The sequence below is a fragment of the Mycoplasma leachii PG50 genome, from assembly GCF_000183365.1.
GTDB classification, from domain to species: domain Bacteria; phylum Bacillota_I; class Bacilli_A; order Mycoplasmatales; family Mycoplasmataceae; genus Mycoplasma; species Mycoplasma leachii.
This window is the reverse complement of the sequence record NC_014751.1, coordinates 692,056-749,726: the sequence shown is the minus strand read 5'-3', so window position 1 is coordinate 749,726 and position 57,671 is coordinate 692,056. Positions and strand designations below refer to the sequence as shown.

Sequence of the window (57,671 nt, the reverse complement as noted above, 5' to 3'; positions counted from 1 at the left end):
AAATTTTAGATGCTCAAAATAATAATGATGCAGTTTATTGTGGGTTTGATCCAACAGCAGATTCACTACATGTTGGTCATTTAATGATGATTATTACTTTAAAAAGATTTGCTTTACAAGGCTTTAAACCAATTGCTTTAATTGGTGGAGCTACAGGAATGATTGGTGATCCATCATTTAAAGCCAATGAAAGAGCTTTACAAACAAAACAACAAGTAGATCATAATATTAATAAAATTAGTGCTCAATTAAAAGAAATTATTCCAACAGTTAGTTTTGTAAATAATCGAGATTGACTAGAAAATATTAGTTTAATTGACTTTTTAAGAGGTATAGGAAAACATTTTAATCTAAGTTATTTATTAGCAAAAGAATCAATTGCTACAAGAGTTCAAACGGGCTTATCTGTAACTGAGTTTTGTTATACTATGTTACAAGCATTTGATTTTTATTATTTATATAAAAATAATAATTGTAGTATACAAATTGGTGGATCTGATCAATGAGGAAATATTACTAGTGGTATTGATTTTATTTCTGATACTGTTAATAAAAACAATAAGGCAGCAGGAGTAACTATTAATTTATTAACCAAATCTGATGGTCAAAAATTTGGAAAAACTGAATCTGGAGCTGTTTGATTAGATAAATCTAAAACTAGTGAATATGAATTTTATCAATTCTGAATTAATCAAACTGATGAAGATTCTATTAATCTATTAAAATGTTTAACATTTTTAACTAAAGATCAAATTGAACAATTAATTAAACAACATAATCAACAACCTTCTAAACGTCTTTTACAAAAAACTTTAGCTAGTGAAATGACAAAGTTTGTTCACCAACAACAAGGATTAGATAAAGCTTTAAAATTAACAGAAGCTTTTTTTAGTGGTAATTTATTTTCACTAACTGATGATCTATTTAAAATGGCTTTAAATTCTTTACCAAATACTCAAATCAATAAAACTACTAAAGTAATTGATGCTTTAATTGAAGTAAAAGCTGCTAGTTCAAAAAGAGAAGCTAGAGAATTTTTAACTAATAAAGCGATTATGATTAATAATCAAATAATAGAAGATGAAAACACTTTAATAAGTAGTTTTGATTTAATCCAAAATAAATATTTATTAGTTAAAAAAGGTAAGAAAAAATATTTTGTTATTTTAATAAAGTAAAAATCTAAGTTGTTTAAAACTTAGATTTTTTTGTTTATATTTTCAAAAATACTATTAATTTATTGTTTTATTATTATAGTTTTATAATTTGTTAAATAGTTTATTTTTGATATTTTTTAAACTTATATCTCAACTTATAACTAGTATTATTTTAAAACTATAAAAAACTCACTAAAATTAATATAAGGAGCAACTATGAACTATATATCTTTATTAACTATTAAAAATCAATATGATTTTTTAGAATCTTTAATTACTATTGATCAATATATAGAATTTATTAAAAAAAATAAACTTAGTTATGCTTTTTATAGTGAAACTCATACTATGTATGGTGTTGCTGAGTTTTTTAAAAAAACTACTGATAATAACATAAAGCCAATAATTGGTTTAACAATTGAATTTGAAGATTCTACTAAATTTATAATTTATGCTAAAAACAAAAAAGGTTATCAAATTCTTAATTTTGTTTCTAGTTTTTTAAATGATGGATTTAATCATTATGATTATGAAATTAAAGAATATATTTTAGAACTAGTTAATAATAATGTAGTTGTTATTGGTTTAATTAGTGATTTAGATTTTAAAACACATTTAATTAATAAGTTAAATAATGATTTTTATGATGTTAAAGAATTAAATCTATATTTTAATCAAATAAGTTATTTAGATATAAATGATCAAAAAACTTTTAATATTTTAAATGCTATTAAGACTAATAAAACAATAAAACAAATTCAAAATATTAATAATTATTTTTATCCAGATAATGATTATTTATCAAAAAATTATTCAATAGAAAATATTAAAAAAGTTATTAATGAAATTAATTTAAAAGTTGATTTTAATTTATTTGATAGTAATAAAAAACATTTAGTTAAATATAAAAATATAAATAATTTATCTTCATTTGAATATTTATGCCAAATTTGTTTATTGTCATTAAAAAAATATCAACAAAAAATTAAGCCTAATTTAGATTTAAAACTATATATTAATAGGTTAAATTATGAATTAGAAGTTATTAAGCAAATGGGGTTTAGTGATTATTTTTTAATAGTTAGTGATTATGTGAATTTTGCAAAGAAAAACGATATTTTAGTAGGTCCTGGTAGAGGAAGTGCTGCTGGTAGTTTAATTAGTTATTTATTAAGAATTACAGATATTGATCCATTAGAATATGATTTATTATTTGAAAGATTTTTAAATCCAGATAGATCAAATTTGCCTGATATTGATTTAGATTTTCAAGATAATAGAAGAGAAGAAGTTTTAGAATATTTATTTGAAAAATATGGTAAAAATCATGTTGGTATGATTACAACCTATCAAACTATTGGTTATAAAATGGCTTGAAGAGATTTGTGTAGAGTTTTTAATATTGATTTATTAATTGTTAATAAAATTTCTAAAGCTTTAGATCAATATACAAATTCTGATTTTTTAGAGTTTATTAAAGAAAATAAATTATTAAATGATTATTTTCAAAACAATGTATTTAAAGAAATTTTTATAACAATGCATAAAATTGTAGGTTTACCACGTCAAACTTCAACACACGCAGCTGGAATTGTTTTAACTGATTGTGATTTAAGAGAACTTGTTCCTATTAAAATTGGTTTTAATGGAATTAATCAAATTCAATTTGATATGAATTATTTAGATGATTTAGGTTTAATTAAAATGGATATTTTAGGGTTAAGAAATTTAACTACTATTCAAGAAATAAAACATTTAATATATTTAAATCAAAATCTAAAAATTAGCTTAAACAAAATTCCATTAAATGATAAAAAAGCTTTTGAGCTTTTAAAAAATAAACAAACTTCAGGAATTTTTCAACTTGAATCAAAAGGAATGACTGATCTAATTTCAAAAATGCAAGTTGATAGTATTGAACAAATTTCAATAGCTTCAGCTTTATATCGTCCAGGTCCTCAAGAAATGATTCCAACTTATTTAGGAAATAAAAAAACTAATAAGTTTAAAATTATTGATCAAAGTGTTTTTGAGATTTTAAAACCAACTTATGGAATTATTATTTATCAAGAACAAGTAATGCAAATGCTTAATAAAGTAGCTAATTTTTCTTATGCAAAAGCTGATATTATAAGAAGAGCTATGAGTAAAAAAAATAATAAAGTAATGCAATCAATGAAATTAGAATTTATTAATAGTGCTGTTAAGAATAATTTTTCTTATAATAAAGCTAATTTAATTTGAAATTGAATTGAAAAATTTTCAAATTATGGATTTAATAAATCACATTCTATTTCTTATTCTTATATAAGTTATTGATTAGCTTATTTTAAAGCTCATTTTACAACTGAATTTTATACTAGTTTATTAGATCAAAATATTGGTAATGAAATTAAAACTCAACAATATATTAAAGAGTTGTATGATTATAAGATTAAAGTTAATAAATCAAGTGTGATTAATGCTAATTTTAATTATCAAATTATAAACAAACAAATTTATATGCCATTAACTTGTATTAAATCAATTGGTTATGAAGTAGTTAAAAAGATAAATTTAGCTAAAAGCGAAAATGAAAATATGTATTTAGATATTCATAATTTTATACTAGCTATAGTTAAACAAAAAATTAATATTAATGTATTGCAAACTTTAATAAAAGCCGGAGCTTTAGATATTTTTAATTATAATAAAAAGACAATGATAGAAAATTTAGATTTATTAATTAGTCAAGCTAATGCTTATAAACAAGTTAATAATATTTTAGATGATGAAAAAATTAATTTAATTATTTATGATGAATATGAAGATGAGATTTTAGCAAGTTTTGAAAAAGAATTATATGGTTTTTTTATTGAACAAAATCCTATTTTAAAACTTAAAACTAGTAATTTTGATTTAAATCTTATTGATATTTCTAAACTTGAATATAATAAAGTACAAGTAATTTTAGGTTATATTTTAAAAATTAAAGAAATTAAAGATAAAAATAATAATAAAATGGCGTTTGTAACAATTTTTGATAACACTAGTGAACTTGAACTAACAATTTTTAGTAGTGATTATAAAGATATTTATCAAGATTTAGTTATTAATAAAGCTTATGTTTTTAAAGTATTAAAAACTAAAACAAATAATAAAACTTCAATAAAGTTTGTTAGTTTAATTAAAGCTATTTAGGAGGTTATATGAAAACTAAGATTTTAGTAGTAGATGGTAATTCTTTGATTTTTAGAGCTTTTTATGCAACTGCTTATTCACCAAATACTAGTTTGTTAAAAACAAAAAGTGGTGTTTTAACAAATGCGGTTTATTCTTTTATTAATATGTTATTATCTGTAATTCATCAAAGAGGACCTTATGATCATATTTTAATAGCATTTGATAAAGGTAAAAAAACTTTTAGACACGATTTATTAAGTGATTATAAAGCTAATAGAATTAAAACTCCTAATGAATTAGTTGAACAATTTAGTATTGTTAGAGAATTTTTAACAAAAGCAAATATTCAATGATTTGAACAAGAAAACATTGAAGCTGATGATATTGTTGGATCAATTTGTAAATATGCTGAAAAACAATTTGATGATTTACAAGCTGAAATTTTAAGTAGTGATAAAGATATGTATCAACTAATTACAAATAAAGTAATTTGTTTAAACCCAGTTCAAGGAGTTAATGAACTTGAAGAAATTGATACTAATAAGTTATTTGAAAAATGACAAATCTTACCAAATCAGGTTCCAGATTATAAAGCAATAGTTGGTGATTCTTCAGATAATTTAAAAGGAGTTAATGGAATTGGTCAAAAAGGAGCTATTAAATTAATTCAACAATATGAAAGTTTAGAAAATATTTATAATAATTTAGAACAATTAAAAGGTGCAATTAAAACTAAATTAGAACAAGACAAACAAATGGCTTTTTTATGTAAAGATTTAGCAATAATCAAAACTGATGTAGTTTTAGAAAATTTTTCTTTTAATAAATTAGATTTTAATGTTAATAATATTTATGAATTTTTAAACAAATATGAAATGTATTCTTTAAAAAAACGTTTTTCAAATATTTTAAATCTTGATTTTAATTCTTATCAAAATAATGAAAAAAATTTAGATATTAAAATAATTAGTTCATGATCAAAAGATTATGAAGATTCTATAAATTATTTGTATGTTGAATCATTAGAAGAAGATTATCATAAAGATAAAATAATTGGAATTGGCATTTCAAATAATAAAGGAAATTTTTATTTAGATTTTAAAAATAAAGTTCAGCAATTATCTTTTTTTGAAGATACAACATTAAGTTCAACTGACAATTTGTTTGAAGAGTTTTTAAATAATAAAAACTTAAAGAAATATACTTATGATATTAAAAAAACTACTTATTTATTAAAAAATCATCAGTATAATGTCTTACCAAGTAATTTTGACTTTGATTTTATGGTTGCTTGTTATTCATTAAATGCTAATGTTGTTTCTGATTTGTCTAACCAAATTAAATTAGTTAATCAACAAGAAGAAATTGAAACAAATGAAATTATTTTTGGAAAAGGAGTTAAAAAAAATCCAGATATTGATATAGATATTAAGTCTAAATATATTAGTAAAAAAGCTTATTTATTAAAAAAATATTCTGATAAATTAATTGAACAATTAAAACAAACTAATACTTATGATTTATATTTGAAAATTGATTATCCTTTAATTGAGGTTTTATATGATATTGAAGTTCAAGGAATTTTAATAGATAAAGAACAGTTGAAATTACAAACTGAACAAATATTAAAAAAAATTAATCATATTGAATGGCAAATGAAAATTATGGTTGCTGAAGAAATTGATAACAATTTTAATTTTTCTTCACCAAAACAAATTCAAGAATTATTATTTGATAAATTAAAGCTGCCTAATTTAGAAAAAGGTACTACCAGTAAAGAAGTTTTAGAAAAATTAATAACTTTTCATCCAATAATTAATTTATTATTAGAACATAGAAAATATACTAAGTTATATACAACTTATTTAAAAGGTTTTGAAAAATTTATTTTTGATGATAATAAAGTTCATACTATTTTTAATCATACTTTAACAAATACTGGTAGATTAAGTTCTTCTTATCCAAATATTCAAAATATTTCTATTAGAGATAATGAACAAAAAGAAGTTAGAAAAATTTTTATTACAAATAATAATAAGACATTTTTAAGTTATGATTATTCTCAAATTGAACTAAGAGTTTTAGCACAAATGTCTAAAGAGTCAAATCTAATTAAGGCATTTAATCAAAATGCTGATATTCACTTACAAGCTGCTAAACTAATTTTTAATATTAGTGATAATCAAATTACAAGTGAACAAAGAAGAATAGCTAAAGTTTTTAATTTTGGAATTTTATATGGTTTAACTGATTTTGGTTTAGCAAATGATTTAAATATGAATGTTAATCAAGCAAAACAAATGATTAAAGATTATTATTCTGCTTTTCCAAGCTTATTAGATTTTAAAGAAAAACAAGTAGAAATTGCAACAAATCAAGGCTATATTACAACTTTATCAAATAGAAGAAGATATATTAGTGAATTAAATTCAACAAATCATAATATTAGACAATTTGGAAAAAGAATAGCAGTAAATACACCAATTCAAGGAACTGCCTCAGATATTTTAAAAGTAGCAATGATAAGCATTTATAAAAAAATTAAAGAGCAAAATTTAGATGCTAAAATTGTTTGTCAAATTCATGATGAAATTATTTTAGAAGTTGATAATAATCAATTAGAACAAACTAAAAAAATTGTTATTAATGAATTACAAAATGCTTTAGAAAAATTATTTTTAGATTTAAACATAAAAGATCAAGTAGTTGTTAAATTAAAAGTTGGAGAATCAGTTGGTAAAACTTGATTTGATCTAAAATAGAAAGGTTAATATGCCAGAACTACCAGAAGTTGTTACAGTTACAAACACAATAAAACCAAGTTTAATAAATAGAACAATTATAAAATCAGAAATTTTTTCTAATAAAATAGTTTCTTCAATTAGTGTTGAACAATTTATCAATCTAACTAAAGAGCAAAAAATATTAGATATTTATAATTTAGCTAAATATATAGTTTTTGAACTAAAAGAATATGTAATTATTTCTCATTTAAGAATGACTGGAAAATGAGTAATTGAAGATCCTGAGCAATATGCTTATAAGAAATCTTGATTAAAAGCTGAATTTTTATTAGATAATAATTTAGTAGCAAGATTTTATGATATGCGTGGATTTGGTACTTTAAATCTTTACAATAAGTCAACTTTTTTAAAAGATTCACATCTTGATAAACTAGGACCAATTCCTTTAAATAATCAAACTAGTGTTGATTATTTATTTAATAAATTGCAAAAATCTAATAAAGCTATTAAAACAGTTTTACTAGATCAACATGTTATTAGTGGATTAGGAAATATTTATGTTAATGAGGTGTTGTTTTTATCAAAAATCAACCCTTTAACTAATGCTAATTTAATAACAAAAGATCAAACTAAAGAAATTATTAAAAATTGTGAAAATGTTTTAAGCCAAGCGATTTTGTTAAAAGGCACTACAATTAGTGATTTTGAATCATTACCAGGAGTAACTGGAAGTTATCAGAATAAACTTTTTGTACATTTAAATAATAAAAATTGTAAATTGTGTAATACTAAAATTTCTAAAATAAAAGTTAATGGAAGAGGAACTTATTATTGTTCTAATTGTCAAAAATAATTGTGGATAAGTGGATAAGATATACATAACTACTATTTAAAACTACTATTTAGAACTTCTAATAAGCAATTAATTACCAATTAAAAATAATTGCTTTTTTCTTTTAAAAAAAATATAAACTTAGGTATTATAACTATTAGAAGAGAGGTTAGAGCTATGTTAAGTAGGAATTTTTCTTATTCTGTAAGCTTAAATTTTGAACTATCTCAAGAACAGTACAAATCATTAACTTGTTTATATCAACCTCTTATTAGCGCTCAAGCTATAAGCTTATATTTGACTTTGATTCAAGAAGTAAAAATTAGTAATATATTAAAAGAAGAAGCATTAGAATCTAAAAGATTATTAAATATTACTAATTTTTCTTTTAAAGAATTATCAAAATCACTTAATTTATTAAATGCTTTTAAATTAATTAAAGTTTATGTTAAAAAAAGTGATTATAGCTTAATTAAATTTGAAATTTTAGAGCCTTTAAAAAGTAATGAGTTTTTTAATCACAAATATTTAAATAACCTTTTATTAAACAAATTAGAAGCAAATGATTATGAAATTACAAGATTTATGCTAATTAGTGAACCTCAAATTAATACTAATCAATACCAAGAAATAATAGTTGATTTAACTGATGTTTATGATGAAAGTTTAATTTGTAATTTTAATTGTTTTGATTTTGAAATTAAAAAAGCATCTAATTATTTTGAAAAACTAAATGAGTTTTTAAATTTAGATTATTTAATAACTAGTTTAAAAAATAAAAATATTAGTTTAGATTTTGTAGATCAAAATACATTTAAAAGTTTGTATGAACTTTTAACTATTAAAAAATTAACTGAAGAACAAATTATTAATTTAATTATTAATTCTTATAATTCTTATAATAAAAACATTGATCTTAATTTATTTAAAAACCTATTAATTGATTTAACAACAAAAAAAGATACTAATAATACTAATTTAAAGTTAATTGAATTAATTAATAAAACAAATTGATTTGAATATAGTAAACAAAAATATGATATTGATTTAAGCAAATACACTACTGTTTTTGAAAATATAAAAAACAATTATTGCTTATCTAATGGAATTATTAATTGCTTAATTGATTTTAGTTATAAAAAAAACAATGGGCAAATTATAGTTAAATATATTGCTAAAATTGCAAAAACTTTATTTGATAAAAACATTAACACTACTTTAAAAGTAATGCAGTTTTTAAAAAATATTCAAAATAAAACTACAACTAATTATGAAACAATTTTTAACTCTGATGATTTTAATTTACAAGCTGAACCTATTTTTGAGTTTACTGAAGAAGAATTAAAATGTTTGGTATAGAAAGTATTTATGAAACTAAATGATTATAAAAATAATCCTAAAATTAAAAAGTTAATTGATGATTCTTTAAATTCAAATGATGTAATTACAGATCAAGTTTTATTAGATAATAAAAATATCTTAGATGAGTTTTTATTTAATTATAAAGAATGTAGTTTAGATAAAAAGTGTAATCAAATAGTTAAAAATTATCAAGTTGATTTAGTATTTAAAGATCATTTATTTTACTTAAAAAATGTTTTATGTATTCATGGTAAACAAACAGAAAAACTTTTTATAATTAAAAAAAATTATTGATTTAGTGATTTTGATCTTAATTTATTTTCTTTAACTTATGATGAGTATTTTAAAAATGAATTAAATAATTCAGAGTTTAGTTTATTAGATCAAAAAGAAAAAGATATTAGAAAAAAAATTTTAAGTAATATTTTAAAATTTGTTCAAAAAAATTCTAAAAAAGGTATTTATTTATATGGTAATTCTGGAGTTGGTAAAACTTATATGTTTAAAGTTTTAGCAAATACTTTAGCTAGTAAAAATAAAACAGTGATTTTTTCAACACTAAGATCTTTAATAGATAAATTAAAAGAATCATTTAATTCTTCTGAAATTAATTCCTTAGAATTAATGAAAAAAATAAAAACAGTTGATTTTTTATTTTTAGATGATATTGGTGGAGAAAATCTTTCTTTATGAGCTAGAGATGACTTTTTATTTGAAGTTTTAAATTATAGAATGGAAAATCAAAAATCTACATTTTTTACTTCTAATTTTTCTATTGATTTATTAGAAAAAAACTTACAATTTATAAGACAATATAATAATTTTTTAAATTCAAAAGATGTATTTGAATTAGAAAAAATTAAAATTGAAAGATTAATTTCAAGAATTAAAACTCTATCTAAAGAACTATTTTTTATAGGAAGTAATAAAAGAAAAAACTAATTAATTTACTTTTATTTATCTATTATTTGTATAATTTAAAATGTTATTAGTATTTTATATGAATACAAATAAAACAAAAGAAAGGTAACAATATGTCAAAAAAAGTTGCAATTAATGGATTTGGTAGAATTGGTAGATTAACATTTAGACGTTTGTTTGAAAAAGGTGTTGATATTGTTGCAATTAATGATTTAACTGACACTAAAACACTAGCTTATTTACTTGAATTTGATACAGCTCAAGGAATTTTTTGCGAAGGTGAAATTTCATATACTGATAATTCAATTATAGTTAAAGGAAAAGAAGTTAAAGTATTTGCTGAAAAAGATGCTGCTAACTTACCATGATCTGATTTAAAAATCGATTTAGTTGTTGAGTCAACTGGATTTTGTACAGATAAAGAAAAAGCTTCAGCTCATATTAAAGCAGGTGCAAAAAAAGTTGTTATTTCAGCACCAGCAACTGGAGATTTAAAAACTATTGTTTATGGAGTTAACCACAAATCATTAATAAGTGATGATGTAATTATTTCTGGAGCTTCATGTACAACTAATTGTTTAACACCATTTACTAAAGCTTTAGATGATGCATTTACTATTAAAAAAGGGTTTATGACTACAGTTCATGCTGTAACTAATGACCAAAGGTTATTAGATTTAAATCATAAAGATCTACGTAGAGGAAGAGCTGCTGCTTGAAATATTATTCCATCAACTACTGGAGCTGCAAAAGCAGTTAGTTTAGTATTACCTCATTTAAAAGGTAAATTAGATGGATATGCATTGCGTGTTCCTACTATTACTGGTTCAATTACAGATTTAACTGTTGAATTTGAAACTCGAAATTTAACTATTGATCAAATTAATAATGCAGTAAAAAAAGCATTACAAGAAGATACTGATTTAGCACAAGCTATGAAATATGAAACTAAACCAATTGTTTCATCAGATGTTATTGGTTCTAAATATGGATCTATTTTTGATGCTACTTTAACAAAAGTTATGGATGTTGATGGAAAACAATTAGTTAAAGTTTGTTCATGATATGATAATGAAAGTTCTTATGTTTCACAACTAGTTAGAACTACTATTTACTTTATGTCTTTATAAAAAAATATTAAATTTAAAATCTAAACTTTTTATTATTAATAACAAGTTTAGATTTTGTTTTTTTAATTTATGAATTTATTTAAATATAGTAGAATATGAATAACTACTATAAAAGGAGAAAATATGAATTATAATAACAAAAAAACATTAAAAGACATAAATGTTAAAAATAAAACTGTACTAGTTCGTGTGGATTTTAATGTACCAATTCAAAATGGAGTTATTACTGATGATAATCGTATAATTGCTGCTCTTCCTACTATAAATTACTTAATAGAAAATGATGCAAAAATAGTGTTATTTTCACATTTATCAAGAATTAAAACTAAAGAAGATAAATTAAAAAAATCTTTAGCTCCAGTTGCAAAAAGATTAGAAGAATTATTGAATAAAAAAGTTAAATTTATTAACCAAACTAGAGGAAAAGAATTAGAACAAGCTGTTAGTTTATTGCAAACTAAAGAAATTATTTTAGTTGAAAATACTAGATTTGAAGATGTTTTAGATGATCAAGTTGTTAAGTATGAATCAAAAAATGATCTTGAATTAGGAAAGTATTGAGCAAGTTTAGGTGAAGTATTTGTAAATGATGCTTTTGGAACAGCACATAGATCACATGCTTCAAATGTTGGAATTGCTTCAAATATTAAAATTTCAGCTATTGGTTTTTTAGTTGAAAAAGAATTAAAAATGTTATCTCAGGCAGTTAATGATTCTAAAAAACCATTTATTGCAATTTTAGGTGGTGCAAAAGTTTCAGACAAAATTGGTGTTATTGAAAATTTATTACCAAAAGTTGATAAATTACTAATTGGTGGTGGAATGAGCTATACTTTTTTAAAAGCTCAAGGTCGTAGCATTGGTAAATCATTATTAGAAGAAGATAAAATTGATTTAGCTAAACATTATTTAGAAGTTGGAAAAGATAAAATTGTTTTACCAGTTGATACAGCATGCGCAAAAGAATTTGCTGATGTAAAACCAACTATTTTTGAAACTAATATTCCTGATGAATGAGATGGATTAGATGCTGGACCAAAGACAATTGAAATGTATAAAGAAGAAATTAAAAAAGCTAAAACTATTGTTTGAAATGGTCCTATTGGTGTATTTGAATTTAAAAATTTTGAAACTGGTACAAAATCTATATGTCAAGCAATTGCTGAACAAACTAAAACTGGAGCCTTTACTTTAATTGGTGGTGGAGATAGTGCTTCTGCTGCTATTAATATGGGATTTAAAGATAATTTTTCATGAATTTCAACTGGTGGAGGAGCTTCACTCGAATTTATGGAAGGTAAAGAATTAGAAGGAATTTCGACAATTCAAGATAAATAGAAGCAATTAACATTAGATATTAAAAAAACTCACTTAGTAGAAAGTGAGTTTTTTGTGATTTTGTTATTTGCTAAATTATTTTGTTTTTTTAGCAGCTTCTCCAGTTCCTGCTGGTTTAGCAGTTTCTCCAGTTCCTGCTGGTTTTTCGTCTTTATCTTTATCCTTATTTTCTTCTGTCATTTCTGATGGTTTTTCAGAAGTTCCATTATTATTCATTTCAGTATTTGATCTATCACCACATGCAACTACAGCAGCACTAGTTGATGCAATTAAACCTACTGAACCTAGTAAAGTTAATAATTTTTTCATTAATTATCCTTTCAAAAACCGGTTATTTTAGCTACATATTATGTATTCTATATAGCTGAAGTTCATTATATATATATATATATAATGTCAAGCGTATATACACGCTTTTTAAACGATTGAAAAAATAACTAATAAAAACAAATAAAAAACCTAAATCATAATTGATTTAGGTTGAAAGTCATTTAATCTTAAAGAATAGATATCAAAAAACTTATCTATTTACAATAATTAAATTATTTTATTTTTGGTCCTTTTACTTCTTTTTTACCCTGCTACTATAACTATGAATAAATATTAGGATTGTTCTCTGAATTGGATAGGAGACAATCCTTTTATTTTTATTTTTTTTATTCTTGTGTTGTTGTATCAATGAATATATTTATGTACTTTCTTAGTTAGTTCTTCTCTTGAATTGTATTTGAACATAATAATTCTCCTTGTTTTAATAAACTAAAAAAGTTATCTATAATAGCATTGTCTAAACAGTTGCTATTTCTAGATATACTTTGTATTATGTTGTTTTCTTCTAGTATTTTCACTCATTCATATGTTGATAATAAAATTCCTATTCAGAATGAATTATTAAAGCATCTATACCTTTAACTTTTTTAAGTGATTTTTCTGGCATTGAATTTGTTAAGTTCAAATAAGGACTAGTCTGAATTAAATATGAAATAATTTTATTATTGTAAAGATCAATAATTGGTAATAGATATAGTTTTTGACCACAACTTTAAATTTTATTTGCTTTTGGAGAATGAAAATTTCTTTTTAAAATATTGTCTGTAATTTTTCTAACAATTAGTCTATAAGAATTATATCGTCTATTTTTGTTTCTAAATTTAATACATCACTTAGTAAGTTATTTAGTTGATCTTAAAATCATTTTGTGATTTACAATATATCCCGTTGATTCTAAGCTATTTTTAGTATTATGTAACCACATATTTTAAGTGATTTTTGAAAATATCAACAATCATTTTTTTAATTTTTATGTTAATAATATTAGATTATTCTTCTTTAATAATTTCTGGTTTTTTCTAAGTTTAATTTGGTCATATAAAAACCTCATTTTCTGGATTTTTAGTCCGGAATATGAGGTTCGAGGAAAAGTGAGTTTTTTAATATTTAATATTTTATTTACCCGCTTCTGCTCCTGGTTTTGGAGTTGTTTCTGCTCCTGCTCCTGGTTTTGGAGTTGTTTCTGCTCCTGCTCCTGGTTTTGGAGTTGTTTCTGCTCCTGCTCCTGGTTTTGGAGTTGTTTCTGCTCCTGCTCCTGGTTTTGGAGTTGTTTCTGCTCCTGCTCCTGGTTTTGGAGTTGTTTCTGCTCCTGCTCCTGGTTTTGGAGTTGTTTCTGCTCCTGCTCCTGGTTTTGGAGTTGTTTCTGCTCCTGCTCCTGGTTTTGGAGTTGTTTCTGCTCCTGCTCCTGGTTTTGGAGTTGTTTCTGCTCCTGCTCCTGGTTTTGGAGTTGTTTCTGCTCCTGCTCCTGGTTTTGGAGTTGTTTCTGCTCCTGCTCCTGGTTTTGGAGTTGTTTCTGCTCCTGCTCCTGGTTTTGGAGTTGTTTCTGCTCCTGCTCCTGGTTTTGGAGTTGTTTCTGCTCCTGCTCCTGGTTTTGGAGTTGTTTCTGCTCCTGCTCCTGGTTTTGGAGTTGTTTCTGCTCCTGCTCCTGGTTTTGGAGTTGTTTCTGCTCCTGCTCCTGGTTTTGGAGTTGTTTCTGCTCCTGCTCCTGGTTTTGGAGTTGTTTCTGCTCCTGCTCCTGGTTTTGGAGTTGTTTCTGCTCCTGCTCCTGGTTTTGGAGTTGTTTCTGCTCCTGCTCCTGGTTTTGGAGTTGTTTCTGCTCCCATCTCTTCTTTTTTATCTTCTTTTGACATTTCTGATGGTTTTTCAGAAGTTCCATTATTATTCATTTCAGCATTTGATCTATCACCACATGCAACTACAGCAGCACTAGTTGATGCAATTAAACCTACTGAACCTAGTAAAGTTAATAATTTTTTCATTAATTATCCTTTCAAAAACCGGTTATTTTAGCTACATATTATGTATTCTATATAGCTGAAGTTCATTATATATATATATATATATATATATATAATGTCAAGCGTATATACACGCTTTTTAAACGATTGAAAAAATAACTAATAAAAACAAATAAAAAACCTAAATCAATTATGATTTAGGTTGAAAGTTATTTAAAAAAATCTTGATTTGCTTGTTGTTTGATTTTAGTAGTTGTTATAAATGGGATTCTTGTAGTATATTGCATTTTAGCAGCAACTATCATTTTTGCTGGTCATTCATTAATTGAACGATTTCATTGAAATACAGTATCATTATAAATATCTCTAGCCGCAGTTATTTCTTTTTGTAAGTATAAGTTTTGTTGTAATGCTTGTTTAATTGAATCGTGTGATTTTAAATCAGGATAATTTTCAACTTGTAAGCTTAATCCTTTAATAGTTTTATCTAATTGAGTTGAAATATTAGTTCTGTTTTCATCATTTAAATTAATTCCAGATCTATAAGCTGCAATAGTTTTCATAACATCTTTATCTAATTCAATAGATTTAGATAATAATGATGCTAAATTTTGCATAATAACAACTCTTTGTTCTAAATAGTTATCAATTTGAGAAGCATTATGTTGTAATTTTTGTTCTAATTGAGCTAAATAGTTTTTTGCTTTAATTTTTATAAATGTAAAAATGATTCCAGGAATAATTCCTAATATTCATAAAATTATTTCAAAAACTAATGAACCTTTTCCAACTGTTATTAAAATTCTTTTATTAATAACATTTACTTGTCTACCTTTATCTAAAATAGGATCATTCATTTCATCTAATGTATTTGCCATTTATATATCTCCTTATTCTATTTCAATAGCACCATATTCTGTTAAAATATCACTTTCATTATACTTATTTTTTACTTCATCATCTCATAATTTATCATCGATTGGTGAATTTTTATAGATTTTAAGTTTGAAATTAATAGTATTTATGTATTTTATAAATTCATCTCAAGGAACTGGAACATTATGATATCTTCCATCTCCTCCTAAAACTGGTATGTAATCAATTCTTGGTACTATATCAAAACCAATTGAAGTAGCTTGTATATAATCAATATTATTTTGACTAGCAATCAAGTTAGTTTTTATAATTGAGTCAGTTTTAATATTTGGATGATCTAATAGTTTAGATGGTATTAAATTAGCACAAACTTCATGTTCATAGTCACTAAGAATTAAATTATCTTGTATTTCATCTTTATACTCTAAACTAGTTTGAACTAAAGATGGTATTGAAAAATATGGAGCAAGTGTTCAATAAATAGTCTTAAAGTAATTATTATTTATACTATAAAAACTATTTTTAATATGTTCAATATTATAATGATCATAATCTTTTTCATAATCATAAAAGTTTAGATAATCTAAATTATTAGTTGCAAAAACAATTCATTTATTAATTTTTAGCATATGATAATTATCACCAAAACTTTTTTTATTATCTTGAACTAATTCAACTAAATTTTGTTGAGCTAGTGGAGTAAATAATAATCTAAATTCTCTTTCATTATTTCTATTAAAACAAGCTAAAAAAGCTTCAAATTTAGTATTTGATAATGGAGTAAAGTTAAGATTTTTTTGACTATATTTATGTAATTCTTTTTCAGTTTTTTTTACTAGTTTGTCTTTTTCTTTTTCAGTTAATTTATCAATTTGTTGTGGTTTTCTATATAATTGTAAATTCAAAGCTAAATCAGTTGCAAAATAAATTCTTGAATAGTGTGAAAATTCAACAAAAGGTTTAACTACACTAGCTGTTAAAACTTGAGTTTTAGTAACTTTTTTTATATTTCCATCACTATCAGTATATGATTCAGTTCAACTAATTGTTAAAGAACCATAATAAGTTTTTTTAACAACTTCATAACAATATTCTTTAGTTAGTAAAAATGAATTATTATTAATACTTCCTGATTTAACATAAAGTGTAGTTTTTTGATCATCAGATGATGGATTGATAAAACCATATTCATTAATTAGTTTATTTAATTTAGCTAATCCTAAATGTTTATTTAATTTAATAAAAGGCATTGTTAAAGTTAAAAGTTTATTTTTAGTTCCAATTTTAATCAAATTTCTTAAACTTTGAGTTTGTTCTAATCCAGTTTGAATTAATTGGTTTAATTTTTCTTGTTGAATGTTTTTAGTATTTAAAGATACTTTTTTCTTTTTATTAATTACAACAAATTGTATTACTAAAAAAACAATAAATAAAATTAAAACAATAATACAAATTAAGATCTCATATCATTTATATTCTTTAATTGTAGCTAAAGTTCAAATAAAAAAAGCTCCAAAAAGTCCAGACAAACAAATTAAAACTATATTAAAAATAGATCAAGCTTTAAGTCTTTTTAAACTAGAGTTTACTTGTTTTAATTCAGCTTCTTTTTTATTAATTTTTCTTACTTGTTCTTGGTTTTGTTCTAAATCAACTTGTGAAGTTTTTATTAAATTATCAAAATATTCTTTAATAATATTTAAGTTTTTTTCTTCATATTTATCATATTCTTTAAGTGGTTCAAAAATAAATTCGTTATTTTCCATTTATGCTCCTTTCTTAAAATGTGTACCTATTTTTATTTTATATTTTTAAAAAAAATAAAATACTTTTTAAAAATCTATTTAAAAATAAAACCCCATTTTCTAGATTTTTAGTCTGAAATATAGGGTAAGTAGATTTTTTGTAATTTTTAGTTTAGATTTTTGAGTTCACGTTATAATCCATTTTTTACTAGTAAAAAAGCAAATATATTACTTTAATTAGCAATAATATTTTTTGTTGTTGGTGTATTAAGAATTAGAATTAATAGGTTTATATTAATAAATAATTTACTTATGAGAAAATAATAGTTTTTTGTAATTAATTGTCTATTAATATATTGTAAGAAAACTTAAAATAATAAAAAAGGAGTGAGAATATTTTGACAATAATTACAAAATATACAAGAAAATACGTACTAGATATAGTTAAAAATGGATTTTGAGAAAAGCGATTTGGAATATGAAAATTCCATCAATATTCTTATTATGGTAAACTTACTTATAAGGATTTTTTATATAGAATATATGACTTTAATCCGTCTAATAATAGAACAAAAGAGGAAATTAAAAAGATTCCATTATCTACAAAAGCTGATTTAATTTTTTATAACAATTTGACAAGAGATTCAATTTTTGATGATGGAATTTTCAAACTAACTAATTTTAATTCAATTTATAATAAATTTAATGATAGTAAAAATGAAAGTAATGAAGTTGATCCATTGTTAATTTTTCTTTGTGAAATGTTTCACCCAGAAGTTAGAAGAGAAAAAGAACGTTGAATTTATATTTTTAAAAAAATAAATAATATTCTCTCTATAGATGGAATTGAATTGTTTTTAAATAACGAAGGTAATTGTGACTGGAGAAAATGTAAAAAGAAATTTTCTTTACTAAAATATTTAGGAATACCATATAAATTTAAAAAGTATATTGATTATATTTTTAAAAGAACTCCAATAACACCTATATTTCAAAATTTAACACCAAATATCAAAATAAATGATCGAATATATGATGTTGCTTTAGATGATGCATTTCAAAAAAAAGAAATTAGAAATATAGCATTAACAGGATCGTATAGTTCTGGAAAGACTTCTACATGACTATCATATTCTAGAAATAGAAGATTAGGAAAAATTATAACAGTTTCACTGGGAAAATATAATAATATAAAAAACACTTTAAATAAGAATAAAAAAAATTATTATAATAATAGAATTGAAAGACAAATAATCAATCAAATTTCATCACAAATACACCCAGTTAAAATACCTCTATCAAAATATTCTTTTATTAAAAACAAAAGTTGATTCTGAATAACCTTAAATACATTTCTATCTTGTTGCTTTGTTTTTTCAATAATTGGATGATTAGAAAAAAGCTTTTTAGTTAATAAATTATTATTAAATGAAGGATTATTAAATTGATTTTTACCTATTTCTTTTTTTATTCCTTTAATAGTTTGAATTTTTAAATTTCTAAAAAATAATAAGTTTTATATATCTAAAATAAAATTTAGTAAAATGGAAGCAAATCTAGAAGAGAAATATTTACCAAAAGCAACAGTTTTTGATAGAGACATAAGAGAAATAATTTATTTACTATATTCTTCAAATGCAAAGATTGTTGTTTTTGAAGATTTAGATCGTTTTCATAATTTAGAAATATTTATAAAACTTAAAGAAATAAACTTTATTTTAAATTCTTATATAAGCAGAAAAATTTTTAAAAGAAAACCTGTTAAATTTATATATATGATAAATGATGGATTATTTTCTCCTCATATTAGAACTAAATTTTTTGATTTTATTGTTCCTGTACTTCCTGTAATAAACTCTTCAAATTCTGAAAGTAAATTTTGTGAATTTTTAGAACTTATAGGGGAATTAGATTCATTGGATAAAAATGTTATTTGAAAAATATCTTTATACATAAGCGATATAAGATTGATTAAAAACATAGTTAATGAATTTTTTATTTATAACTATGCAATAAATTCTGAAAATAATCAAATTGACAAAAATAAATTACTTGCACTTATAACATTAAAAAATTTTATGCCTAAAGAATTTGATTTGTTACAAATGGGTAAGGGTTATATATTTAATATTTTTGACAAAATTAAAAAATATAAAATAAACAATATTGATTCTATAAAAAATGAATTGAATGAAGCAAAAAATAAATTATCAAGTCTTTTTGAAAATTATTCTGAGTTTGAAAATAATACTGCATTATTAAAAAATGATAATATTTTGCTTTTTAAAGACAAATATGAATTAATGATGAGTGATAACTTAATTAAAACTGATTTTTTTATTATAAAGACCATTTTTCACAATGATTACACAAACGTTGAGAAAATTAAATTGAATGAATTTTATTATAATAACTCACTTAATATAAATATTAAAAAAATAATAGTATACAATGATCCTGAGATTATGAAATGCTATGAAAATATTGAATTCTTAGAAGGACAATTAAATAAAAAATCGATTAAGATTTTTTTAAAATCTTTAACTCAAGAAGAAATTAATGCTTTATTTAATAATAAAAATAACAAACAAATAAATAGTAGAGACATTCCCTTTTTAAAATTTTTATTTATGGAAGGTCTTATTGATGAATCATACTTAAATTATATGTCTTACTTTTATCATGGTTTATTAGGAAAAAATGATAGAATTTTTATTAAAAATTTATTAGAACATGTTGATAATAATAATTTTAGAATTGAATTAGAAAATCCTAAACTATTACTAGATATACTTGATGAAGAGCAGCTAAAATCGCATTTATCGTTTAATATTCATCTTTTTAAAGAATCTATTAACTTGCAAAATAATACAGCAACAATGTATATGTTTAATTCAGTTTGACCTTCAAATAAACAATTGATTGCAAAATCACTTTCTCAGTTTGATTTTGATACTATTAGCAAATTTATTCATATTTTTTCAAGGCAAGAAAATGGAATTATAAAAATAAGAAGATTTTTAGATGATTCATATGATAATCTTAGGGTTTGAGAATATTTAAATTCTGGAAATACAATTAAAGACATTATAGTATCTATAAAATTAAACATAGTTAATTCAGATTTTATAAATTACTTTTCTAATTTTATATTTGAAAATATACCAGATATTTTAAATTATAATAATCAGCATTATGTTAGAAAAATTATAGGAAGTCTGATGTCAGTAAAACAAGATAAAAAAGTTGAATATATAAATAAAAATATCGATTGTTATACTTTAAATGTAAGAAATGTTATGAATATATATGAGTTTATTATAGGTAAAAGTTGTGATTTTAATAAATTATTAACAAATGTTTTTAAAGAAGAAAAAATGTCAAAGATAAAAGAACGTATTGAACAAAACTTTGGTAAATTTGTTAAAAGATACATAGATTTAACTCAACCGAATGAATATTATGAAAATGATGAGTCTATTTTAATTTCTATAATAAATTCTAGTGAAATAGATGATTGTTATAAGAAAAAATATATAGAATTAAATAAAACAGATTTATTAGATTTAGGTAAAGTTCATAATTTGAGAAAAAATAGAGAACACATAAAGCACTTATTTGAAAAAAATAAAATAGCGTGATCTATTAAGAACTTTAAAAAATATATTAAAGAATTTAATGAATGCGATGAAAGCTTTTCAAAATATTTTAATAATAATATAAATAGTAGTAATTACAAAGACTTATTAGAAGGTGAATTTGAAATTTGTAATATCTTATTGAATAATCCATATTCAAATGACAAAGTCTTTAGTTTTGCATTAAAGCTTGCAAATCCTAATATAAAAATAAAAAATTTATGTGAAAATTTAGAATATAGTAGAATCTTAAGAATTAAAGAATTTTTTAAAATTAAATAAAAATTATTGATATCAATAACTTTAATTTTAAAAAATCAGCAATTTAATTGTTTCATCAATTGATTAAACCTATATTTTTTTAAAACTAGTAATACTTAATATTTAGAGATGATAGTCTAAAAATATTGAAACTATAGTTTAGCAATTTATTGTCAAATTTATATACAAAAAAGTCATAAATGAATCAATTAATAAAAATTAATGATTCTAACTTAATCCCATAAATATGAATTAAAATTTTATATATTCTAACAGGATTGCCTTTTGAATTTAACAAAAAGCAATCCCTTTTTATTTCTAATGTTTTTAATTTAGGCTATGTGTTGATAATGAAAACTTTCGTCTGAATGAATTTTTAACTATTAAATAAAAATTTCCTAAAAAATTAACTATATGAGTATTTTGTTTATTATTTGTTTATTCTTTTTAATAATTCTTGTTTTATACCAAATATCGATTTTTCCCAGTATTTGGATTTTTTATATTGCTTAAACATTTTAATAATTTCACCATAGGCTTTAGTTTCAAATAAGTTGAATTCTTCAAATTTATTTTTTATTTTATAACCAATAATTAGATTCAACATTATAAATTCTCTTTATAAAAGTTAACATCATCGCAAACTCTAATTGTGTCTAGTTCTAAAGTGTTTTTGTAAAAGTCATTAACTAATTCAATTTCTCATCTTTGTTTGTATAAATTCATAGCTTCTTGACAAGTCTCTTTTTTGATCTGAAACATAGACAATTGTTTCAAATCTATTTTTATTTTTTTGATATCTTTCTACTGTGAACCTTTTACTTGACATAAAGTCTTGTTCTTCTTTATAATCTCTTTTCATATTTTTAAAATCATAGTAATATTTGTTTTCAAAAAATATCTTTTTACATCGTGTATTATTTTCTTTATCATCAATTTTTTCAACCATATTATAAGCATCGATTTTATTAAGAATTTTTGATGATTTTTTGATTGAATGAATGTAACTAACAGTTGAAAAAATATTATCAGAATCAATAGTCTTATCACCAATAATTACTCCTTTAGTAATACTGGTTTTTTCTAAAAAGTCGGGAGAACTAGTAACATCAACACAATTTCTAGCATAAGGAAGTGAACAAATGGCATCTTTTGTTGTGATATTAAAAGCTAAAATCATTGATATATTTTTACTATTTTTAATTTGTATGAAAACTCATTTAAAGAATTGACTCTACTATTATTGTTTTTTAACATTCCATCAATCGTGATTTTGTTGTTTTCATCAAGTTTTTGAATTCTATTTTGTATGAGTTGTAAAACTCTTCCATAGTCTCTCCTGATCATTTTTAAAACTTAGAAATATCATTTTTGTCTAATTTTAGATTTTGAAAATTTACTGAGATAAATGATTCTTCATAAACTTCTTCTATTTTATTATTTGTCATTTTAGGATTTATTGAGCGAAGTAGTGGAATGGCATACAAATTTTCTGCCATTTCGTTTCGATAAACCTCTTTTAATTCATTCAAAATATCTTTTGAAACTAATTTAGCTAATTCATAATCACCAAAATTTTTTAATGAAATTTCTTTTTTTACATTTTCTTTTCTAACAAAAACTTTATCAATAATATGACCTATTACTTTTCCTTCTTTTCGCTGATTAGAACCATTTTTTCTCTCACAAGTAATTTTTTCAATAACTACTCAATTAGAACCTAATTTTTTAATAATTGTGTTTTTAGGTCTTGGAACTTCTCTAATTTCTATTGAAAAACCCATAACATTATAGTTAATATATAAAAAAATCAATAGTTTTTTTATTACTTTTTTTAACTTTTACATATAAAAAAATGAGCAATTCTTATAAAAATTTACTCATTTATTCTTTTATTATTAATATATGGTCATTTCTTTGTGAAGATCCATTGATTATATAGTTAATTTATTAGGGAAAGTTTTAATTAATTATAAATAAACATATTCAAAATTTTTGATAGGTTCGCAATTTTAAATACTTTTTTATTTAATTTACTATAAGTAACACTTTTTTAACTTTCTTATTATAAAAATAATCACTTAAAGAGGAAATGTAAGAAAAGTGATGCAGAGAATATCATAATAAATAAAAGTAAGATAAGCATTTGTTTATATTCTTCAACTTCTTTTAATTCTTTTTCTTTTTTTTTTAAAATTTAATTTTGGTTTACATTCTTTTTTTAAGTTAGGTGCAAAATAATAATAGTTTTTTATTTTATTTAATTTTCAATTTGAAATATCTTGGTTAAAATTTGTTGTCCCTTCAAACATTGAGCGAATATATTCTACGTTAGACATATTTCAATTTGAAATATCTTGGTTAAATTTTTTAGCATCATAAAACATATAACGTATATCTTTTGCGTTAGACAAATCTCAAGCTTGATATTTTTTATTATCAACACTAACTTCTTTTGTATTGATATTTTGATCAAATGAAGTTGCTTCTTGGAACATCGCATAGGCAAGTTTGAGATTTGATGTATCTCAATTTGAAATATTTTTGATTTTTATTACATACTTTTAGAAATTCTTTTTTATCTGTTCGATCTTTTAAATAACTAAAAATTTTTGCTGTTTTTGTCTAACTTTTTTATTTCTATAAACATAAACTACTTTAATTTTAATAGAACCATTAGCAAGTTTTTTATTTAGTTGATTGTAAACAATATTTTATTTTTTATTAATATGCAAAACTAGATAAGTAATAATTAAAAAAATAAAAATTGTTTAAATGTTTTAAAAGTAGTTAAAAACATCCAAATATAGTTATCTAAAAATAAATTTAAAGATAAGCGGTGCACAAAGTGCAACAATAAGCAAAAAGAATATAAAGATCATTTTATATTCTTCTACCAATGATCTTATTCTTTTTTTAAAATCTAATTTTGGTTTACATTCTTTTTTTAAGTTAGGTGCAAAATAATAATAGTTTTTTATTTTATTTAATTTTCAATTTGAAATATCTTGGTTAAAATTTGTTGTCCCTTCAAACATTGAGCGAATATATTCTACGTTAGACATATTTCAATTTGAAATATCTTGGTTAAATTTTTTAGCATCATAAAACATATAACGTATATCTTTTGCGTTAGACAAATCTCAAGCTTGATATTTTTTATTATCAACACTAACTTCTTTTGTATTGATATTTTGATCAAATGAAGTTGCTTCTCGGAACATCGCATAGGCAAGTTTGAGATTTGATGTATCTCAATTTGAAATATCTTGATTAAAAGATGATGCATTTTGGAACATATAATTCATTTCAGTTACTTTAGATACATTTCAAGCAGTGTATTTTTTGTTGTTTATAATAACTTCTTTAGTATTAATAGGTTGATCAAATTTTATTGCTTGATTAAACATACCACTCATATTTTTTACTCTTGATGTATCTCAACTGTTTAAAGGTGTATTGAAGTTAATACAATTTTCAAACATGTAACTCATATCTTCAACATATGATACATTTCACGCAATATATTTATCATTTAAATTTTTAACCACTTTAGTATTGATATCTTGATTAAATAATTCTGCATTTCTAAACATATTGCTCATATTTTTTACTCTTGATGTATCTCAACTGTTTAAAGGTGTATTGAAATTAATACAATTTTCAAACATGTAACTCATATCTTTAACATGTGACACGTTTCATGCAATATGTCTACTATTTTTGCTTTCTACTATTTTTGTATTAATGTTTTGATTAAATGATTTTGAACCTTTAAACATACAACTCATATTTTCAACGCTTGATGTATTTCAATTTGAAATATCTTGGTTAAACATATCAGTATCATAAAACATATAACTCATATTTTCAACGCTTGATGTATTTCAATTCGAAATATCTTGATTAAAGTTAGAAGCTTGAAAAAACATATAACTCATATCAGTTACTTCAGAAACATCTCAATCCTCAATACCTTTAATTTTTTCAGACTTATTTCATTTAAATGCATTACTTAGATTCTCTATACATGATGGTAATGTATTTGGCACTTTTATTGTTGTTGGTTTAAATTGTTCTATTTGACATTCTTTATTTTCATTTTCAAAATATTCTATCTTAATGCATATGGTATTATTCTCAATATATTTAGCTTTTTGTATTTTTCTTTTCATTTAGTGCACCTCTTTAGTAAAACTATATTTCAATTATTTTTTTAAAAATGTTAAATATGAATGGTATACAATATTTTATTTTTAATTTGTTTTCAAAAATATAAAAATCTTTTTATTCTTTATTTTTTAATAAATTAATAATTTTATTAGTAAGCAATAATCTATATGTCATAATAAAAATTCAATATGAAAATAAAATAATATTAGTTATTAATAACACGTTATTAATTAAATCAGTATAATTTAAAAACAAAGAAAAACATAATTGTGTAATAAAAACACTAAAACAAAGTAAAAGTGGAAAAATGAATTCAATACCACAAATTCATCACTGAATTTTTTTACTATATTTTTTGTATCTATAAATTTCTTTCAAAGTTGCAAGACCATTTAGCAATAAACATAAAAATGTAAAATAAAATAACACTAAACTCAAAAATGGTGGGGTATATTCCTTTAACATTCAATTAGCATTAGAAAAATATAAAACTGCAGATAATATAGTCATTAAAGGTAACAATATTGATGGACTAAATAATAAAAAATTTCAACCAAGTGAAAAAAATCTATTTTTTTTATTTTTATGATAATTCTCAGGTTCACTTTTTCTTAAATATAGTTTAAAACTTAAGTCTCCTCTTGTAACTTTTTTTACAATTATAAAAATAATAATTAAAAGAAATAAGAAAAAAATTGTTACAAATAATGCTTTTATGTAATTATGTGAAGAAGTATTAAAAGTTTTTGAAGAGTTAGGCACCCCAATATAAAATTTAATCAAACCAGCAATAATAAAAAAGAAAAAATAATAATAAATTGCTCTTCTAAATCAATGTAGAGTTTTAGTATTATATTTGTATACAATTGGTATGGTATTAGATTGATTTTTTATTGATGAACAATACTTGCTATAATATGGTGATAGAGCAGAGTAGTACCTAAAACCCATTAGTATACCAGATGATAATTCTTCAAATTTTCCTGAATTTTTAATTTTTAGTTTTTCTTTTTCATACATTGTTTCAAGTAAATTTAAAACATTTTTAGCAACATCGTTATAACTTATAATATTTTTTTCTTCTGTAATTAAATCTAATTGAATATCTTCTATCAATCTTGATACAAATATAGGTTTAAAAACTAATTCATCATATGACAGGCAAATTTTATCAATGTTTTCAATATTATTTTTCTTTATTTCTATAAGTAATTCTTTTAGTAAATCAACAGTTTTAGAGTATTCAACTGATATATATTTGTTTCTATTTTTTAGATAATTTCTAATTCCATTTATTTCTTTATACACTGTTGTTTTTAAAAAAATTACTATAGAAGTAACTACTAAAGAACCTAAAAAATATCTAAATTTATCTAATATTTCATATCAAATACTAATTTTTTTACATTCTTCTAGATTTTGACAAATACAATTATCAAAAACATAAGAATATTGAAAAAATACAAATATAAGAAATATAACTAAAAAAAGTAATCTAACATATAATCTCATTATAAATCCTTTAAAAGTAAATTATTTAATTTTTATAAATTTGTTAATATAAAATAAGAGTTAATTTATCAAAAATATGTAAAAATTTATAGTGCTAATAATTTAAATATCTTATTTTTCTATAACAGTATAATAAGTAAAAAACCAAATCATCATAAAGATTATTTTTGATTATTAATACTATGATATTAAGATTAAGTAAAATAATTTTTATAATTGTTTATAAATTTAAACATACATTTAGATATGGAAACGATATTTTATTAAATCTCTATATAAATATAATATAACCAAATTATTAATATTTAAAATACTATTATTAACCATAGGGTATTTGTAGTTCTTATTATTAACTCAGAAAATATGTAAGCAAAATTGAATAATATTATAAACATTACAAAAAATATTTATCAATAATTACCTAATACCATAAACGTTAATTAAAAATTTATATGTTATAATAGGTGTTTTTTGAATTTAACAAAAATAATCTTTTTAATTTTTTTGTTCTTGAATTATATGTTTTCAATAATAATTTTTTTGATAAACTGAATGAATTTTCAATCCTTTGTTATTCTTAATTTTTTAAGTTCTTTTGATAGCATTGAATTTATTAAATTTAAATTAAAACTAGTTTGAATAGAAAATAAAATAATTTTCTACTATAAAGACTACGGGTTTTTTATTGCTATTATTTTTTAAATTTGGTTATGTATGTAACTATTTTTTTAATAATATTTAGAAAGAAATTTTTTCATAGTTAACAATAAAACCTTTTAATTTTAGAGATTTTTTTGCGTCTATAAATTTCAAATCTTTTTTAAAAGTATTAGCAATTCTTTCTTAATTATTTTTTTATCTATTATTTTTTTTATGGTCTATTAAATATGTGTAGTTAAAATACAAACCTTATATTCGATATATACGTATATGTTTCTTTTTATTAAGTTTTTTCCTTTTTTAATAATTTGTAATTTAATTTTTAAACTTATTTTAGTCATATAAAAACCCCATACTCTAGATTTTTAGTCTAGAATATGGGGCTAGATAAAAACTTATATTAAAAGTTAATCATTATCTATTGTGTTTTAATTGATATTTATCTTCTTTTTCTTTAAGCTTATCATATACTTTAATAGTAATTACACCATCTTTTCTTCAAATTCCCTTGATTGTTTGACCAATCATCATTGTTAAAAAGATTACATAATAGATTTGGAAAAACATTGTTAATAATCCAAATAAAAAGTATAAAACACCAATTAATGCATTATCAGCTTGTAATACTCTAGCAGCTGTATTTATAATATTTCCAATTAATCTTAATATTGAATAAATCATTAATACTATTAATTCAATAGTTACAATCACTAAATAAAATACAGCAATAGTTTTCATTAAAAAGCTAGTAAATGTATTACCTTCAAAACGTTCTTTTGAATTTTTATTAAAAAATAAAATAAATGCTAATAGTCCAACTACTAATAAAACACCATTACCAATGACAAATCCTACTAAAATTCAATATCATTCTTTAGATTGGTCAAATCAATTTGTATTAGGACTAATTGTTTTTAATTGTCAAAATAAAACACCTAAAAATATAGCTGAACCAATTGTTGTAATAATTGCAAATGATCTTGATAAAAATCATTTAGGTCTAATAGTTGATTGAGTGGTTACATTTGGTAAACTTGTTAAAACTCAAGGAGTTAAAAATCCTCCTAAATTTAAACTTAAACTAGCTAAGATATATCTATTTGCAACTAATTCTTCATCAGTACTTTTTTTAACAAATCTTAAAATAATTACTGCTGAAATAATAGTTTTTCAAAACATATATCCCATAATTGCATAACCTAGTGCAAGTAATACTTGTTTAGATTGATCTAATGCTTTAACATCAATTTTACTTAAAAAATAAAGAGATATAAGCATTCCAATTACAGCAAAAATTGTTCCAACTCATTGAAAAAATTTTATTTGAGTTCTTGGTGAACTAAAAAAACTTGAATTATTATTTTTCACTTTTTTTGCTCCTTTAATACAAAAGATATTATATATTAATTGATTAACTATAACAAATATATAATCTTGAATTATCTATTAAGTTTTTTTATTTAAAATCACTGGAATAATTAATGGATTTCTTTTTTTTACTCTAAAAATGTATGGACTTAAAGAAGACTTAATAGCTTTTTTAATAGCTGCAAAAGTTGGTTTTGATGACATTAATACTTCATTAACTGCATTAGTAATAATTTGAATTGAATCACTAATTATTGAACCAGCATCTTTTACATAAAAACTACCACGAGAAATAATTCTAGGTTGAGCTATTAATCTATTAGTTTGTGAATCTAATGAAATTACAACAGCAATTAATCCATCTTTTGAAAGAATTTCTCTTTCTCTAATAACATTACTTGCTTTTCCAGTCATATCTTTTCCATCAACATAAACTGCATCAGCTTCAACACGTTTTCCAATTTTAGCTTTACCTTGTAATAGTTCTAATACATCACCATTAGCCATTATAAAACCATTACCTTTTTCTAAATTAACACTTTCACCAGTTTCAATATGTTTTTTTAACATACGGTATTCACCATGCATTGGCATAAAATATTTTGGTCTGATTAAACTAAATAATAATTTTTGTTCTTCTTGACTAGCGTGACCTGAAGTATGTATTTTATTATCTGAAGTATTTTCAATAACTTTAGCTCCGACTCTAGTTAACTTATTAACTAACTTTTCAACATCAGCTCTATTTCCTGGAATTGGTGAGGATGAAAATACAACTGTATCACCAGGAATAATATTTATTGATAAATGTTTATTATTAGCAATTCTAGATAAAGCAGCCATTGGTTCACCTTGACTACCTGTTGTTAAAATCATTAATTCTTCTGGTTTATATTTATCAATATCAGTTGATTTAATAAATTCTTTTTCACTAATTTTTAAATGACCAATTTGACGAATGATTTTAATAATTCTTTCAAATGATCTACCTAAAATAACAATTTTTCTATTATATTTGTGAGCTGTTTCTATAATGTGTTGAATTCTATGAACATTTGAAGCAAAAGTTGTTAAAAAGATTCTTCCTTTAACTTGTAAAAATAATTTATCAATATTTGAAATAATACTTTTTTCACCTTGTGTATATCCTTCAACTTCACTATTAGTTGAATCTGCCATTAATAATTCAACCCCATTTTCACCCATTGAAGCTAATTTAGTAAGTTCAGCAAAATGTCCTAGTGGTGATCAGTCAAATTTATAATCTCCTGTTGAAAAAATATTACCATTAGGAGTTTGAACTAAAATTCCAAATGCATCAGGAATAGAGTGGTTTAATGCAGCATAACTAACTTTAAAGTTTTTAGTTTTTCATACATCATCAGCATCATATTCTTTAACAATAGTTTTGTCTTCAATTTTATATTCTTTTAATCTATCTCTAATTAACATAGCAGCTAATTTTGGAGCATAAATTATAGGAATCTTTACTTGTTGAACTAAGTATTGAATTCCACCAATATGATCTTCATGACCATGAGTAATAAATAATGCTTTAATCTTTTTTTGATTTTCAACTAAATAAGAATAATCTGGAATAACAGCACTTACTCCTAGCATAGTTGATTCAGGAAATTTTACTCCTGCATCAATCATAATCAATTCATTATCATATTCAATACAATAAGTATTTTTTCCAACTTCTTCTAATCCACCTAAAGCAAAAATTTTAGTAGGTATATTTGTTTTTTGATATTGTCTTTTAACTTCTTTTTGCTTAAATACATATGGTTTAAATTCTTTTTCATCAATACTAATATTTAATTGGTCACCATCATCATAACTATTAATTTGATTTTCATTTTCTGTGTCATTTATTTCTAGATTTTTTTTATTATTTTTGTTTGACATTTTTTCCTTTCTAAATAAAAAATATTAAAACAAAACAAAATGAAACAATCTTGTTTTAATTATTAAATATTATTGTCAGCTAATTAATTTTATAGTAGTTACTTACTAATATTGTACAACATTATTTTTTATAAAATGCTTAAAAAATAGTTATATAAATTTATAAATTTGATGATATTACTATTAGATTAAAAAAATAAATAATTTATATTTTTAAATTAGTAATTAAATTTTTAGTAAATCTATAGAATTTTATCTTATTGTATAACAATAAAAAAGAGCTAGTTATAATTAGTAAAATAATAATAAACATTTGGAGGTATTATGTCTAGTGTAAAATTTAGAATTATTAATAAATATCAAATTGAGTTATTAGAAGATGCTATTAAAGGAAGTATTATTGATTTAAATAATGCTGATCAAATTGATTTATCTATTATTTTAGATCAAATTAATCATAAAAAAGATCAAGTTTATTTAGAAAAATTAAAACAAGAAAAACAAAATTGAGAGTTATTAAAAACTAATGAATAATAAAAGTTTGAAAAAGATTTAATTAATGAATATAATAAAAAGCTTGAATCAACAACTATTGAAATTTCAGATTTAAAAGCTACTAATAAAACATTTATTGAAAAATTAGAAAACAATAAAAAAGAATTTGAACAATTAATTAGTCAAAAATTAGAATTAGAATCAAATATTAAATTATTAAATGAGAAATTAAATCAACAAGAAAAATTAATTAAATTACAATTAGAAAACCAATATAATATTTTATTAAACAAACAAAAAGAACAATTTGAACAACAAATTAATCAATTAAAAAAATGATTTAACTAAAAATACATACGAGTTAGAAAATAAAGACTGAAAACATAAAAGGACACTTACTGAATTAATAACTACAAAAAATAATAAAAATAATAAAAATAATAGAATTAATAAACTAGAACAAGATTTAGAATTTATTAAAAGAGAAAAACTAACTAAAATATTAAATTAGTTGGTGAAGAATTAGAAAAACTATTGCTTAAATCAGTTTAATGAAGCATCAATGTTTGCTTTTAAAACATCAACTTTAATAAAAGACAATATTGTTATTAAAAATGAAGATGATCTAAAAGGAACTAAAGGTGATTTTATTTTTAAAGTTTATGCTGAAAAAGAAAAACAAAATCTTTTATTAAGTGTAATGTGTGAAACGAAATCAGAACAATTAAACTCACATAATAAAAAAAAAAAATAATTATATCCCAGTCTATTTACTTTTTTTTTTTTTTTTTTGTAAACTTAACAATAAAAGAAAGGAAAGTATATGAAAAATATCTTAAAGTTTTTAAGTGTGATTACTTTAATTCCAACTACAAGTTTATTAGTAATAAGTTGTACAACGCAAACAAAAGAAACTAAAAAAACCAAAAAGCCGAACACAGAAGTTAAAAAACCAAAAAACCCAACCCCAACTTTTAGCCCAAAAAACCCAACCCCAACTTTTAGCCCAAATAAACAAACAATTGATAAAATTAAAAATATTTTAGAACAACAAAGTGAAGCTTTTGGTAGTTTTCATACTTTCCAAGACGTTGTTGATCAAATTAAAGTTTATGCTCAAAACCAGGGTATTAAAGACTTGGATAAATTAGAACTTTTAGATAAAAAGCTAGCTAATAAAACTTTAACTCTTGGTAATAATAAAAATAATTTAAAACTTAAATATTTTGACATAGAAATTCCGTTTGCTCTAAAAAATGTTTTAGAAAATGAAGTAAAAACTAAATATTCATCTACTGACTCTAATGAAATAATACAATTAGGTTATAAAAAATATGGTGATTATATACGATTAAATATTGAAAATAAAACTATAACAAAAGTTCCTGTTACATTACCATTAAAAATCAATTCATTTTATGAAGCATTTAAAGATCTTAAAAGTGAAACTATAACTAACCTCGATAAATGAGATACATCAAATGTAAAAATTCTTACAAACGCATTTGAAGGAGCTGTAAACTTTAATACTGATATTTCTGAATGAAACACTTCAAACGTAACAGAAATGACTAATGCTTTTTATGATGCAAAAAAATTTAATCAAAATATTGGTAAGTGAAACACTTCAAAAGTAACTGATATGTCTGCTATGTTTGATGGTGCCAAATCTTTTAATCAAGATATTTCTAAATGAAATACATTAAACGTAAATAGTATGAATGGAATGTTTGCAAGAGCAAAATCGTTTACATGATCTTTAAAAAAATGAAATGTCAAAAAAGTTGTAAAAGCACAAGGCTTCAGAAAAGAGAATAAAAATAATCTAGGTGATGATAAAATACCTTCTTTTGAAGATGAAGTTAAAAAATATATTGATGATTAAACTAGGACAAAATATTTGGACAAATAATTATGTTTGTTCAAATATTTTTTTATGTAGAAGGGTTATTTTATTATGGCTAGACAACTAACAGTTAATGAATATAAAGACATGTTTGTTATACCTATGTATTTTATTAGCTTTTTAGATGTATTAGAAACTATTGCACTAAAATATAAAAATCTTAAGTTAAATAAATTACAACAAGAAATTATGTTTAAAGAAAAACGAGATATTTTAGATGAGTTTGAAGAATTTAAAAATAACTTATTAGATAATGCTTTAAAACATATTGATACTAAATTAATAAAATTAATAAATCTGCTGAAAACATTAAAAAAGAAGCTAATAAATTTTAGAAGCAACTGAACTTGTAATTAATAAACATTTAAACACAGTTAAAAATAAAATTAATAATTTTAAAATTGAAAAAGTTTTAGAATCTCAAAAAAATTAAAAGTTGTATGGTATTAAAAATAAAATAATTTTTAACTAGTGTATTAATAGTTTAGTTTTAGTTAGTATAAGTGGATTTGTTGGTTATAAAACTTGGATCAACAAATAATGTCGAATATAATAATGTCGAATATAAAAACAGAAATAAAAGATTATTCAAAAGATAGGTTTAAACAAGAAAAGTTAGATGAAAATACTGAACTATGTATACAAATAAATAATAGTGAATATTATCAAAAAGATAAAGTTATGTATTTAAGAAATGAAAATGATTTATCTAATGGTGATATTGGAGTTATTCAAAAAATACATAAAGATAATAATGAACTAAAAATAAATTTTAATGATAAAATCTTTTCTACAATAAACAATGCAAGTCTTAAAAATTTAACTTTATGTTATGCTTGTACAGTTCATAAAACTCAAGGTAGTGAATTTGAAAAAGTAATTTTAGTTTTAGATCCTAAAAGAAGCAGTTCTTTTATTGATAAGAAATTAATCTATACTGCTATTACTAGAGCTAGAAAACAATTAGTAATTATTGCAAATAAAAACTCTTTTATTAATGGAATTAATAAAAATCCTGAAACAAGAGATACAACACTTGTTAAACATATAAAACTTATGTATAAAAAAAGAAAGAAGTCTCATTATAGTTATATCTTTTAATAATTTATGAAATAGTCTATTTTGAAGTAGACTATTTTTTTATTTTTTAAAATAATTAATAGGAATCATTAGTTCTAAATTAAAGCAATTCAAGTTATTAGATGCAATCAAAAATCTATATTAATAACATAATTAATAAATTAACTAGATTACAATATGAAATAAAAGCTTTTAATAATGCTAAACTTTTTGATACTAATAAAATTTCAGAAAATATTTTAAAAGATATACTTAACATTTATGGTTGATCTTTAATAAATGCAAATACAATCAAATCTAATATTTCTGGTTTTGATTTAATTGATACTAAAAATAAAATTTTAATCCAAGTTTCAACCACTTTTACAAAAACTAAATTAGAAGATTCTTTAAATAAACAAATTTATAAAGATTGTCTAGGTTACAATTTCAAGTTTTTATCACTTATTATAAGCACTAATAATAATTGATCTAATATTAAAAATCCTTATAATTTAAATTTTGATTTAAAAAATGATTTAATTGATTTGACACTGCCACTAAAAATTAAAAGGAGATTTAATATTAAATCTCCTTTTAATTTCCATAAGTCTTTATTATTAATTTATCTCTCTAATATCTATTTCATCTAAATAGTTAGATAGTTTATCAATAAATTCTTTTGAAGCTATTTTATAACTAAAAGCAGTTGCGCTTCCACAAATTATAGAAAATTTTAAAGCTGTTATATAGTCATTTGTTTGTAGGTATTTAGTTATAAAACCAGCAATCATACTATCTCCGGCTCCAGCAAGATTTTCTATTTTATAATCTCATTTAGGTAAACTAGCTTTATAAATTTTTGTACTAGTAACTAAAATAGCCCCATCCTTTCCAAGAGAAACCAAAACATTTTTACAACCTTTTTGTAATAAAATTTTTGCTTGATTAATAATATCAAAATCATTTTCAAGTTTTTTGTTAAATGTAGCTTCTAATTCATCTTTGTTTGGTTTTATTAAAAATGGTTGTTTTTCAATTGCTTTTAATAAAACATCTTCAAACGAATCAACAATACTATAAGCTTTTTTTAGATTAGCTAATTCTACTAGTTCTGCATAAATATTTGTATCAGCATTAATTGGTAAACTTCCTGTTAATATTAAAACATCATCTTTTTGTAATACATTATTTAAATATTTTTTTAATTTATTAAGTTCATTAATATTAATTTCTGGAGCATAACTACTTGATTCAGTTTGTTCATTATCTATTATTTTAAGATTAATTCTAATATCACCATTTGACTTAAATTTTTTATATTTAATTTGTTCTTTTTTTAAATCATTATAAAAAAATGTTTCAAAACTACCGTTTGTAAATACTAATAATTCACTATCTATATTTAATCTATTTAATAGCATAGATATATGTATTGCTTTACCAGCAGCATACATATATTGACTTTTAGGTCTATTAGTTTTATTTTTTAAAAAATTATCAAATTTTAAAATATAGTCAATTGATGGACTTAATGAAACAATATAAATTTTATTATGCATTTTTATTTCTTTCTAATTAATTAGTTTGTAATCAAGAGTTATTTTATTAATTGCACTATAATATTTAGTTTTAAAATCTTTTAAATTACTATTAGTTATTTTTTCTAATTGCTCAATGTAATTTTTAATTTTTGTATAGTTTATTTTTGAATTTTTAATAATAATATCTTCTTGTGTTTTAATTTGATTTTCTAATTTAAGTTTTTGTTCTTCAAGTTTTTTAGCTAAAATATTGTTTTTAATTTTATAATTTTTAGTTTCTATTTTCTTTAATTTTTCAACTAGTTTTTGATATTTAACAGTTTGTTTTGAAAATTTTTTAATATCTTTATATAGCAAATCTATATCCTTATATGTTTTTATAATCTCAGTTTGTTTTTCACTAGTTTGTTCTTTTTTAATTTTTAGTTTTATTAAAAGAGTTTGTAATTTAGAATTATAATGTCCAGTTTTAATTTTTAATTCTTTAGTAATATCTTTAAATAATATTTCTTCAGCTTGTTGTTCATTTCAAAATAAATAAGTAATTAAAATACCTAAAACAAATGATACTAGATCAATTATAATTGCTAAAACAAGTTTATCAGTATAAGCTAAAAATCCTACAACTCCACCTAAACCAGCTAGATTATTTAATCCAACATTAAATATAGAAATTAATCAACCACCAATTCCTCCAGCAATAGTTCCTAAAATAAATGGTTTAAATCTTGGTAAATTAATTGCATAAATACAAGATTCAGTTGGCCCTGAAATTATTCCAGGTAAAGCTGCAGCAATAGCTGCTGATTTATCTACATTTTTTCTAGATTTAATACCAACTGCAATAGTTGCACCCATTTGAGCTCAAGCTGCAGCAAAAGCAGATGCTAAAAATATTGATGGGTTATTAGTAGTTGTTAGATCAGCAATAGCTGTAAAAAATAGAACGTTATGAACTCCTAAAACAACTAGTGGTTGTCAAGTTAATCCAATAATTAAACCACTAATTCCATAAGGTAAAGTTACAAATCAATTAAATGCTTTTAAGACATATGATTCGATTATTGACATTATTGGACCAATAACAAAAAATGCTAGTAATCCACCTATTAGTAATGATAAAAGTGGGTTTAAAATAAAATTAGCAACTGAATGAAAATATTTATTCATTAATTTTTGAAAATAAGAAATAACTACTCCTGTAAAAATAAATACTAAAATTGTTGAATAAAATGGTTTTATTACAATTTCTCAAGAACCAATATTTAACAAATGTAATCCTTGTTCTGGAATAATTGGTGAAATCATAATTAAACCTAAAGCAATAGCAATTGCGGTATTTCCCTTTAAGTATCTAGTTGTTGATCAAATTACCATTACTCCTATTAATTTAAATCCTGAGTTAGCTATTGTATTTATAATTAAATCAAAAATATTATAGTCTTTTTGAAACACTGAGTCTGATTTAATTAAATGTACTCAACCAATTCTAATTAGAATTTGTTGTAAAGCCATAATTAATCCAAATCCAATTAAAAATGGAATTAGTGGACCAAATATTGCTGAAATTGATTTAACAAATCTTTTAGTAAGTCCTACTTTTTTATTATTTACATTTAATGAATTTTTAATTTCAAATCCATTAATTTTATCTATATTAATTTGTAGTTGTTCTTTTAAAAGATTAGTTATTTGACTAACTTCTGATCCTATAATAATTTGTAATTCCCCACTAGAAATTAAACAACCTTGTGTTCTTTTTAAAGCTTTTAAATTGTCTAATTTAATTAAACTTTGATCATAAAGTGTTAGTCTTAATCTTGTTGCACAATTATAAACATCTTTAATATTTTGTTTACCACCAACATTAATAAAAATTTCTTCAATTAATGCTAGTTGTTTTTGTTGTTTTGTCATATGGATCCTTATTCAAGGTTTATAATTAGTCCTTTATATTCATCTGTATCTTTATCACTTATTAAAATAGTTTCTTTTAAAACATCTACTTTAATTACATTTTTAGAACCAAATTTAGAAGAATCCATTAATATAAAAGATTTATCAGAATTTTTAATAGCTTTTTCTTTTATTAATGCTTCTTTAATATTTGTTGTGTAAAAATGTTGTGATGATAAATTATTCATTCCTATAAAAACCTTATCAAAATAAAAATTATCTAAATTTTTCAGAGCAAGTTCACCAATTGTTGAATGTGTAGATGGGTTAATTGATCCACCTAATAAAATTACTTCTATGTCTTGTTCAACTAACTCTAAAGCTATTGAATATCCATTAGTAACAACAATTATTTTTTTATTAATTAAGTATTTGATCATTTGCTTTGTTGTTGTTCCAGTATCTAAAAAGATCAGATCACCATTACTAACATATTCACTAGCTTTTTGTGCAATAAGATCTTTTATATCTATATTTATATGTTGTTTTTCTTCATCAAATAACTCATAACGCTTTGCTAGTGAATTTGCAGATTTTGCTCCACCATAAACTTTGTAAAGTTTTTTTTCTTTATCTAGTTCAGAAATATCGCTAATAATAGTTTGAATAGTAGAAGACAATAATTTTGCTAACTGTTTATTAGTAACAAAATCTTTTTCATTTACTATTTCAAGAATTTTTTGTCTTCTTTGATCTTTTAACATCGTATCTTGCTCCTTAACCTTATTTTACAATTTATTTTTAAAAAACTTTAAAAAAGTTTAAAATAATTTTAAATCTATTGTAAAATTTTAATAGATATAAGTTGTCGTTTTTTGTTATATCTTTACTTTATTCAAATAAAAAGATTATTTTAGTAAGACAAATTTTATCTTTTATTATTAAATATTTTTAAAGGATTTTTATGAAAGCTAGTTTAAAAGATCAATTATTAAAAGCTAGACAAAATCATTATGCAATTGGTGCTTTTAATTTTGATAATCTTGAAATGTTAAAAGCAATAGTTGAAGCTGCTGAAGAATCAAATTCGCCAATAATTGCAATGATAACAGAATCTGCTGCTAAATATATAGGAAAAGAAATAGTCATAGCTAGTGCTAATGCAATTATTAGTAATACTAAAGTTCCTATAGTTTTACATTGAGATCATGGTTATGATCTTAATCTAATTAAGTGAGCTTGTGATAATGGGTTTTCATCAGTAATGTTAGATGCTTCATTAGATGATTTTAATACTAATGTAAATAAGACCTTAGAAATAGTTAACTATGCAAAATCAAAAAATGTAGAAGTTGAATCTGAAATTGGTCATGTTGGTGGTAAAGAAGATGATACAGATTCAAATAAAAATAAATATACTAGTGTTGATGAAGCTATTAAATTTGTTAATTTAACTCAAATTGATGCTTTAGCTATAGCAGTTGGAACAAGTCATGGAATTTTTAAAACTGCACCTAATTTAAACTTTGATCGTATTAAAGAAATTAGAGATTCAATAAATACTCCTTTAGTATTACATGGTTCAAGTGGACTTAGTGATACTGATTTAAAAAAAGCAATTAATTCTGGTATTTGTAAAATAAATATTGGAACTGATTTAAAACTAGTTTATGCAAATAGTTTAAAACAATGATTTAAAGAAAATCCAACTAGTTACGATGCTAGAAAATTTGGTCGTTTTGCAATTGATCAAATGAAAAAAGTAATTAAACAAAAACTAGAAGTTCTAGGTTCAATTAATAAAGCTTAATTAAAAAAAGAATTACTATCTTGCTGATTGTATTAAGTTTGTGTATAAGAAAATATTTTGATAATTTCTAAAAATAGCCTATTTCTAATCTCAAGCCTATTTTTTATTTTTTATTTTATTAAAATAATTAAGAAGAAAGCATTAGTTTTAAACTAAACTAATAGCTTAACTTTTAATAGGAGTTGCTAGATGCAATCAAAAATTTATATTAATAACATAATTAATAAATTAGCTAAATTACAAGATGAAATAAAAGCTTTTAATACTGCTAAACTTTTTGATACTAATAAAATTTCAGAAAATATTTTAAAAGATATACTTAACATTATTTATGGTTGATCTTTAATAAATGCAAATACAATCAAATCTAATATTTCAGGTTTTGATTTAATTGATACTAAAAATAAAATTTTAATCCAAGTTTCAACCACTTTTACAAAAACTAAATTAGAAGATTCTTTAAATAAACAAATTTATAAAGATTATCTAGGTTACAATTTCAAGTTTTTATCACTTATTATAAGCACTAATAATAATTGGTCTAATATTAAAAATCCTTATAATTTAAATTTTGATTTAAAAAATGATTTAATTGACTTTAATATTCTTTTTGATAAAGTTCAATTTTTAGATGTTGATAAGTTAGAACAATTATCAAATCTTTTAGACAAAGAAATAGTTAGTAATTTAAAACAAAAAAATATTAGTGTTTCAATACTTGCTGAAATTATTAACAAACTATCTGAAATTAACTTAGCTGAAACTAAAGCTAGAATTCCTAAAGTTAAACCTTTTAAAATACAAGATAAAATAAATTTTAATAATTTAATTAAGACAAAATACATAATAGAAGATCATTGTTTTTTTAGTTCAATTGTTTATGATATCTATTATCAATTTGATGAACAAGCTAATAATAGAAGCTTTGCAGTTTTACAAATTATTAGACAAGTGTATAATGAATTAGCAAGTTTAAATAAATATAGTTCTGATGAAATCTATAATAAATGTAAAAATAAAATAAAATCTTTTGTAGAAAATAGCATAAATTTAAAAGTTTTAGAAATTGAAAGTTTATTATTATACATTGATATAATACTAGTAGATGCTTTTATGAGATGTGAAATATTTAAAGAAGTGGAGATCATTTAATTATGTTATTACCAGATAATATTCAACCGAAATTAAGTGTTTATTATAATGCATCTCTAATTTTAAAAACTTTATGTCAAAAAAGTAATTTAGATATGATTGACTTATATGCAAGTATTAAAACATTAGAAAATATGCCATTTAACATATTTTTATTATCTTTAGATTGATTATATTTAACTAATAAAATTGATATAAATGATCAAGGAGTAGTTCTTTTATGTTTATAAAAAGGTTAAAAATTTCAACACCTAATCAAGTTATAAGAGATTTAGAATTTAAAAAAGGATTAAATTTAATTGTTGATAATACTCCTATGAATGATCTTACTCAAACTGGTAATAATGTTGGAAAAACTACAGTTTTAAAACTAATTAGTTTTTGTTTAGCAGGTAATGCTGATGATATTTATAAAGGTATTGAATCAAAAACTACAAATGATATAGTTAAAGATTTTTTAATTGATAACAAAGTTTTAATTACTTTAGAATTAGTAGAAAATCTAGATAATCCATTTTCAAATAAAATCACAATACAAAGAAACTTTTTAAATAAAAAAGAAAGAATAATTAGATTAAATGATAAAGATTTTGCTAGTAAAGATGAGCTAGCAAAAGAATTATTAGATGTAATTTTTCCAAACCATCAATCAGAAAAACCTTCATTTAGAGAAATTATTTCTCATAATTTAAGATATAAAGATCAAAGTATTAATAGTACTTTAAAAACACTTCATTCAACTACAAAAGATGCTCAATATGAAATTTTACACTTGTTTTTACTGGGCTTTAGTTTTTCAAATTCTAAAGAATTATTAGATTTTCAAAACCAATTAAAATTTGAACAAGATCATTTAAAAAAGCTTTTATCATCTAATTCAGATAAACAAATATATGTTGATACTTTAAAAATTATTGATAATGAGATTAATGAATTAAATAAGAAAAAAGAAACATTAAATATTGATGAAGATTTTCAAATAAATCTAGATGTTTTTAATGAAATTAAACATAATATTTCTATGCTTTCAAATAAAATTGGTTTATTAGAAATAAGAAAAAATAGCATTAATGATTTTATAAATAGAATGAATTCAAATAGAAGTTCAGTTGATACAAAACAATTAGAACTAATTTATAACCAAACTAATTTATTTATTCCAAAATTACATAAAACTTTTGATCAACTAGTTAATTTTCACAACAAAATGTTAGATGAAAAAATCGCTTTTGCTAGCAAAGAACTTCCTGAAATTTTTAAACAAATGTCAAGTTTACAAAATCAATTAAATGAATTATTAAAAGTTGAAAAAGATCTAAGTATTAGACTTTCAAAAGATGATACTTTTAAAGAATTAGATAAAATTATTACTCAGCTAAATCGTAAACATTATGAAAAAGGTGAGTATGAAACTAAATTAAGTCAAATCAATGATTCTGAAGAAATAATTTTCAAATTAAAACAAAAAATTAGTTTATTAAGTAATGATTTGTATTCAAAAGAATTTAAAAATAAATTAGATGAAAGACTTAATACTTTTAATAAATATTTTCAAAGACTATCAGATACCTTATATAATGAAAGATATTTTTTAACATATTCAATAGAAAATGAAAAAAGTAAACCTTATTATAAGTTTAATTTATCAGTACTAAATCATAGTTCTGGTAAAAAACAAGGTGAAATTATTTGTTATGATTTAGCTTATATACAATTTGCTGATCATTTTAACATTAATTGCTTACACTTTTTATTAAATGACAAAAAAGAATTAATGTCAGATAATCAATTAATTAGTATTAGTAACTATTTATTAAATAGTAATGCTCAATTGATTATTTCAATTTTAAAAGATAAAATTCCAGATAAAGTTTGAAAAAATTCTAATGTAGTTTTAGAATTATCTCAAAAAGATAAATTATTTAAGTTTTAATAAAATCTACTTTTAAAGTAGATTTTTTGTGTATTTAAGCAGGTAAAAAATACATAATGTTTATATCAAGTCACGATGTTTTTTTATAGTAAAAGACACTGCCATAGGTTTTTGAGAAAGTTGATACTAAATTATTAAAACTATTCTTGATTATCATTAATATTTATTGATTCTAATTTAGAATAATTTTTATCAATTTTATTTGCTGAAGTTTGAAATTCTTTAAAAACTTCTTCTGTTTCTGTTTTATACTTTTCATAAATCTTAGACATTTTTTCATTTCTATCTAATAGTCTTTTAACATCATCAGTTATTGTTTTAATTAGTTTTTGAATTTCATTAATATTTTTACTAATCTTATATTCTTTAATACTAATTTGTTGAGAATACAAAACAGCTGGTAAAGTAGTTGGTGAACAAATTCAAATTTTATTTTTAATAGCTTCACTAAAGATATCAGTAAATTTAGATCAAATTAGTTCAAATATAGCTTCAGAAGGTATAAACATAATTACACTAGAAACATTTTCAGAATTAGAAATATATTTATTTTTTAATTCTTTAATCATATTTTTAATTGTTTGTTTAAAATCACCTTCAGCTTGTTTATATAAATAACTATCATTACTTTCTGAAATTAATACATTTGCTTTTGTTAAAGGAAACTTAGAATCAATTGCAATCTTTTTATCATTAATTTGTGTTTTAATAATAGCATCAACTATTACACTAGAAGTTTTATATCTGTATTGAGTTTGTCAAATTCCATTATCTGTTTTTTCACCTAAAACATTAGTCAAAATCCATTCTAAAGTAAACTCACCTAAATTGCCTCTAGTTTTACTATTTTTAAAAATTAAAGATAATTCATTAATGTTTTTAACTGATTTATCTACTTTTTTATCAATTGTGTTTATATTATTAGTAATTTCATTAAATTTTTTAATATTGTCTTCTAGTTTATCTAATGATTTTGTTAGATCTTCTTTTTGTTTATTAACTGTTTCTTTTAAATTAATTAGATTAGTTTTAGTAATTTCAGTATCTTTTTCTATTTTTTCATTAATTAATTCTTTATTAGTTTCAAGTTTATCTTTTAAACTAGTTAGATCAATTTTAGAATCACTATTTTTATTTTTAATTAAATAGAATAAAATACTAGTTGAAATAATAGTTAATATTACTACTAAAATTATTAGAATAATAGTTAAATTCATACAATCCTTTCTTTATATACTATTGTTTTATTAACTAAATTATATAAAAAAGCACTCTATTAAAAGTTTTAGTTTATGTTTTTTAGGTTTTATATCAGAAAACTAGCATTTAAATAAACTTTTTGTATAGTAAATAGTAAATATAAAAAATGAATTAGTTAACCATAATAAAAATCACCTTTTTATTACTAATATGATATTTATATTATCTTTTTTAAAACTAGTTGAATTTTTATTTTCTTAGTCAATTATTTTTTTTATGATTATAAATAGTTAAGATGGTAAGTATGAAAACAATAAGAATTATTGGGGCAGGTCTATCAGGGTGTGAAGCTGCTTATTATTTATTAAAAAAAGGCTATTTTGTTGAAATGTATGAAATTAAAACTATTAAAAAAAATCCGATTCAACATTATGACTTTTTTTCTGAGTTAGCTTATTCAGATTCGTTTAGATCAACTGATTTAAAAACTAGTGTTGGTACTTTAAAAAAAGAATTAGAACTTTTAGATTCACTAATTATAAAAGCTACAAAACACACTAGTTTAAATAAAAGTAATGAACTAATTGTAAATAGAATTGAATTTGGAAATTATATTACTAATTATTTAAAAACTTTTAATAATTTAAAAATTATAGAACAAGAATATTTAAATATTAATTTCAATATTCCAACAATTATAGCAATTGGTCCTATTTCAACACCAAACTTTTTAACTAATTTAAAAAAATTAATTAATAAAAAGAATTTAAAATTATTTGATACTGTAGAACCAACTATTTTAAAACAATCAATAAATATGGATACTTGTTATAGTTTAGATAATAATTTGAACTATTTATATTGTGATTTAAATAAAGAACAATTTGAAAAATTTTACAATGCTTTAATTAGTGCAAAAATTTTTATTTCACCATTAAAAAATGAAATTAAATTACTAGAAAAAAACAATTATTTTAGTGTTGAAAGTTTAGCTAAAAACAAACAAGAATTTATTAATCATTTTAAACCAAAAAATAATAGCACTTATATTACTATTACATTAAAAAAAGATAGTGTTATTGATAATTTATATACAATAGTTAATTTTCAAACTAATTTAATGTGAAATGAACAATTAAAAGTTTTTAGCTTAATTCCTGGATTAGAAAATTTAAAAATTATGAGATATGGTGTTATGCATAAAAATAATTACATTAACACTAAAAAATTATTAAATTTAGGTGTGCAATTAAAAACACATAAAAATATTTTTTTTGCAGGTCAAATTATTGGAGTTGATGGATATGTTGAATCAGTTTGTTCTGGATTAATTACAGCAATTAATTTAGATAGATATTTAAATAATAAAAAAATGATTTTACCTAATAAAAATTCAACAATAGGTTCACTTTATAATTACTTATTAAAAACTGATTCTGATTTTAGTCCAATGAGAATTAATTGAGCTTTAGTTGATATGATTAATGGTTTTGAATTATCTGATAATAGTAAAAAAAAATATTCAAAAAGAGCAATTAAACTAATAAAACAATATTTAAAAAAGATTAACGCTTAAAGTAGTGCTTTAAAAAAATAATTTATATATACTTAATAATCTGATACTTGATACAATAATTAATGTAAAAATAATTTAAATTAAAAAAGAGAGGCTAAGATGTTGTTCTTTTTAACAAATGGTGTTGCTATTTGTGTAATTATTTTTTTATTTGTAATAGCTTATGTAATGGATCCTAAATTTTTAAAAACTATTACAACTATTAAATTAACAATGATGGCAATGCAAGTAGCATTAATTGTTTTACTAACAAATATTATTGGTTATAGTGGTGTATTTGGTGCGCGATTAATGTTTGGTAATTTTGTTTTATTTTTATCTGGTATGTTGTTTGGTCCTATGGGTGGGGCTTTAGTTGGAGCTTTAAGTTATACAGCTGGGATGATTAATCCTAATATATTTATTCATTTTTCATTTATGGCTGCATATATGATTTATGCAATGTTAGGATCATTAGTTTTTATTAGAAAACAAAAATCAAGATTATCATTTATGATTTCAGTTTTTGTTTTACTGTTTATTGCAAGCTTTACTTTAACATTTATTTCTCATCCAGTTGCTATGTTAGCTATTGGTAAAAATTCATATGTTTATGTGACTTTAATCAAGAAATTTATTGTTTTTCCAATTGATGCTGCTATAGAACCAGTTTTAATCATTTCAACTTTTGAAGTTTCTATTTTAGTTTTAAAAAGAGTACCAAATACTTGAAACAGTTTATGATGTACAAGATTTGAAGGTTTAGAATTTTTAATTAAACAAGAAAAAAAATCTAAAAAAGATCAAAAAGTTTTACAAGAATCTAATAAAACTACTGTTATTACTCCAGTTTCTAGTTAGTTTTACTATAAACACTTTAATTAAAAAAAGTTAAAGTGTTTTTTATTTTTAAATATGTCAATTATTAAAAAATGCTAATTAGCGATCTATAAAACTCAGTTTATAATAGTATAAAATAATAAATAGGAGATAAAAAATGTCAAATAACATTAAAGATTTATCACTTGAAGAAATTATTAAAAAAATTAAAGAATATTCGTTATTAAAAGCAAAAGGTTTACTAACAGAAGATAAAATCGAAGAATTTGAATTATTAAAAAAAAGATATTTAGAAATAGTTTTAAATAAAAAATTTTAAATATTAAATTAAATGATTTCTATTAAATAAAAGGAGAAAAATGAAAAACAGTAAAAATGATAATTTAAATGCATTGCGTATATTAGGTGTAAGTGCAATTAATAAAGCAAAGTCTGGTCATCCTGGAATTGTTTTAGGAGCAGCTGGAATTGTTTATGTTTTATTTAACAAAATTATGAATTTTAATCCTAAGAATCCAGAATGATTTAATAGAGATAGATTTATTTTATCTGCTGGTCATGGTAGTGCTTTATTATATTCAGCTTTACATTTATCTGGATATGATTTATCTATTGAAGACTTAAAACAATTTAGACAATGAGATAGTAAGACTCCAGGTCATCCTGAAAAAACTTTAACTAGTGGAGTTGAAGTAACCACTGGGCCACTTGGCCAAGGCGTTGGAATGGCCGTTGGAATGGCCGTTGCTGAAGCTCATTTAGCTAGTGTTTATAATAGACCTAATTTTGATTTAATTGATCATTATACTTATGTTTTATGTGGTGATGGTGATTTACAAGAAGGAATTAGTCAAGAAGTAATTTCATTTGCTGGTAAAAACAAATTAAACAAATTAATTTTAATTCATGATTCAAATGATGTGCAATTAGATTCAGATGTGGTTGATGTACAAATTGAAGATATGCACAAACGTTTTAAAGCATGTAATTGAAATACAATTAAAGTTAGTGATGGAGAAGATTTAAACTCTATTTATAATGCTATTAAAAAAGCTCAAGTTTCAGATAAACCAACATATATAGAAGTTAAAACTATTATTGGATTAGGTTCAACTAAACAAGGAACTAAAGACGTTCATGGTGCACCTTTAAATGATGATATAACTAAAGTTAAAGACTATTTTGACTGAAAATATGATGATTTTATTATTCCAAATAGTGTTTATGAACATTGATCAATTAATGCTAAAAACGGTTTATTAAAAGAAGAAAAATGAAATGAATTAAAAGCTAAATATAGCTTAGATTATCCTGAATTAAACCAGTACTTAGATAATGCAATTGATAAAAAAATTACTTTTGATTTTAATAGTTTATTAGAAAATGTTCCAAGTAGTGATGAAGCAACAAGACTAAGTTCAGGAAAAATTTTTGAACAAATTGCAAATAAAGAAAAAATGTTAATTGGTGGAAGTGCTGATTTATCAAGTTCAACTAGAATTAAAGGTGCTGATAATCAATTCACTAGCTCTAATAAGACTGGTAGAAATATAATGTATGGAGTTAGAGAATTTGGAATGGGTGCAATTAATAATGGAATTGCAGCTCATAAAGGATTAATTCCAGTTGCTAGTGGATTTTTTGTGTTTGCTGATTATTTAAAACCAGCAATGAGATTAGCTTCTATTATGCAATTGCAACAATTGTATATTTTTACTCATGATTCAATTGCAGTTGGTGAAGATGGACCTACTCATCAGCCAATTGAACAACTAGCAATGCTTAGAACTATTCCAAATCATGTTGTTTTAAGACCCGCAGATTTTAGTGAGACTGTTGCTTGTTATAAAATTGCTTTAACAAAACTTGATAAGACTCCAACTTCAATTGTTTTAACTAGACAAAATGTTAAACAATTAAATCATGATGATGCTTTAAATAAAGTTGAATATGGAGCTTATATAATTAGTGATCAAGCTGATGCAACTATTACTTTAATAGCTAGTGGTAGTGAAGTTAGTTTAGCAATTGATATAAAAGAAGAATTATTAAAACACAACCTAAAAGCAAAAGTAGTTTCAATGGTTTCAACTAATTTATTTGATAAGCAAGATAAAAAATATCAAGATCAAATCATAGATAAAAAAACAAAAAGAATTGCAATTGAAATGGGAACAAGTGCGATTTGATATAAATATGTTGGTGATGATGGTTTAGTTTATGGAATTGATTGCTTTGGTGAATCAGCTCCAGCTAATAATGTAATTAAAGAGTTTGGATTTACTAAAGAAAATATTACAAATAAAATATTAGAGAACTTAAATAAATAGAAAAGAGAAATTTTAATGTTATTAACAAAAACTTTTTCAAATGGTGAGTTAGCTGGAATGCTAATTGGTGTAATTATTCTAGCAATTATTATTGGATTAATTTTAGGGTTTGTAATTACTAGATATATGGTTAAAAAACAATTAAAAGAAAACCCACCAATTACTGAAAAACAAATTAGATCTATGTATATGAGCATGGGAAGAAAACCATCTGAAGCTGATATTAAAAAAACAATGAATGCTATTAAAAAAGCAAAATAAAACAAGTATTTTATTACTTGTTTTTTTATTAGTGAAATTATATTATGAAATTAAGGATATATTATGACAATTTTTAATAAATTATTTGATTGGCAAAAAGAATTGATTATTAAAAATAAACATAAAAATCAGTTAGGATTGTTTTTAGATATGGGTAGTGGAAAAACAATTTTAAGTTTAGGTTTTTGTGAAATTAATCAAGTTGATGCAATTATTGTAATTGCTAGTAGAAGTAAAACTTTAGAAACTGCTGATCAAGACGCTAGTTTTACAAATTATTTACAAAATGATTTAAAATTTAAAGTTTATTTAAAAACTAACTTAAAAAATGCCAGTTTTAATAATAATCAAAAAGAAGCGATTATCATTAATTATCATTCATTTTTATTAAATATTAATAAAGAAAACTTTTTTAGTTATTTATCTGATTTTGTTAATATACATAAAAATCAAAAAATAGCTATTATTCTTGATGAAAGCCAAAATATTAAAAATTCAAGAGCTTTAATTTCAATTGGTATTAAAAATTTTATTGATTTAGTTCAAAAACAAACTTTTAAAACTTATTTATACTTATTAAGTGGAACTCCGCAAACTACTGGAGCTATTGATATGTTTAATCAGTTGAAATTTTTAGGTTTAAAAATGAGTAGATATCATTTTGAAGAACAATTTTGTATTAAAACTCAATTTAATAACGCCTATCGTAAAGTTTATAAAATTAATGGTTATAAAAATATAAAACAATTAGAACAATTAATTAATCAATTTGCTTTAACTACTAAAAATATTCCAACAATATATTTACCAAAACAACATTTTATTGGTTTAAAACTACCAATTAGTAATGAATTTGAATTATTTACAAATAAAAAAGTAACAGAATATGATTTATTAAACTTTTGTAATAAAAATAATATTAAATCAGACTATAAGCCAAGAGAATTAAATCTTATTAAAAACCCATATTATAAAAACTTAAGCTATCCTGATGATAAATGGATAGCTAGTGATGATGCATCTTTATGATTAAGAACTAGACAAATTTCAATTGGATTTCAAGGTAATAGTAAGGATTATTATTGATTTGATTATTCAAGATTAAATAAACTAGAACAACTTTTAATTGATAAAAGTGATAATTACATTATTTTTTATAATTACGATCCTGAGTTTGATGAAATTTATAAAATTTGTAAAAAACTAGATTATAAAATTGATATTTGAAATGGTAATAAAAAAGATATCATTAATTATTTAGAATATTTAAATTTAGATAAAAAGAATAAGACTAATAATAAAAAACGTGTAATTATTGCAAATTATTTTTCTGGATCAACAGGAAACAATTGGCAAGAATATGATAAAACTATTTTATTTTCTCTAACAACTTATGGTTATCATGTTCAAGCTTTAAAAAGAAATCATCGTATTGGAGCTAAAAATACAATTACTTATTATATATTTTTACAAGATAATTATTTAGAACAATCAATGTTAGATTCTATAAAAAAACGTCAAAACTATAATAAAGAAATTTTTATAAAAAACATTAAAGAATTTAGTGAACCAACAACTAAATATAAAAATAGAACCTTTGATTTTTAATTTTTTTATGATATATTAAAAAATTTTTTAGTTTTTCTAGTAGTATTTTAATAATAAACATTTTTGCGTTTTTTAATAACACTTCTTAAATTCAAAGTAAAATTCTTTTTTATAAACTTTAGCTTATAATTATTAATTATTTATAAAATTTTTTTAAATTTATAAAACTTAGTTTTTATAGATAATTTTAAATTTTATTTATATGCTTTTATTTATAATATAAATAGTTAATTAGAGAAGTGGTGAATAAGTTGTTTAGATGAGATTTATATATAGTAAATCCTTTATTAATAATTATTTGACTAATTGTTGCTATTTATTTATTTTATAAAAATAGTATTTCTAAACAAAAAGGATTATTTTATCTTGAAATTAGTAGTTTTTGAATAGTTATTAACTTTTTAATTCAAATAATTACAAATAGTGTTGATTCACCAATTTTAAAAACTTTACCAAGTTCAATACTTACTGTTTTACTTTTTTTAACTAGTTATTTTTTATATGCTACTATTTTAAATCCACTAGCTTTATGACTAACTTTAAAACTACAAAGTAGAAGAATTTGAATTTGAATTGGTTTATTTAGTTGTTTTATAAGTATAATGATTGCTTTTTTATCTAGTATAAATATAGTTTCTCTTATTTTTATAACTTTATTTATAGGAGTTGGAATTTCATGTCAAATCATTTATTTTTTATTTTTTAATGAACAATTTAATGAAAGATTATTTCCAGTTTTTAGTAGTATAAAAGCTGGATTTGTTGTTAGTTTTGCAAGTTTTATAAGTTATCAAATTTATAGTTTATTAAACTTAAATTTAATATCTAATCAAACTAGTTTTACAACTTGACCAATTTTTGTTTTAAGTTTATTTTGTTTATTTACTTGTTTAGTTGTTTCGATATTTATAAAAGAAAGAAAAACTAAAGTAGTTAAATATAAAGATGAGATTATTGAACAATTACAAAGATATGATTATAAAGTTTTAATTGGTTTAATTGTAATGAGTTTTTTAATTATAAGTGTAAATGTAATTATTAGATCAGATATTTTTGAACTATTTTTAGTAGCTAAACTAAAACAAAGTTCTGTTAATAATTTAAATATTTGAAATTATTTACAATCATTTAGAATTTGTTTTATTTTAGGTGAAATGTTATTAGGTTATTTATTTTATAAAATAATTGTTAAATCGATTGGAATAGTTAAATCAGTTTCTATTTTAACTAGTTTAACAATGTTTGGTGTAATTTTAATGACTTTTATTCATAATATTTACTTACTAACAATAATGATGTTAATTTTTGGTTTATTTTTCTTTGTAATGTTTTATTTATGATTTGGTATTAGTTTAATGTGAGACTATAGAAGTTTAAAAACTTCAGTTTTATCTATTTTTTTAACAGTTGTGTTTTTAACTTTATCAGTTTGATATTTAATAATTAGTATTTGTAAAGTTAATAATATTGGAATATTTAGTATTTTTAAATCAGTATTTGAAATTATTAATAATACTGATATTAATAAAAATAGTTTATTTATTAATAAAATTAGAAATGTTTATTATATTTGTTGTTTATTAATTTTTAATATTTTAGGAATTTATCTAGCAACATTTATTTGAATATCAAATTATATTATTGCTGAATATAATGATCTAAAAGATATTAAATTAAAAATGATAAATTTAGCAAAAAAAGACATAGAACAAAAAATGATAACTAGATTAATAAGAGAATAAAGAGAAATATTATGAGTGAATATGAATTAATTACTAATAAATTAAATGAACTAATTAAATTAAGTAAAAAAAAAGAACTTTCTCAAGAGCAATTGTTTGACATTTGTATTTATTTAACAAATGTTATAGATGATTTATTATTAAAAGAAAGTTTAAAAACTAATTTAATTAATCAAAACGAGCAGTTTAATTACTTGTTGTACTTATTAAAAACACTACTAGCAATTTTATTTTCAAGAAGAGCTTTTTTTAATTTTGATATTTTTGACAAGTTAAACCCAATTTTGTTATTTTATATAAAACAAAGTTTAGAATATAGTTTTTATGATGATCAAAATCAAAAATATTTATTAGAAAATTCTGAATTACATAGCTTAACTAGTATGTATTTGTATATGTTTAATATTTTTAATCAATTAAATAAAATTATTAATACTTTAAACTTAGCTTATAATTTAAAACCAAACCAACAAGAATACAAAGAATATATATTTATTAATGATTTTACTAATTTAAGCTATGCTTTTTATAAAACTAGAGGTACACAAAACAGAAGTGAACAGTTTTTCAAACTTTTAGACCAATCTTGATTATTTAATCATTTATTAAAAACAAAAACTAATTTAGATAATTTAGATTATTTAGTAAATTTAGTATTTGAATTAGAGTGTTTATTTATAATTATTTGTAGGATTTTTATTCAAATTACTTTAGATTTTAAGACAAACAAAGATATTAATAAATTACTTGAAATTAATTCAAATAATTTATAGAAAGAAAAAATGAAACACTGACAAGAATTAACAATTGACCAATTTTCAGGACCAATTGAGTTATTGTGATTAATGATTAAAGAAAAAAAACTTGATATTGTTGAATTAAGTTTATTAGAAATTGTTAATCAATACTTAGCATATATTAAACAAAACCAACAACTAGATATAGAAATAGCTAGTGAATATTTAATTATTGCTTCTCAACTAATTGAATTAAAATCTCGATACTTATTAGTTAAAGACCAAAAAGATGAACAAGTTGATCAAATTGATTATGATGATTTAGTTTATCAAATTAGTCAATACAATCAAATAAAAGAGATTTCTGATCAATTGTTTAATGCTCAAGAAGTTTATTTACAAACTTTTTCTAAAAAAAAATCAAAACAAACATTTAAAAAAGATTTAATTTTTGAAAACCCTGAACCTTTAATTGACTTAAATGATCTAGATTTAGATAAATTAACAGAAATTTTTTATAATGTAGTTACTAATTCAAAATCACTTAACTATCAAGCTGATTTTGATTTAGAAACTGAAATTTATCAAACTTTAACTACTCCAAGTTTATCTGTTCATGAAGTAATTTTAGATATAGTTAATAAAGTTACTTCAAATAAATTAAAAGAGTGAAAACTTGAAGAATTGTTAGAAATTTTAGAGTTTAATTTAAAAAACTTTATTGTTATTTTTTTAGCGATTCTAGATTTAGTTAGATATCAAATTTTAGAAATCGATACTAGAGATGAACGTATTTATGTTTGTTTAAGAAAAGAAGTAATCAAAAATGAAAACTTAATTACTCAACAATTAGAGGTGATTGCAAATGAATCTACAATATAGTGCTATTATTGAAGGGTTATTATTTATTTATGGAGATGATGGTCTTTCTTTATTAGATATTCAATCTGTTTTAGAAAATTTAAAGCCAACTGAAATTAAAGAAATCATAATTGAGTTAAACAAAAAATATTTAGCTGACCAATCTACTGCTTTTTGTATTCAAACTTATAAAAAAAATAATTACAGATTACAAACAAAACCTGAATTACACCCATATTTTGCTAAATTAGAACAATATAATGAAAATAAAAAATTATCTCATTCTACTATAGAAGTTTTATCAATTATTGCTTATAAACAACCAATTACAAAACAAAGTATTGAAGAAATTAGAAATGTTGATTGTAGTTATCAACTTCATAAATTAAGAGAAAAAAAATTAATTAAAGTAATTGGTAAAGATTTAGAAAATAATAGAAGTAATTTGTATGCAATTACTGATAACTTTTTTAAAGTTTTTAATATTAAAGGCGGAATTGAAGAATTGCCAGTAATTAGTGAACAAGATATTAAACAAGCAATCCAAAACAATAACGAACAAAAACAAGCTCAACAAGCAGTTGATTTGTATGGTAATGTTGAAGATTTTAATTTAGATAATCAAAATAATTAGTATTACTTGTTTTATTTGATAATATAAAAAATGCACCCAGTAACTTTTGTTATTGGTTTTTTTAAGGAGAAAAATGAGCTTAGAAAGGTTACAAAAAGTCATTAGTAGTAGAGGATATTGTTCAAGAAGAACTGCTGAAAAATTAATATTAGAAAACAGAATTAAAGTTAATAATCAAATTATTAATAAATTAGGAGTAAAAATTGATCCTAAAGCTGAAATTATTATAGATAATAAATTAGTAACATCTGATTCAAATAATCAAAAATATTATTATTTATTTTATAAACCTAGATTAGTTTTAACTACTATGTATGATCCTAAAAAAAGAAAAACAGTAGCTGATTATTTTAAAGATTTAAACCATCGAGTTTATCCAGTTGGACGTTTAGATTATGATGTAAGTGGTTTATTAATTATGACAAATGATGGAGAATTATCTAATTTTATAATGCATCCAAAGTATGAGTTTTTAAAAACATATCAAGGTCTTTGTCAAGGCCAAGTTAGTAAACAACAAGTTAATCAACTAATCAAAGGTGTATATATTGATAATAATTATTTAACAAAAGCTTATAGTGCTAAATTAGTAAAATATGATAAATTAAAAAATGTTTCAATTGTAGAACTAACTATTAATGAAGGTAAAAAACATCATGTTAAAAAAATGTTTGAATCTATTCAAGCTCAACTTTTAAAACTAAAAAGAACTAAAATTGAATTTTTAGAAATAGATAATTTAAAACCAGGTCAATATCGTGAGTTAAAAATTCATGAAATTAAAAAACTTTATGGTATTTATCATTCTTTAAAACAAAACAATAAAAAATAAAGGAGAAATTATGAAAATTGCAATTTTTGGTACTGTAGGAGCTGGAAAATCAACAATTTCTCAAGAAATTAGTAAAAGACTAGGCTATGAGATTTTTAAAGAACCAGTTGAAAAAAATCCTTATTTTGAACAATACTATAAAGATTTAAAAAAGACTGTTTTTAAAATGCAAATTTATATGTTAACAGCTAGATCAAAACAATTAAAACAAGCAAAAAATTTAGAAAATATTATTTTTGATAGAACTTTATTAGAAGATCCTATTTTTATGAAAGTTAATTATGATTTAAATAATGTTGATCAAATTGACTATAATACTTATATTGAATTTTATAATAATGTTGTTTTAGAAAATTTAAAGATTCCTGAAAACAAATTAAACTTTGATATTGTTATTTATTTAAAAGTCTCAACTAAAACTGCAATTAGTAGAATAAAAAAAAGAGGAAGAGCTGAAGAATTGCTAATTGGTGATGAGTATTGAGAAACTTTAAATAAAAACTATGAAGAGTTTTACAAACAAAATATTTATAATTTTCCTTTTTTTGTTGTTGATGCTGAATTAGATGTAAAAACTCAAATAGAATTAATTATGAATAAATTAAACTCAATGAAAAATCCAAATTAGAGGTATTAATATGGGAAGAGCACATGAAGTAAGAGCCGCTTCAATGGCTAAAACTGCTGCTAAAAAATCTGCAGCAAATGGAAGAGCAGCAAAAGAAATTTATATGGCTGCAAAACAAGGTGGAATTGATCCAAATTCAAATTTAGCTTTAAGATCCGTAATTGATAAAGCTAAAGCTAATCAAATACCAAGAGATGTAATTGAAAGAGCAATTAAAAGAGCTGCTGGTGGAGATGCTGAAAATTATGTATCTAATAGGTATGAAGGTATTGGACCTAATAATGTAGCAATTTTAGTTGATACTTTAACAAGTAATGTTAATAAAGCAGCTGCTATGATTAGAGAAACTTTTAATAAAAATAAAGGTAATCCAGATGGAAAAGTAAGTTTTTTATTTGAAGATGTAGCAATGTTTGCTTTTAAAAATAAAAAAGAAGATGAAGTTTTAGAAGCTTTAATGAGTGATGAAGTAGAAATCAATGATTTAATTTGTGAAGATGAAACTATTATTATTTATGCTCCTTTTAAAGCTTATAATAGTGTTAAACAATCATTAGATAAATTAAATATTGATGAGTATTTAATTTCAGAAATTAGAGCTATTCCAATTGATAAAAGAATTGAAATTAAAGATGAGCAAATTAAATTGCAATTACAAACTTTATTAGATAAATTAGATGAACTAGAAGATGTACAAAACGTCTATCATAATGCTGAGTTGTAGAAATACAACTTTTTTATTTACAAATATTAGATAATTAATAAATAATACTAATAAAATATTAGTAAGTTTAAAAATTAAATAATTAAGTCAGGTGATTTTATGAGCTTTAGTTTAGCTAATTTCATACTTTTAATAGTTAATACTTTAACTATTTTTTTAATTCTATTAATTTATTTAATAACTACTAGAAGTTATTTAAATCACCAAGTACCTTTTATTAATTCTAGTAATTTAGTAATTAATTCAACAGATATTAATAAAGCAATTAGACAATTTCAAATTATCTTTAATTTAACTGATTATGAAATTATTTATACTGATACTGATAATATGATTAAAGTTTTTAAAAATATTAATAAAAATAAAAAACAAATTATTATTAGTAAACGTATATTTGAATCAGTTGGTTATGAATTAGATTATTTAATTTCTAGATTATGAATTTCAGCAAAGCAAGTTAAAAAAGATGGTTTATTAAAAGTTTATAGACTAACTATTTTAACTATTCCTACTTTTTTAATTATTATGTTAAGTTTATTTATGTTAGCAAATCTATTCTTATTTATTTATAATTTTTTTACAAATGTATTTGAAGTTAATAGTTTAAATAATCAAAATAATATGAATATAAACTTTTTATACAAATTATGAAAATATATGATCTTTAATTATTTAAGTTTTTCTATGATTATATGTTTATTTATTAATTACTATATTTCTATTATTATTAAAAATAAAATTGAATTATATTATAATGATGAAGTTAGTAAGCTAGTTTCTTCAGCTTTAGAAATGTATGAATATGATTTTAAAGCAGCTAGAATTTATGCATTAAATATTAAATGA

At 21.8% G+C, this 57,671-nt stretch carries 46 protein-coding genes and 2 pseudogenes (2 of these 48 only partly in view); 33 read left to right on the top strand and 15 right to left on the bottom strand.

The features are described 5' to 3' along the window. From tyrS to MSB_RS03165, 8 genes are all read left to right on the top strand, one after another. On the top strand, positions 1 to 1,178 hold the 3' portion of the coding sequence (gene tyrS, locus MSB_RS03200) for a tyrosine--tRNA ligase (RefSeq protein WP_013447928.1). The gene continues 67 nt to the left of window position 1, outside the view; the window shows 1,178 of its 1,245 coding nt (coding positions 68-1,245); the start codon falls outside the window, past its left edge; the stop codon is at positions 1,176 to 1,178. Positions 1,179 to 1,373: 195 nt separating this feature from the next. After that, entirely contained in the window at positions 1,374 to 4,337 is a 2,964-nt protein-coding gene (gene dnaE / locus MSB_RS03195) for a DNA polymerase III subunit alpha (protein ID WP_013447927.1), read from the top strand. Positions 4,338 to 4,345: 8 nt separating this feature from the next. Then, the gene (polA, locus tag MSB_RS03190; RefSeq protein ID WP_013447926.1) at positions 4,346 to 7,081 is read left to right on the top strand and encodes a DNA polymerase I; all 2,736 of its coding nucleotides are present in this window, start codon (positions 4,346 to 4,348) and stop codon (positions 7,079 to 7,081) included. Positions 7,082 to 7,091: 10 nt separating this feature from the next. Beyond that, complete coding sequence (gene mutM / locus MSB_RS03185; RefSeq protein WP_013447925.1) at positions 7,092 to 7,916, top strand: DNA-formamidopyrimidine glycosylase; 825 nt, start codon at positions 7,092 to 7,094, stop codon at positions 7,914 to 7,916. A gap of 156 nt (positions 7,917 to 8,072) precedes the next feature. Further along, positions 8,073 to 9,254, top strand: coding sequence for a DnaD domain protein (locus tag MSB_RS03180; protein WP_013447924.1), 1,182 nt, complete (start codon positions 8,073 to 8,075; stop codon positions 9,252 to 9,254). A 9-nt stretch (positions 9,255 to 9,263) separates the two neighbouring features. Next, positions 9,264 to 10,199, top strand: coding sequence for an ATP-binding protein (locus MSB_RS03175; RefSeq protein WP_013447923.1), 936 nt, complete (start codon positions 9,264 to 9,266; stop codon positions 10,197 to 10,199). 92 nt (positions 10,200 to 10,291) lie between these two features. Further along, on the top strand, positions 10,292 to 11,308 hold the full coding sequence (gap, locus tag MSB_RS03170) for a type I glyceraldehyde-3-phosphate dehydrogenase (protein WP_013447922.1): 1,017 nt from the start codon (positions 10,292 to 10,294) through the stop codon (positions 11,306 to 11,308). A 123-nt stretch (positions 11,309 to 11,431) separates the two neighbouring features. After that, complete coding sequence (locus MSB_RS03165; RefSeq protein ID WP_013447921.1) at positions 11,432 to 12,646, top strand: phosphoglycerate kinase; 1,215 nt, start codon at positions 11,432 to 11,434, stop codon at positions 12,644 to 12,646. A gap of 75 nt (positions 12,647 to 12,721) precedes the next feature. Here the strand turns inward: MSB_RS03165 and MSB_RS03160 are convergent, their stop codons facing one another. The 5 genes and pseudogenes from MSB_RS03160 to MSB_RS03135 form a co-directional block, all read right to left on the bottom strand. Further along, complete coding sequence (locus MSB_RS03160; RefSeq protein ID WP_013447920.1) at positions 12,722 to 12,955, bottom strand: lipoprotein; 234 nt, start codon at positions 12,953 to 12,955, stop codon at positions 12,722 to 12,724. A gap of 294 nt (positions 12,956 to 13,249) precedes the next feature. Beyond that, positions 13,250 to 13,947, bottom strand: a pseudogene (locus MSB_RS05230) (IS3 family transposase); the annotation flags it as partial. 144 nt (positions 13,948 to 14,091) lie between these two features. Beyond that, positions 14,092 to 14,955, bottom strand: coding sequence for a lipoprotein (locus MSB_RS05225; protein WP_013447919.1), 864 nt, complete (start codon positions 14,953 to 14,955; stop codon positions 14,092 to 14,094). Positions 14,956 to 15,143: 188 nt separating this feature from the next. Next, positions 15,144 to 15,812: a LemA family protein gene (locus MSB_RS03140; RefSeq protein WP_013447918.1), complete on the bottom strand. Its 669-nt coding sequence runs from the start codon at positions 15,810 to 15,812 to the stop codon at positions 15,144 to 15,146. A gap of 12 nt (positions 15,813 to 15,824) precedes the next feature. Further along, positions 15,825 to 17,576, bottom strand: a complete 1,752-nt coding sequence (locus MSB_RS03135; RefSeq protein ID WP_013447917.1) for an MAG1210 family protein — start codon at positions 17,574 to 17,576, stop codon at positions 15,825 to 15,827. A gap of 377 nt (positions 17,577 to 17,953) precedes the next feature. On the opposite strand from MSB_RS03135, the gene MSB_RS03130 reads away from it, so the two are divergent. After that, the gene (locus MSB_RS03130; RefSeq protein ID WP_013447916.1) at positions 17,954 to 21,475 is read left to right on the top strand and encodes a YobI family P-loop NTPase; all 3,522 of its coding nucleotides are present in this window, start codon (positions 17,954 to 17,956) and stop codon (positions 21,473 to 21,475) included. Positions 21,476 to 21,864: 389 nt separating this feature from the next. On the opposite strand, the pseudogene MSB_RS05405 reads toward MSB_RS03130, so the two are convergent. The 6 genes and pseudogenes from MSB_RS05405 to MSB_RS03095 form a co-directional block, all read right to left on the bottom strand. Further along, a pseudogene (locus MSB_RS05405) lies at positions 21,865 to 23,238 on the bottom strand (transposase). A 366-nt stretch (positions 23,239 to 23,604) separates the two neighbouring features. Next, positions 23,605 to 23,952: a BspA family leucine-rich repeat surface protein gene (locus tag MSB_RS03115; protein WP_013447911.1), complete on the bottom strand. Its 348-nt coding sequence runs from the start codon at positions 23,950 to 23,952 to the stop codon at positions 23,605 to 23,607. Between the two features lie 312 nt (positions 23,953 to 24,264). Then, positions 24,265 to 25,629 carry a BspA family leucine-rich repeat surface protein gene (locus MSB_RS03110; RefSeq protein ID WP_013447910.1) on the bottom strand — a complete coding sequence of 455 codons (1,365 nt, stop codon included), beginning with the start codon at positions 25,627 to 25,629 and terminating at the stop codon, positions 24,265 to 24,267. Positions 25,630 to 25,741: 112 nt separating this feature from the next. Then, complete coding sequence (locus MSB_RS03105; RefSeq protein ID WP_013447909.1) at positions 25,742 to 27,139, bottom strand: hypothetical protein; 1,398 nt, start codon at positions 27,137 to 27,139, stop codon at positions 25,742 to 25,744. A 1,074-nt stretch (positions 27,140 to 28,213) separates the two neighbouring features. Then, on the bottom strand, positions 28,214 to 29,167 hold the full coding sequence (locus MSB_RS03100; RefSeq protein WP_013447908.1) for a hypothetical protein: 954 nt from the start codon (positions 29,165 to 29,167) through the stop codon (positions 28,214 to 28,216). 78 nt (positions 29,168 to 29,245) lie between these two features. Beyond that, positions 29,246 to 31,078 carry a ribonuclease J gene (locus MSB_RS03095; RefSeq protein ID WP_013447907.1) on the bottom strand — a complete coding sequence of 611 codons (1,833 nt, stop codon included), beginning with the start codon at positions 31,076 to 31,078 and terminating at the stop codon, positions 29,246 to 29,248. 324 nt (positions 31,079 to 31,402) lie between these two features. On the opposite strand from MSB_RS03095, the gene MSB_RS05220 reads away from it, so the two are divergent. From MSB_RS05220 to MSB_RS03060, 6 genes are all read left to right on the top strand, one after another. Then, a complete protein-coding gene (locus MSB_RS05220; protein WP_013447906.1) occupies positions 31,403 to 31,612 on the top strand; it encodes a hypothetical protein in 210 nt (69 codons plus the stop codon). A 523-nt stretch (positions 31,613 to 32,135) separates the two neighbouring features. Further along, entirely contained in the window at positions 32,136 to 32,327 is a 192-nt protein-coding gene (locus tag MSB_RS05215) for a DUF2130 domain-containing protein (protein WP_013447905.1), read from the top strand. A gap of 69 nt (positions 32,328 to 32,396) precedes the next feature. After that, complete coding sequence (locus MSB_RS03075; RefSeq protein WP_013447904.1) at positions 32,397 to 33,458, top strand: BspA family leucine-rich repeat surface protein; 1,062 nt, start codon at positions 32,397 to 32,399, stop codon at positions 33,456 to 33,458. A gap of 72 nt (positions 33,459 to 33,530) precedes the next feature. After that, complete coding sequence (locus MSB_RS03070; RefSeq protein ID WP_013447903.1) at positions 33,531 to 33,836, top strand: DUF2130 domain-containing protein; 306 nt, start codon at positions 33,531 to 33,533, stop codon at positions 33,834 to 33,836. Between the two features lie 198 nt (positions 33,837 to 34,034). Continuing rightward, a complete protein-coding gene (locus MSB_RS03065; RefSeq protein ID WP_013447902.1) occupies positions 34,035 to 34,580 on the top strand; it encodes an ATP-dependent DNA helicase in 546 nt (181 codons plus the stop codon). Positions 34,581 to 34,681: 101 nt separating this feature from the next. After that, complete coding sequence (locus tag MSB_RS03060) at positions 34,682 to 35,191, top strand: SMEK domain-containing protein (RefSeq protein WP_013447901.1); 510 nt, start codon at positions 34,682 to 34,684, stop codon at positions 35,189 to 35,191. Here MSB_RS03060 and MSB_RS03055 read toward each other — a convergent pair. The 3 genes from MSB_RS03055 to MSB_RS03045 are packed head-to-tail and all read right to left on the bottom strand — an operon-like array spanning position 35,159 to position 38,742. Continuing rightward, the gene (locus MSB_RS03055) at positions 35,159 to 36,100 is read right to left on the bottom strand and encodes a 1-phosphofructokinase family hexose kinase (protein WP_013447900.1); all 942 of its coding nucleotides are present in this window, start codon (positions 36,098 to 36,100) and stop codon (positions 35,159 to 35,161) included. The genes MSB_RS03060 and MSB_RS03055 overlap by 33 nt on opposite strands. A gap of 12 nt (positions 36,101 to 36,112) precedes the next feature. Continuing rightward, on the bottom strand, positions 36,113 to 37,999 hold the full coding sequence (locus MSB_RS03050) for a PTS transporter subunit EIIC (RefSeq protein WP_013447899.1): 1,887 nt from the start codon (positions 37,997 to 37,999) through the stop codon (positions 36,113 to 36,115). An 8-nt stretch (positions 38,000 to 38,007) separates the two neighbouring features. Further along, the gene (locus MSB_RS03045) at positions 38,008 to 38,742 is read right to left on the bottom strand and encodes a DeoR/GlpR family DNA-binding transcription regulator (RefSeq protein ID WP_013447898.1); all 735 of its coding nucleotides are present in this window, start codon (positions 38,740 to 38,742) and stop codon (positions 38,008 to 38,010) included. 200 nt (positions 38,743 to 38,942) lie between these two features. Between MSB_RS03045 and MSB_RS03040 the strand changes: the two genes are divergently transcribed. The 4 genes from MSB_RS03040 to MSB_RS03025 all read left to right on the top strand — a co-directional run bounded on the left by MSB_RS03040 (position 38,943) and on the right by MSB_RS03025 (position 42,873). Continuing rightward, on the top strand, positions 38,943 to 39,788 hold the full coding sequence (locus tag MSB_RS03040; RefSeq protein ID WP_013447897.1) for a class II fructose-bisphosphate aldolase: 846 nt from the start codon (positions 38,943 to 38,945) through the stop codon (positions 39,786 to 39,788). A 189-nt stretch (positions 39,789 to 39,977) separates the two neighbouring features. Continuing rightward, positions 39,978 to 40,940, top strand: a complete 963-nt coding sequence (locus MSB_RS03035) for an ABC-three component system protein (RefSeq protein WP_013447896.1) — start codon at positions 39,978 to 39,980, stop codon at positions 40,938 to 40,940. 2 nt (positions 40,941 to 40,942) lie between these two features. Beyond that, positions 40,943 to 41,170, top strand: coding sequence for an ABC-three component system middle component 6 (locus MSB_RS03030; protein WP_013447895.1), 228 nt, complete (start codon positions 40,943 to 40,945; stop codon positions 41,168 to 41,170). After that, positions 41,161 to 42,873: a DUF2326 domain-containing protein gene (locus tag MSB_RS03025; protein WP_013447894.1), complete on the top strand. Its 1,713-nt coding sequence runs from the start codon at positions 41,161 to 41,163 to the stop codon at positions 42,871 to 42,873. Before MSB_RS03030 ends, MSB_RS03025 begins: the two co-directional genes overlap by 10 nt. A 140-nt stretch (positions 42,874 to 43,013) precedes the next feature. Here the strand turns inward: MSB_RS03025 and MSB_RS03020 are convergent, their stop codons facing one another. Then, on the bottom strand, positions 43,014 to 44,090 hold the full coding sequence (locus tag MSB_RS03020; RefSeq protein WP_013447893.1) for a DNA recombination protein RmuC: 1,077 nt from the start codon (positions 44,088 to 44,090) through the stop codon (positions 43,014 to 43,016). A 287-nt stretch (positions 44,091 to 44,377) separates the two neighbouring features. On the opposite strand from MSB_RS03020, the gene trmFO reads away from it, so the two are divergent. From trmFO to MSB_RS02955, 14 genes are all read left to right on the top strand, one after another. Next, positions 44,378 to 45,649 carry a methylenetetrahydrofolate--tRNA-(uracil(54)-C(5))-methyltransferase (FADH(2)-oxidizing) TrmFO gene (gene trmFO / locus MSB_RS03015; RefSeq protein WP_013447892.1) on the top strand — a complete coding sequence of 424 codons (1,272 nt, stop codon included), beginning with the start codon at positions 44,378 to 44,380 and terminating at the stop codon, positions 45,647 to 45,649. A gap of 99 nt (positions 45,650 to 45,748) precedes the next feature. Next, on the top strand, positions 45,749 to 46,489 hold the full coding sequence (locus tag MSB_RS03010) for a folate family ECF transporter S component (protein WP_013447891.1): 741 nt from the start codon (positions 45,749 to 45,751) through the stop codon (positions 46,487 to 46,489). Between the two features lie 136 nt (positions 46,490 to 46,625). Next, positions 46,626 to 46,787, top strand: a complete 162-nt coding sequence (locus MSB_RS04985) for a hypothetical protein (RefSeq protein ID WP_013447890.1) — start codon at positions 46,626 to 46,628, stop codon at positions 46,785 to 46,787. 40 nt (positions 46,788 to 46,827) lie between these two features. After that, complete coding sequence (tkt, locus tag MSB_RS03005) at positions 46,828 to 48,798, top strand: transketolase (RefSeq protein WP_013447889.1); 1,971 nt, start codon at positions 46,828 to 46,830, stop codon at positions 48,796 to 48,798. 15 nt (positions 48,799 to 48,813) lie between these two features. Next, positions 48,814 to 49,059 (top strand): YneF family protein, encoded by a 246-nt coding sequence (locus tag MSB_RS03000; RefSeq protein ID WP_013447888.1) that lies wholly within the window; start codon positions 48,814 to 48,816, stop codon positions 49,057 to 49,059. 63 nt (positions 49,060 to 49,122) lie between these two features. Continuing rightward, positions 49,123 to 50,667, top strand: coding sequence for an SNF2-related protein (locus MSB_RS02995; protein ID WP_013447887.1), 1,545 nt, complete (start codon positions 49,123 to 49,125; stop codon positions 50,665 to 50,667). Between the two features lie 242 nt (positions 50,668 to 50,909). After that, positions 50,910 to 52,409: an MFS cation transporter gene (locus tag MSB_RS02990; RefSeq protein ID WP_041362476.1), complete on the top strand. Its 1,500-nt coding sequence runs from the start codon at positions 50,910 to 50,912 to the stop codon at positions 52,407 to 52,409. Between the two features lie 11 nt (positions 52,410 to 52,420). Continuing rightward, positions 52,421 to 53,182 carry a hypothetical protein gene (locus MSB_RS02985; protein ID WP_013447885.1) on the top strand — a complete coding sequence of 254 codons (762 nt, stop codon included), beginning with the start codon at positions 52,421 to 52,423 and terminating at the stop codon, positions 53,180 to 53,182. A gap of 9 nt (positions 53,183 to 53,191) precedes the next feature. Then, positions 53,192 to 54,028, top strand: coding sequence for a segregation and condensation protein A (locus MSB_RS02980; RefSeq protein ID WP_013447884.1), 837 nt, complete (start codon positions 53,192 to 53,194; stop codon positions 54,026 to 54,028). Further along, a complete protein-coding gene (gene scpB, locus MSB_RS02975) occupies positions 54,012 to 54,641 on the top strand; it encodes an SMC-Scp complex subunit ScpB (protein WP_013447883.1) in 630 nt (209 codons plus the stop codon). The genes MSB_RS02980 and scpB overlap by 17 nt, the downstream gene beginning before the upstream one ends. 73 nt (positions 54,642 to 54,714) lie before the next feature. Next, positions 54,715 to 55,473 (top strand): pseudouridine synthase, encoded by a 759-nt coding sequence (locus MSB_RS02970; RefSeq protein ID WP_013447882.1) that lies wholly within the window; start codon positions 54,715 to 54,717, stop codon positions 55,471 to 55,473. A gap of 10 nt (positions 55,474 to 55,483) precedes the next feature. Further along, complete coding sequence (locus tag MSB_RS02965) at positions 55,484 to 56,101, top strand: deoxynucleoside kinase (protein WP_013447881.1); 618 nt, start codon at positions 55,484 to 55,486, stop codon at positions 56,099 to 56,101. Positions 56,102 to 56,111: 10 nt separating this feature from the next. Then, the gene (locus MSB_RS02960; protein ID WP_013447880.1) at positions 56,112 to 56,825 is read left to right on the top strand and encodes a YebC/PmpR family DNA-binding transcriptional regulator; all 714 of its coding nucleotides are present in this window, start codon (positions 56,112 to 56,114) and stop codon (positions 56,823 to 56,825) included. A 99-nt stretch (positions 56,826 to 56,924) separates the two neighbouring features. After that, positions 56,925 to 57,671: the 5' portion of a hypothetical protein gene (locus tag MSB_RS02955; protein WP_013447879.1), read on the top strand. It continues 78 nt past the right edge of the window; 747 of the gene's 825 nt are visible here — the first part of the coding sequence; it begins with the start codon at positions 56,925 to 56,927; its stop codon lies off the right edge, out of view.